Raw genomic sequence first — 56,619 nt, forward strand, 5'->3', positions numbered from 1 at the left:
AGCGAACCAGACCCCACCGGAAGCCGAGTGCCACGGCATGCGCCCGGTCCGACGCGCCCAGCTTCTTGAACAGCCGCCGAGCGTGCGTCTTCACGGTGTCCTCCGACAGGAACAGCTCCCGCCCGATCTCCGCGTTGGACCGTCCGTGGCTCATCCCTTCGAGCACCTGGATCTCCCGCGCGGTGAGCGTCGGCGCCGCCCCCATCTCGGCGGACCGCAGCCGCCGCGGGGCGAGCCGCCAGGTCGGGTCGGCGAGCGCCTGCGTCACGGTCGCGCGCAACTCCGCGCGGGAGGCGTCCTTGTGAAGGTAGCCCCGCGCCCCGGCGGCGACCGCGAGAGCGACACCGTCCAGGTCCTCGGCGACGGTCAGCATGATGATGCGCGCGCCTGGGTCGGCGGACAGCAGCCGGCGCACGGTCTCGACGCCGCCCAGTCCGGGCATGCGTACGTCCATCAGAATCAGGTCCGAGCGGTCGGCGCCCCAGCGGCGGAGGACTTCCTCGCCGTTGGCCGCGGTCGTCACGCGCTCGACGCCGGGCACGGTCGCGACCGCGCGGCGGAGCGCCTCTCGGGCAAGCGGGGAGTCGTCGCAGACGAGGACGGATGTCATGGCCGCCCTCCGCAGCTGATGCACGTCACCTTGAGCCTCCAGGCTGGTACGAAATCGTCACCTGTGCGGTCGACTGTCTCGGACACTAGCCCGAGCACTTCTTGTTTCAACCGCCTCCGCACTCTCAACGACGGTCACTCGAAAGAGTTACGGGGCCGTGTGCCATCTTCGGCACTCTACGTGAGGGAGCGGACACGGCGCAGACATGCGGAGCCGACCCTCAACGTTTCATCACAACCAGTGCCCCATTCAGCCCTATTTCTTCCCATCTGCTGGTGTCTGAGGCTAGATTCGCAATGAGTCATATTTTCATCTCCTTAGATGAGAGATGTACGGTCGTGGGCACCGTATCCGCTCAGAACGGCTACAAGGGGTCACGTAATGGCAGATTTCTCCCGCCTTCCCGGACCGAACGCGGACCTGTGGGACTGGCAGCTGCTGGCTGCCTGTCGCGGGGTGGACAGCTCGCTCTTCTTTCATCCGGAGGGCGAGCGAGGCGCGGCCCGGAGCGCTCGCGAGAACTCGGCCAAGGAGGTCTGCATGAGGTGCCCCGTGCGCGCGCAGTGCGCGGCGCACGCGCTGGCGGTGAGAGAGCCGTACGGCGTGTGGGGCGGCCTGACCGAGGACGAGCGCGAAGAACTCATGGGGCGGGCGCGGAACCGGCTGGTGTCGGCGGGGGCCACTGGCGCGGGCAGCGTCCCGAACAACTGAAGGAACGTTTCGGCGTTCCGGATTCCAAGCTCCCGGACCCTGAGCTCCCGACGAGAAGGGCACGCACGCGTGCCCTTCTTTTCTCGCCCCCGCGGTCTCTCCTCGCCCCCGCGCGTCTCTCCTCGCCCCGCGCGCTACGGCTGCCGGGCCGCCGCGTGCGCGAGGTGGTCCAGGGTCGCCGCGACGGCCGGCACCTGGGCGAGGTCCGGCAGCGTCAGCGCCACGATCTCCCGCCGCACCGCGGGCCGCAGCGTCAGCACGCGCGCGTGGCGTGGCCGTACGGACTCGATGGCGAGCTGCGGTAGTACCGCCACGCCCAGACCGGCGCCCACCAGACCGACCACGGCCGGGTAGTCGTCGGTCGCGAAGTCGATCCGCGGGGTGAACCCGGCGCCCTCGCACACCTCCACCAACTGTCCACGGCAGCGCGGGCATCCGGCGATCCACGGCTCGTCCGCGAGCTCCCCGATGGCCACGGACCCGGCGCCGGCGAGCCGGTGCCGCTCCGGTACGAGCCCGACGAGCCGGTCGCTCAGCAGCGGCCGTACGACGAGGTCGTCCCACTCCCCCTCCTGGCCGCCCGCGCCCTCGTACCGGAAGGCGAGCGCCACGTCGCACTCGCCCTCGCGCAGCATCTCCACCGACGCGGGCGGTTCGGCCTCCTCGAGGGAGACCCGGGTGCCGGGGTGGGCCGCGCGCAGGGCCGCGAGCGCGGCCGGTACCAGGGTGGAACTGCCGCTGGGGAACGACACGAGCCGTACCCGCCCGGCGCGCAGGCCCGCGATGGCGGCGATCTCCTCCTCGGCGGCGGTGAGCCCCGCGAGGATGGTGCCGGCGTGCCGGACGAGCGCCTCGCCCGCCTGGGTGAGCCGCATCTCGCGTCCGCTGCGGACGAGCAGCGGGGTGCCGACCGACGCCTCCAGCGCCTTCATCTGCTGGCTGACCGCGGGCTGGGTGCAGCCCAGTGCGCGTCCGGCCGCCGAGAAGGAACCGGTGGTGGCGACGGCGCGCAGGACACGGAGATGACGGGCCTCGATCACCCTTCGAGGATAGGCGAAGGATAAGTGAGGCTTTGGTACGGCGCCGAATAATCGGTCGACGCTTTGAGACCCGGCGGCCTACCGTTTCCGTCATGAGGCTTCTGTCGGTGAATCTGGGCAGCGCGCGGGCCGTGCCGTACACGGACAACCCCGAGGGGGTGACCGGCATCGACAAGCGGCCGGTGGCGGGGCCGGTGCGGGTGGCCGCGCCCGGGCCCAAGGGAGTCGGCGGGAGCGGGCTGGCCGGGGACGCGGTGTGCAAGCGGCAGCACCACGGCGGGGACGACCAGGCGGTGTACGCCATGGCGCGCGAGGACCTGGACGCCTGGGAGCGCGAGCTGGCGCGCCCGCTGGCGAACGGCTCCTTCGGCGAGAACCTCACCACCGAGGGCCTGGACGTCTCGGGCGCGCTGATCGGCGAGCGGTGGCGGATCGGGGACCGGGTCGTGCTGGAGGTGACCTGCGGGCGGATCCCGTGCGGCACCTTCCAGGGCCACATGGGTGAGCGGGGGTGGGTGAAGCGGTTCACGCGCAAGGGCGCGCCCGGGGCGTACCTGCGGGTGATCGAGCCGGGCGAGATACGGTCCGGCGATCCGGTCGAGATCGTGCACCGGCCCGCCCACGACGTGACGGTGGCCCTGCAGTTCCGCGCGGTGACCACCGAACGGACGCTGCTGCCAAGGCTGTTGGCGGCCGGGGACGCACTGCATCCGGAGGCGCTGGCCAACGCGCGGAAGTATCTCGAGAAGTACGGCACCTGAACCCCCCTCACCGCCCGCCCGCGGATCGGACCCCTTGCCTCCGGGTAACTACGCTTGGGCCATGACAACGGCTCTGATTACGGGATCGACGGCGGGCATCGGCGCCGCGTTCGCACGGCGGCTGGCGGCGGACGGGCACAACCTGGTCCTGGTGGCCCGGGACACCAAGCGGCTGCACGAACAGGCGACCGAACTCCACGACCGGCACGGCGTCGAGGTGGAGGTGGTGACGGCGGACCTGGCGACGGACGACGGCATCGAGACGGTGGCCGCCCGCCTCTCCGACCGCAGGAACCCCGTCGACCTGCTGATCAACAACGCCGGCTTCGGCAACAAGGGCCACTATCTCGACGTCCCCATGGCCGACGAGCTGAAGATGCTCAAGGTCCACTGCGAGGCGGTGCTCCGGCTGACGTCGGCGGCGACGGAGGCGATGCGGGAGCGGGGCCGCGGGGGTGTCGTCAACGTCGCCTCCGTCGCCGCCTTCGTCCCGCGCGGCACCTACGGCGCGTCCAAGGCGTGGGTCGTGCAGTTCACGCAGGGCGCGGCGAAGGATCTCGCGGGCAGCGGGGTACGCCTGATGGCCCTGTGCCCCGGTTTCGTGCGCACGGAGTTCCACCAGCGGGCCGGCATGGGCACGGACAACATCCCCGGCTGGATGTGGCTCGACGCGGACAAACTGGTGGCGGCGGCGCTGAGTGATCTCGCCCGTGGCAAGTCCCTCTCCATCCCGGACCCCCGGTACAAGGCCCTGATGGGGATCGTGAAGGTGACGCCGAGGGCCCTGCTGGGCGGGATCACCTCGCGGACGGGGCGGAAGTACGGGCCGCAGTAGGGGCGCAGTAGCGCTGCATGGCCCGATGACGCCGGCGGGCAGAGAATGGGGGTGTTCAACCGGACCCAGGCGGACCGGAGGCAGCACCATGACCTTCGTACAGCTCATCGACTGCAGGACCAGCCGTTTCGACGACATGAACCGGCTGATGGACACATGGGTCGAACAGACCAGGGGGAAGCGGACGGCGACGCACGCCGTGGTCGGCAAGGACCACTCCGACGCGTCGCACTTCATCGAGATCGTGGAGTTCCCGTCGTACGAGGAGGCGATGCGGAACTCGAACCTGCCCGAGACGGACAAGATCTTCCGGGAGATGGTGGCCCTCTGCGAGGAGATGCCGACCTTCACGGACCTGGACGTGGTGCGGGACGACCGGCTGTACGCGGCGAACGTACGGCGGTTCTTCGAGACGATCGCCGTCAAGGGCGATCTCCCGCCGCTCGACGACCTGATCGCCGAGAACTACCACGACCACGATCCCGCCAACGAGCAGGACACCATGGGCATGGACGCCATACGGCGGGAGATCGGCATGTGGCGCGCCGGCTTCGACTTCGCCTTCGACGTCGAGGACCAGATCGCGGACGGGGACCGGGTGTGCACCCGGTGGACCTGGCGCGGCACCCAGACCGGTGAGTTCATGGGGCTTCCCGCCACGGGGCGGAACGTCGTGATGACCGGGGCGACCATCTTCCGGTGCGACGAGGACGGGAAGATCGTCGAGGGCTGGTGGCAGTACGACCGGCTCGGGCTGATGGCGCAGTTGGGCGCCCTGGACCAGTTGGAGCAGTAGACGCCGAAAGGCCCGGCACCCCCAGGGGGTGCCGGGCCTTCGTGCTGCGGTGCGTCAGTGGGCGTGGCTGTGACCGTGGCCCGCGGCCGCCGGCTCCTCCTCTTCCTTCTTCTCGACGACCAGGGTCTCGGTCGTCAGGAGGAGGGAGGCGATGGAGGCGGCGTTCTCCAGGGCGGAGCGGGTGACCTTGACCGGGTCGATGACGCCGGCCTTGACCAGGTCGCCGTACTCGCCGGTCGCGGCGTTGAAGCCCTGGCCCTTGTCGAGCTCGGCGACCTTGGAGGTGATGACGTAGCCCTCGAGGCCGGCGTTCTCGGCGATCCAGCGCAGCGGCTCGACGACCGCGCGGCGGACGACGGCGACACCGGTGGCCTCGTCGCCGGTCTTGCCGAGGGAGCCCTCGAGCACCTTGGCGGCGTGGACCAGCGCGGAGCCACCACCGGAGACGATGCCCTCCTCGACCGCGGCGCGGGTCGCGGAGATGGCGTCCTCCAGACGGTGCTTCTTCTCCTTCAGCTCCACCTCGGTGGCGGCGCCGACCTTGATCACGCACACGCCGCCGGCGAGCTTCGCGAGGCGCTCCTGGAGCTTCTCGCGGTCCCAGTCGGAGTCCGTGTTCTCGATCTCGGCCTTGATCTGGGCGACGCGGCCCGTGACGTCCTCGGAGTTGCCGGCGCCGTCGACGACCGTGGTGTCGTCCTTGGTGACGGTGACGCGGCGGGCGGAGCCCAGCACGTCCAGGCCGACCTGGTCGAGCTTGAGGCCGACCTCCTCGGAGACGACCGTGGCGCCGGTGAGGATCGCCAGGTCCTGCAGCATCGCCTTGCGGCGGTCACCGAAGCCGGGGGCCTTGACCGCGACCGCGTTGAAGGTGCCGCGGATCTTGTTGACGACCAGGGTCGACAGGGCCTCGCCCTCGACGTCCTCGGCGATGATCAGCAGCGGCTTGGAGGAGTTGGTCTGGATGACCTTCTCCAGCAGCGGCAGCAGGTCGGCGATCGAGGAGATCTTGCCCTGGTTGATCAGGATGTACGGGTCGTCGAGGACGGCCTCCATACGCTCCTGGTCGGTGACGAAGTACGGGGACAGGTAGCCCTTGTCGAAGGCCATGCCCTCGGTGAAGTCCAGCTCCAGACCGAAGGTGTTGGACTCCTCGACGGTGATGACACCGTCCTTGCCGACCTTGTCCATCGCCTCGGCGATCAGCTCGCCGACCTGCTGGTCCTGGGCGGACAGCGCGGCCACGGCGGCGATGTCGGACTTCTCGTCGATCGGGCGGGCCGTCGCGAGGAGGTCCTCGGAGATGGCGGCGACGGCGGCGTCGATGCCCTTCTTGAGCGCGGCCGGGGAGGCACCCGCGGCCACGTTCTTCAGGCCCTCGCGCACCAGCGCCTGGGCGAGCACGGTGGCGGTGGTGGTGCCGTCACCCGCGATGTCGTTGGTCTTGGTCGCCACCTCCTTCACCAGCTGGGCGCCGAGGTTCTCGTAGGGGTCCTCGACCTCGACCTCACGGGCGATGGTGACGCCGTCGTTGGTGATGGTGGGCGCGCCGAACTTCTTGTCGATGACGACGTTGCGGCCCTTGGGGCCGATCGTCACCTTGACCGTGTCGGCCAGCTTGTTGACGCCGCGCTCGAGGGCGCGACGGGCGTCCTCGTCGAACTTCAGGATCTTCGCCATGACAGCGGGAGCCCTCTCGGATCTGTGGGTTGTAACAAAGACACTGCGCCCCGGGCGCCCGGCTTCTTAGTGGTCGCGGGGGCCGGGGGCGCAGCGTGGAAAAACTCTGAGGCGGTACTACTTCTCGATGATCGCGAGCACGTCGCGGGCCGAGAGGACGAGGTACTCCTCGCCGTTGTACTTGACCTCGGTGCCGCCGTACTTGCTGTACAGCACGATGTCGCCGGTCTTGACGTCGAGCGGCAGGCGCTCGCCGTTCTCGAAACGGCCCGGGCCCACGGCCAGGACGACGCCCTCCTGGGGCTTCTCCTTGGCGGTGTCCGGGATGACCAGGCCAGAGGCCGTGGTCTGCTCGGCGTCCAGCGGCTGGACCACGATGCGGTCCTCGAGCGGCTTGATGGCAACCTTGGAGCTGGCGGTCGTCACGATCCGACCTCCCCCTTCGGAGATCTCACGGGGTTAACTGTCTGAGGTGGCGACCAGGTGGATCCGTCGTCGCGGGTGCCGGACCTGCCCGTCGCTTGTTTGGCACTCTCCAGGGGGGAGTGCCAGAGCCGAGACTATGACCGCGATTAGCACTCGGTCAAGCGGACTGCTAATCCCGAGCGGCGCGTCGGCCCGCGATCCGGTCGCTGGATGCCTCGCGAGAGGTCCCGTCCGCCGTGTTGGACACGTATACCGTCGCGTCGCCCCCTGCCCTCCTGGTCGCAGTCGTCCGACGGCTATGCGCTCGCGGTCCTGCTTCCGGCCGAACGCGCCTTCGACCAGGCGTTCGCCGGCGTCCTGGCCCCCAAGGGGCCACACGTAGGGCGGGCCGACTGGCCAGCGACAGGCGCGTCGCGAGAGGGGCCCCTCCGCCGCCTGGACGCTTACCACCCCCCTTGCCCTCCCGGTCCCTGCCGTCCGACGGCTGCACGCTCACGGGCCTCCTTCCGGCCGAACGCGCCTTCGGCCTGGCATTCGCCGACGTCCTGGCACCCAAGGCGCACACGTAGGGCGCGCCGGCGTGGCCAGCGACAGGTGCCACGCGAGAGGGTCCCCTCCGCCGCCCGGACGCTTACCGCCAACCCCTGCCCTCCCGGTCCCAGTCGTCCGACGGCTGCGGGCTCGCGGTCCAGTTTCCAGCCGAACGCGCCTTCGACCTGGTGTTCGCGGCCCCCTGGCGCTGAACGGGCACGCGTGGGGCGCGACGGTGTGGCTGGGAGGGCAGGCGACGGCCGCCCTCGCGTTCGCCCTCTTCTTCTTCCGGTTCTTCCGGGACGGGTTCGCCGTGACCCGTGCGGGGCGGATGCCGGCGGCCTCGGCTACAGATAGTCCTCCAGACGCCCCACCGTCAGCCCCCGTTCCTCCAGACGCGCGAGGAGGCGGGACGTGCGTTGGGTGAGGGGTGGGCCCGTCGCGGCGTCCGGGGCCACGGAGACGATGTCGCCGGGGGTCAGGTGGCGGGCGGTGCGGGTGTAGGTCAGCCGGCCGGCGGAGTTCATCGACACGCACCACAGCACCAGCGCCGTGACCCCGCAGTCACCGGCCGCGCGGAGGGTGGTGCCGTCGTACGCGCCGTGGGGCGGCCGGAACAGACGGGGCCGGGGCCGGTCGGGCCGGCCGCAGATTTCGGCGCGCTGGCCGGCGTAGGGCAGGCCGCGCAGGGTGGTGCGGCCGAGGCGGGGACCGTGGGTGCCCGCGTCGGCCGGCCGTGGACGCGGGAGGTGGCCGTGGACCGGGGCGGCGGTGCCGTCGGCGGTGAACACGCTGACGGGCAGCCGGAGTTCACGGACCATGTCGGCGAAGCGCGGGTCCCGCGCGGCGCCGTCGTCGTAGGTGAGGAAGACGACCCGGTCGTGGGTGGGGACGTGGGAGACGATCAGGGGGAGGGCCGGGCCCGCCGGGCGGAGGGCCGGGGCGCGGGCGGGTCGCGGGGCACGGGGCAGCGGGGCCTGGAGGCCCCAGCGGCGGTACGACCGCACGGGCCGGCCGGCGTGACCGTGCGGCCGTACCTCCTGCGCCGCCTTCCTGCCGAGCCGTTCGATGGGGTCGACGGACTGGGCGCAGCCGGTGAGGAGGGCGAGCGCCAGAACCCCGGCGGCCAGCTCCCGGAGCCTCACAGGTAGTCCTCCAGGCGGGCCACCGCGTACCCCTCGGCCGTGACCTTGTTCAGGAAGCGCCGCATGTCGTCGACCATGGTGCCCTTCCACTCGTCGCGGCCCCGGAAGTGGGTGAGCACGATGTCGCCGGGGTGCAGGTCCTGGTCGTCCTCGCGGTACTCCCAGTGGTCGACGAAGACCTCCTCGTCCCAGATCGGCGCGTACCGGATGCCGCAGGACTTCGCGGCGCGCAGGGTGTCCCGGTTGTAGTTGCCGAAGGGCGGCCGGAAGACGGTCGGGGCCCGGCCGAACTGCTTCTTCATGACCGCCTGCATGCCGCAGATCTCGTGCCGCTGCCGCTCGTAGGAGAGCCCCGGCAGATAGGGGTGGGTGAGGGTGTGGTTGTTGAGGGTGACGCCCTCGGACTGCATCCGGCGGAAGTACCCGTAGTCGTCCTTGACCAGGAAGTCGCTGAGGAAGGCCGAGTACGGGATCTTCAGCTCGCTCATCATCCGCAGGAACGCCGGGTCCTTCTCGGCGCCGTCGTCGATGGTGAGGAAGACGACCCTCTGCCGGGTGGGAACCGTGGTGAAGACGGGCGGGAGGTCCAGCTCCTCCTGGTCGTCCACCTCGAAGCCCCTGCGGGCGGTGATCCGCGGCTTGTGCGCCGGTGGCGGCGGAGCGGTCAGGGGCACCTGACGCAGCCCCCAGCGCCGCGCGGCGGCGGCCCGGGCGGTGAGGGCCGCGCGCAGCTTCAGGGCGTACGAGTCCAGGGCGCGGGCCTCGGGTGCCTTCAGGGGCTGCTGGCCGGAGGCCGGGCGCACCTCCTGGCCGTCGCCCGTCGCACAGCCGGAGGCGATGGCGGCGACGGCGAGCACGGCGATCCCGCCACGGACTCGCCGCTTCCGGGACGCCCCGTTTTTATCGTTTTGTACGACTGCTCGCATGGTGCCGGATCCTCGCAGGCCGGGCCCGCGATCCCGGCCCGACACCGCGTCCCCGGGCACACCATCCACCGACTGGCCCACAATGACCCGGTGAACGACCTCGCCCTCCTCCTCACCCCCGAAGGCCGCGCCCTCCTCGACGAGGTGCGTGACACGGCCCCGGCCGACGAGCTCGCCGTGGCGACCCGGCTGCGCCGCGAGCACCCCGCCGACCTGGTGTCGGCGGCCCTCGGGCAGGCGCGGCTGCGGCAGCGGGCGGCGGCGAAGTTCGGGGCGGCGGACGCCGGGCGGATGTTCTTCACACCCAACGGGGTGGAGCAGTCGACGCGGGCGAGCGTGGCGGCGTACCGGGCGGATTGCTTCCAGGCCATGGGGGTACGGTCCGTCGCCGACCTGTGCTGTGGGATCGGCGGGGACGCGATCGCGTTCGCCCGGGCGGGGATCGGGGTCCTGGCCGTGGACCGGGACCCGGCGACGGCCGCCGTGGCGCGGGCGAACGCCGAGGCGCTCGGGCTGGCGGACCTGATCGAGGTGCGGGAGGCCGATGTCACGGAGGTCGACACGGCGGGGTACGACGCCGTGTTCGTCGACCCGGCACGGCGCGGCGGACGCGGCCGGATCTTCGACCCCGAGGCCTACTCACCGCCCCTGTCCTGGGCCGTCGGGGCGGCCCGCAAGGCGTCCCGGGCCGCCGCGCTGAAGGTCGCCCCGGGCATCCCGCACGAGGCCGTGCCCGAGGACGCCGAGGCCGAGTGGATCTCGGACGGCGGGGACGTGAAGGAGGCCGTGCTGTGGTTCGGGACGACGCCCGGGGCGGTCCGCGCCACGCTGCTCCCCGGCCCCCGCACCCTGCTCGGAAGGGGGCTCCCCGATCCCCGGGTCCGCCCGGTGGGCCGCTACCTGTACGAGCCCGGCGGCGCCGTCATCCGCGCCCATCTGGTCGCCGAGGTGGCCGAGGACCTGGACGCCGGCCTGATCGACCCCACCATCGCGTACGTCACCTCCGACGCCCTCCTCCCCACCCCGTACGCCACCTCCTACGAGATCACCGACCAACTGCCCTTCAACGTGAAGAAGTTGAAGGCCCTGCTCCGGGAGCGGGAGGTCGGGACGCTGACCGTGAAGAAGCGGGGGTCGGCGGTGGAGCCCGAGGAACTCAGGAAGAAGGTCAAGCCGGCCGGCCCCAACTCGGCGACCGTCTTCCTGACCCGGGTGGCGGGGGCGCCGACCATGCTCGTCGGACACCCCGCCTGATCACCCCGCTCCGGCCGCCCGCCGCAGCAGCAGCTCCCGTTCCCGTTCGTTGCGGGTGAGTTCCGCCGCCCGCGCGAACTCGGCGCGGGCCTCGGCCGTACGCCCGAGGCGCTCCAGCAGGTCGCCGCGGACGCTGGGGAGCAGGTGGTAGTCGCGCAGGGCGGGTTCCGCCGCGAGGGTGTCCACGATCGCGAGCCCCGCTTCCGGACCCTCCGCCATCGACACGGCGACGGCGCGGTTGAGTTCGACGACCGGGGAGGGGGCGCGGGCGGCGAGCAGGCCGTAGAGGGTGGCGATGCTCGTCCAGTCGGTCTCCTCGTAGGTGTACGCGTGCGCGTGGCAGGCGGCGATCGCCGCCTGGAGGGTGTACGGGCCCGGGGCGCCGGTGGCGGTGGCCTCGGCGCGGTGCAGGGCCGTGATGCCACGGGCGATGAGCATGCGGTTCCAGCGGCGGCGGTTCTGGTCCTTGAGCAGCACGGGTTCGCCGCCGGGGCCGGTGCGGGCCGCGGCGCGGGAGGCCTGGAACTCCAGCAGGGCGGCCAGCGCGTGCACCTCGGGTTCCTTCGGCATCAGCGACGACAGCACACGGGCCAGCCGCAGCGCGTCCTCGCACAGCGCCGGGCGCAGCCAGTCGTCGCCGGCCGTGGCGGCGTACCCCTCGTTGAAGATCAGGTAGATGACGTCCAGGACGGAGCCGAGACGGGCCTCGCGGTCCGGGCCGTAGGGCACCTCGAAGGCGACGTTCTTCGTGGCGAGGGTGCGTTTGGCGCGGACGATGCGCTGGGCGACCGTCGGCTCGGGGACGAGGAAGGCGCGGGCGATCTCGGCGGTGGTCAGGCCGCCCAGCAGCCGCAGGGTGAGGGCGGTGCGGGCCTCGGCGGACAGGACGGGATGACAGGTGGTGAAGACCAGCCGGAGCAGGTCGTCGTCGATGTCCTCGGGGTCGGCGGGCTCCTCGGGCGGCGCGGTCGTCTCCAGGCTGCGGCCGATCTCCGCCAGCTTGCGGGCGTAGTTCTCCCGGCGCCGGACCAGGTCGACGGCGCGGTGCCGGGCGGTGGCCGTCAGCCAGGCGCCCGGGTTGTCCGGCACACCGTCCCGGGGCCACTGCTCCAGCGCGGCGACCAGGGCGTCCTGGGCGAGCTCCTCGGCGATGCCGACGTCACGGACGATCCGGGTGACGCCGGCGACGATGCGCGGGAACTCGAGGCGGAAGACGGTGTCGACGGCACGGGTGGCGGTGGGCTGCTGTTCCACAGCCCACCATGCAACACCCCCGACGGGCCTCGGGCCAAGCGGCGCTCAGCCCTCCGCGATCTCCCTGACCTCGCAGGTCACCGTCCAGTGCTCCTCGTGCACCTTCAGGAACCGCTTGGTCCACTCCAGTGCCTCGGCCTTGTCCTTGCACTGCATGATCGCGTAGCCGCCGACGACCTCCTTGGACTCGGTGAAGGGCCCGTCGGTCACGGAGATCTCACCGTTCTGCCAGTGCACCCGCGTGCCCTGCGCGGACGGCGTCAGCCCGGCGGTGTCCAGCATCACGCCGGCCTTGGTGATCTCCTCGATCAGCTCCCCCATCCGCTGCATCAGCTCGGGGCTGGGCCCCTCGGCGGGGGCGGTCTTCTCGTCGATCTGTACGAGGGAGAGGTAGCGGGGCATGGTGACTCCTCGGTCGGTCCGGGGCCGGTCGCTGTCCGGCCTTTCACCAGTGCGTCGATCGAGGAGGCCGGGGATCGACAGGCACGCCGCATTTCCCCGAAGTTTTTTCCGCCGCCCTTGTTTCCGCTGGTCAGCGCAGCGACTTCTCTGTGCGCTGCTCAGCGCAGCGACTGATCCTTGCGCTGCTCAGCGCAGCGATTCCCACAGCTCGCTCGCCGCCGGTTCCTTCGCCACCACGCGGTTGGGGTCGGAGGGGGCCGTGACCACCGGCATCATCACCGTCTTGAGGTGCTGCGCGGTCAGGCCCTTCAGACTGCGCCCGAACCCGACCAGCTCGCTGATGGAGTCCAGGCCCGTGTCGGTGGTGAGGCTGTCCGTCAGGGCGTCGCCGACGGAGTAGAGCCGGGCGGGGTCGGTGAAGAGGTTCGTCGAGGAGATCTGCTCCAGCAAGGCCTTCACCAGCTTCTGCTGGAGGCCTATGCGGCCCAGGTCGCTGCCGTCGCCTATGCCGTGCCGGGTGCGGGCGAGGGCGAGGGCCTGCTTGCCGTCGAGATGGTGGGTACCGGCCGCGAGGTGCAGATGGCTGTCGTCGTCGTCGATGTCCTGGTCCGTGGTGACGGTGACCCCGCCCAGGGCGTTCACCAGCTTCGCGAAGCCCGAGAAGTCGATCTCGATGTAGTGGTCCATGCGGACGCCGGTGATGGACTCGACCGTCTTCACCGCGCACACCGGGCCGCCCACGGAGTAGGCGCTGTTGAACATGGCGTTGTGGGCCACGGCCGTGGAGCCACCCGACTTCAGCGGGCAGGACGGGCGGGTGACGAGCGTGTCGCGCGGGATGCTGACGATGGTCGCGTCCTTCCGGCCCGCGTCGATGTGCACCACCATCGCGGTGTCCGACCGGGCGCCGGAGCTGCTGCCCCCGCCGAGCGCCTTGTTCTCCTTGCCGCTGCGGGAGTCGGACCCGAGGACGAGGACGTTCAGGGAGCCGGTGGGCAGCGGGGATTCGGAGGCCCCGGGGGACGGGATCGTCACCGCCTTCGCCGGACGGTCGTCGCCGAGCGCCTGGTTGATGTCGACGCTTTTGATGTTGCTGTCGAGGTGCCAGTACACCCACCCCGCCGCCCCGGCGCCCAGCACCAGCAGTCCCGCCATGGTGAGGCCGGCGATCCTCAGTACGGTCGAGCGCCGGCCCCTGGATCTGCCCCCGCCGCCGCTCTCCGCCTGTCCCGGCTCAAGTCCCGTCACAGACAGGAACGTAAGTCCGAATTATTAGGAGGTTGTTAGCAGCGACCCCACGAAGCGGTTTTCTACGGAAAATCTCACGCTTCTCAGAGACCCGTCAGCCCAGGGTGACCGCAGACACCGGGTTGCTGGGGTTTCGGCAGTTCCGGACGAGTGGCAGCGCGTCAGCGGGCCTTCGAAAGTTTCGGGTGGGTTACCGATTGGCTTCGCGGGAGTGTGGGCGTGGGCGCACCGCCTGTCAATACCGCCACTTCCGGCCAACCTGCAACAGTGGCGCCCCGTCAGACACCACTGGGCGGCGGTGCCGTGCTGCTGCGCACCACCAGGCTCGTGGCCAGCTCGACCCGGGTGGCCACCGGCGCCTGGTCCTCCCGGCCCAGGTCCAGCACCAGCTTGGCCGCCGCCTCGGCCATCTCCGTCAGCGGCTGCCGTACGGTCGTCAGCGGCGGCCCCACCCAGCGGGCGACCGGCAGATCGTCGAAGCCGACCACGCTCAGGTCCTCCGGGATGCGCAGGCCGAGTTCGCGGGCGGCCTCGTACAGGCCGAGCGCCTGCAGGTCGTTGAGGGCGAAGACCGCGGTCGGGCGGTCGGGGCGGCGCAGCAGCTCCAGCCCCTGGCGGTAGCCGGTGTCGTGGTGGAAGTCGCCGGACGCGACGAGCGAGGGGTCGACGGGGAGCCCGGCGGTCTCCAGGGCGGCCCGGTAGCCGTCGACCCGGGCGCGACTGCACATCATGCGGGAGGGGCCCGTGATGGCACCGATGCGCGTGTGGCCGAGTTCGACGAGGTGCCGGGTGGCGGCGAGACCGCCCTGCCAGTTGGTCGCACCGATGGAGGGCACGTCCACGCCCGGGTCGCCGGCCGGGTCCATCACCACGAAGGGGATGGAACGGCTGGTCAGCAGGGCCCGCTGGGACTCGTCCAGGCCCGAGAGCACCAGGATCACCCCGTGCGGCCTGCGGGCGGCGACCTGGTCCGCCCAGGTCCTCCCCGGTGTCAGCCGCCCCGCGCTCTCGCTCAGCACCACGCTCAGCCCGGTGTCCCGGGCCACGTTCTCCACGCCCCGGATGACCTCCATCGCCCAGGCGCTCTCCAGCTCGTGGAAGACCAGGTCGATGAGCGGGGAGCGGCTCGCCTCGGCCCTGCGGCGCCGGTAACCGTGCGCGCGCAGCAGCTCCTCCACCCGGGTGCGGGTGGCCGGGGCCACGTCGGCGCGGCCGTTGAGGACCTTCGAAACTGTCGGCGCGGACACGCCGGCCTCGCGGGCGATCTCGGCGAGCGTCGCGGTCTGCTGGGACCGGCCTGTCGTCGGGGTTGTCGTCCGCGTTTCAACGGGCTCCGGAGGCGTCATGGCGGCGATCGTATCCCTGCGCCCCCTCTTGACGAACCCTTGCGACCGGCCTAGGTTCCCGGAACATTCGAGATGAATAGCGAAACATTCGTGAGAGGGCCCGTCCCGACTCGACCAGAGCAGGAGTTTCATGACCACCGCGCCTTGGCGTGACCCCGCCCTGCCCGCCGCCTCCCGCGTCGACGACCTCCTCTCCCGGATGACCCTGGAGGAGAAGACCGCCCAGCTCTACGGCGTGTGGGTGGGCGCCGACACCGACGGCGACGGAGTCGCCCCGCTGCAGCGCGAGATGAGCGCCGACTACGACTGGGACGAGCTGATCACCCACGGCCTCGGCCAGCTCACCCGCCCCTTCGGCACCGCCCCCGTGGACCCGGCGCTGGGCGCGCAGGCGCTGGCCCGCGCCCAGCGCCGTATCGCGGAGGCGGGCCGCTTCGGCATCCCCGCCCTCGCGCACGAGGAGTGCCTGGCAGGCTTCACCACCTGGCGGGCCACCGCCTACCCGGTGCCGCTCGCCTGGGGCGCGAGCTTCGACCCCGCCCTCGTCGAGGAGATGGCCGCCGCCATCGGCCGCGACCTGCGCTCGGTGGGCGTCCACCAGGGACTCGCCCCGGTCCTGGACGTCGTACGGGATCCGCGATGGGGCCGCGTCGAGGAGACCATCGGCGAGGACCCGTACCTGGTCGGCACCATCGGCACCGCCTATGTGCGGGGCCTGGAGTCGGCCGGGATCGTCTCCACGCTCAAGCACTTCGCCGGGTACGCCTCCTCGGCCGGTGCCCGCAACCTCGCGCCCGTGCGGGCGGGCGTGCGGGAGTTCGCGGACATCACGCTGCCGCCCTTCGAGATGGCGCTGCGGGAGGCCGGGGCGCGGTCGGTGATGGCCGCGTACAACGACACGGACGGCATCCCGGCCTCGGCGGACCCGGGTCTGCTGACCGAGCTGCTGCGTGAGCGGTGGGGCTTCACGGGCACGGTGGTCGCCGACTACTTCGGCGTCGGCTTCCTGCAGACCCAGCACCGGGTCGCGGGCTCCGAGGCGGAGGCGGCCCACGCGGCGCTCGCGGCGGGCCTCGACGTCGAGCTGCCCACCCTGAAGTGCTACGGCACACCGCTCGTCGAGGCGGTACGAGCGGGCGAGGTCCCCGAGTCCCTGATCGACCGGGCGGCCCGCCGGGTCCTGCTGCAGAAGTGCGAGCTGGGCCTGCTGGACGAGGACTGGACCCCGGAGCCGGCCGAGCGCATCGACCTGGACTCGTCGGCGAACCGCGCGCTCGCGCGCCGGCTGGCCGAGGAGTCGGTGGTCCTCCTCGACAACCCCGACGGGCTCCTCCCGCTGGCCCCCGACACCCGTATCGCGGTGGTCGGCCCGCGCGCCGCGGACGCCCTCGCGATGCTGGGCTGCTACTCCTTCCCCTCGCACGTCCTCACGCACCACCCCGAGGTGCCGATGGGCATCGAGATCCCCACGGTCCTCCAGGCGCTGCGGGCCGAACTCCCCGACGCCAAGGTCACGTTCGCGGAGGGCTGTGGCGTCGACGACCCCGACACGGGCGGCTTCGAGGAGGCGGTGGCCCGGACGGCCGAGGCGGACGTGTGCGTGGCGGTCCTCGGCGACCGGGCGGGCCTGTTCGGGCGGGGCACCTCGGGCGAGGGCTGCGACGTGACCGACCTGCGACTGCCCGGGGTGCAGGGCGACTTGCTGGACGCCCTGGTGTCGACGGGCGTCCCCGTCGTCCTCGTCCTCCTGACCGGCCGCCCGTACGCGCTGGGCCGCTGGCACGGACGCCTGGGCGCGGTCGTCCAGGCGTTCTTCCCGGGGGAGGAGGGCGGCCCGGCGGTGGGGGGCGTGCTGTCGGGCCGCGTCAACCCCTCGGGCCGCCTTCCGGTGAGCGTCCCCCGGGTGCCCGGCGGCCAGCCCTGGACCTACCTCCAGCCCCCGCTCGGCCTGGCCGGCGAGGTCAGCAACCTCGACCCGACCCCGCTGTACCCCTTCGGCCACGGCCGCTCGTACACGACGTTCACGTGGGAGTCGGACTCCACGGGGACGGAGATCGGCACGGACGGCTCGTACGACGTCTCGGTCACCGTCCGCAACACCGGCGACCGAGCGGGCGCGGAGGTCGTACAGCTGTACCTGCACGACCCGGTGGCGAGCGTGACGCGTCCGGACGTACGCCTGATCGGTTACCGGCGACTGGAGCTGGAGCCGGGCGAGGCCGCCCGGGTCACCTTCCGCTTCCACGCGGACCTGTCGGCGTTCACCGACCGTTCCGGCGCCAGGGTGGTCGAACCGGGCGCGCTGGAACTACGGTTGGCGGCATCGAGCACGGACGTACGGCACTCGGCGCACCTGCTCCTCACGGGACCGGTGAGGACACTCGGCGCCGACCGGCGGCTGCGGTGCGAGACGGAGGTGGCGGGGGCGGGGTGACTCCCCGCGCCGCGGACACGGGGGGGCGCGATGGTCAGGTACGTGCGCCAGGAGTTGGGGACGGCGCTGGCGCTGCTGGCCGCCACGGCCGTCGGGGTGGTGGTGGCCGTCGGAGTGCACGGGAGTCCACCGGTGCGGGCGGACCGGGTGTGGCTGGTCGCCGTCCTCGCGCTCGGCTACCTGCTGCTGGTGACGCTGCTGCGGGGGTCGCGGCTCAGGTGGGTGGGCGAAGTGCGGCGCTTCGAGGCGGCGGTGCCGGTGACGGGCCGGGAACCGGGCGGGGAACCGGGCCGTCAGCGCGGCCGTTTCCCGCTCCTGATCTTCGTGGCCTTCGTGGTGACGGCCTCGGTCTTCGCCCTCGTGGGGGGTCCGCTGATCCCTCTGCTGCCGCTGCTGCCGACGCTGGACTGGCTGGCAAAGGCCGCCGTGGCCGCGCACTGGGAGCGCGGGCACGGCCGACTGCTGTGGCGGGAGCACGACCGGCACGGGCCACAGAGGCTCTCCTACACCCCGTTCACCGCTCCGGCACCGACTCGAACCGCCACCGGTGCACCGCCCGCATGACCAACTCCCCGCCTGGCTCGGGGAGTTCGGGCAGGTCGGCATCGTAGGGCGCGTCCCACCAGGTGATGACGAGGACGCGATCCTGAGGGGCCCGGAAGGTTTCCCGGCGTACCGGCCGGGCCGGCAGCTGCTGCGCCCGTGCCCAGGTCAGCAGTTCCTCGCCGCGGCCCTCGGCCGCCCGGGCCTCCCACATCAGGGCGACGGTCACGAGTAGAGGTTCTCCTTGCTGACCTCGTGGACGTGGTCGTGCCCCGGGACGTGCGGGTCCGTGACCGGCAGGGAGGAGTCCGCGGACAGGTCCCAGCCGGAGGCCGCACGCCCCCGCGCGACCATCTCGGCGCCGAGCGCGGCGACCATCGCCCCGTTGTCCGTGCACAGCTTCGGCCGCGGCACCCGCAGCCGGATCCCGGCCGCCTCGCACCGCTCCTGCGCCAGCGCCCGCAGCCGCGAGTTCGCGGCCACGCCACCGCCGATCATCAGATGATCGACGCCCTCGTCCTTGCAGGCCCGTACCGCCTTGCGGGTCAGCACGTCCACGACCGCCTCCTGGAAGGAGGCCGCCACGTCACGCACCGGCACCTCCTCCCCCGCCGCCCGCTTCGCCTCGATCCAGCGGGCGACCGCCGTCTTCAGGCCGGAGAAGGAGAAGTCGTACGCCGGGTCGCGCGGGCCGGTCAGGCCGCGCGGGAACGCGATCGCCTCCGGATCTCCCTCGCGTGCGTACCGGTCGATGACCGGACCACCCGGGAACCCGAGGTCCAGCACCCGGGCGATCTTGTCGAAGGCCTCGCCGGCCGCGTCGTCGATGGTCGCGCCCAGCGGCCGTACGTCCGAGGTGATGTCGCTGGACAGCAGCAGCGAGCTGTGGCCTCCGGACACCAGCAGCGCCATGGTCGGCTCGGGCAGCGCGCCGTGCTCCAGCTGGTCCACGCAGATGTGCGAGGCGAGGTGGTTGACGCCGTAGAGGGGCTTGCCGAGCGCGTAGGCGTACGCCTTCGCCGCCGAGACGCCCACCAGCAGGGCGCCCGCGAGGCCGGGGCCGGCGGTGACCGCGATGCCGTCCAGGTCGCTCGCGCTCACCCCTGCGTCCTTCAGCGCGCGGTTGATCGTCGGCACCATCGCCTCGAGGTGCGCGCGCGAGGCGACCTCCGGGACGACACCGCCGAAGCGGGCGTGCTCGTCGACGCTGGAGGCGACCGCGTCGGCCAGCAGGGTGGTGCCGCGGACGATGCCGACGCCGGTCTCGTCGCAGGAGGTCTCGATACCGAGGACGAGGGGTTCGTCAGCCATGGATCTCGGTTCCTTGTACGGAGGTTGATGGGTCGGTGAGCCGCATGACCAGGGCGTCCACGTTGCCCGGCTGGTAGTAGCCGCGCCGGAAGCCGATGGCCTCGAAGCCGAAGCGCTCGTACAGCTTCTGGGCGCGGATGTTGTCGATCCGGCACTCCAGCATCACCTCACCGCACTCGAAGGCGGTGGCGGCGCGGAGCAGCTCGGCGAGCAGGCGGCCGCCGAGGCCCGTGCCCCAGTGGTCGCGGGCGACGGCGATGGTCTGGATGTCGGCAAGGTCCCCGGAGGCGGCGAGGCCCGCGTAGCCGACGATCCGGTCGTCGGTCTCGGCGAGCACGTAGCGCCGCGTCGCCTCGGGGCCGCGGGCGTGGGCGAGCTCGGACCAGAACATGCCCCGGGACCAGGTGTCCTCGGGAAACAGCTCCTTCTCCAGCTCCAGCACGGGATCGATGTCCCACCAGCGCATCTCGCGCAGTCGAGGAGTCACGGCGTGGGTCACTTGGGGGTGACCACCTTGTAGTTCTTGGGCACCTGGGCGTCAGGCCGGCGCAGGTACAGCGGCCGGGGCGGCGGCAGCTCCTCCCCCTTGGCCAGCCGCTCGGCGGCCAGCGCGGCCAGTGCCGCCGCCGACACGTTCTCCGGTGCGTGCGCGTCGGGGAAGGTGTCCGGGTACAGCAGCGCGCCCGCGCCGACCGCCGGCAGCCCTGCCACCTGGTCGGCGATGTCGGCGGGCCGGTCGACGGCCGGGTCGGTCAGCCGGGTGCGGGAGTCCGCGTAGCGCGCCCAGTAGACCTCCTTGCGGCGGGCGTCGGTCGCCACGACGAAGGGGCCGCTCTCGATGTCGGCCGCGTACGCCAGCCCGTCCAGCGTGCACACCCCGTGCACGGGCACGCCGAGGGCGAGCCCGAAGGTGTCCGCGGTCATGAGGCCGACGCGCAGCCCGGTGTACGGGCCGGGCCCGATCCCCACGACGACACCGGTCACGGCGTCGAGCCGGAGCCCGGCCTCGGCGAGCACCCGGTCGACGGAGGGCAGCAGCAGCTCCCCGTGCCGGCGCGCGTCGACCTGACTGGACGAGGCGATGACATCCGTCCCGTCGTGCAGCGCGACGGTCACGGCGGGAGTGGCGGTATCCAGAGCGAGCAAGAGCACGCAAACAGCGTACGGCGGTTTGGGGCTCGGCATCGCCGCCCGGGTGGAGCGGGCCGTGGCTGCTACGGTCGCCGCAAGTACGGCGGGCGAGACGATCGGTCAGGTGGGTGACGGTGGCAAAGGGCAGCTCCGGATTCGTGTTCGGGCTCACCGCGGCGGCCCTGGCGACGGTCTCCTTCCTCGCCTACCAGGCCTCCGCGACCGTCCCGGCGAGCTTCAGCAAGCCGCAGGCCACGGCCTCGGCGTCGGCCTCCCAGGCACCCCGCGTCGACCCGAACCCCGCCGCCCTGCCCGCCGGGACCGGTACGGGTGAACGGGTGGTGTACTCGGTGGACGCCGGCCGGGTGTGGCTCGTCGGCGCGCGCGAGCGGGTGCTCCGTACGTTCACGGTGACCCCGGGCAGCCTCGCCCCGTTCCCCGGCACCTACCCGGTCACCTCCCGCTCCAACTCGATCACCGGCACCGACGGCACCCCCATCGAGCACGTCGTCCGCTTCACCGCCGTGGACGGCGTGGCCATCGGCTTCAGCGCGGCGGTCGGGGTGCCGAGATCGGGGGCCGACACGGACGTACGCACGGGCGGCATCCGCGAGTCCCGCCCGGACGGCGACGCGATGTGGCAGTTCGCAACGATCGGCGTCCCGGTGGTGGTGATCCGCTGACGGCGGGGACGCCGGCGGGCATGATCCGGTGGCCGCGTGGACCCCGGCGGGCATGATCCGGTCACCGCGTGGCCCCCGGCGGGCGTGATCCGCTGCCCGCGTCGACCCCAGCGGGCGTGATCCGCTGCCCGCGTCGACCCCAGCGGGCGTGAGCCGCTGCCCGCGTCGACCCCAGCGGGCGTGAGCCGACGACGGTGTCACCCCGGTCGTCGCGATCCGCTGACGCGTTCACCCCAGTGCCCGGAATCCGCTGAGCGTTCACCGCGGCGGCCGTGCTCCGCGCCCGCGCCGACCCAATGGGCATGATCCGGTGCCCATCGCCCCCAGTGATCGCAGTCCGCCGACGGCATCACCCCAGGACCCGGAAACCACTGAGCCTTCACCGCGGCGGCCGTGCTCCGCGCCCGCGTCGACCCAATGGGCGCGATCCGGTGCCAGCACCGACCCCAGCGATCGCGGTCACCGCGGTCACCCGACCGTGTCACCCCAGCGCCCATGGTGCAATGACCCGCCCATGGTCCACTGCCCCCCGTGGTCGACTGACCGCCTTTACCCCCTCGGGTATGTCTCGTCCGGTGTGCTCGCTCGTCGGGCGGTCAGCCACTTCGCCGCGTACGCCACCGCGGGGGCCAGGGCGAGCAGTCGGCAGTCGGCGTCGCCCACGCGGCCCCGGGTCACCGGCCGCTCCGGCAGCGCCTCGTAGGAGGCGCCCAGGTCCGGGAAGACCGAGGCGTCGAAGTCCAGGTCCCGGTACTGGTGCCAGCGGCGGCCTCCCGGACCGTCGGCCACCGCGCAGCCGTAGTCGCGCGTGGTCTGGCCCGGCACGCGGTATTCCGCCAGATGGAAGGCCGTACAGACGGAGTAGTCCACGCCCAGCAACAGGATCCGCGCCTCCAGCTCCTCCAGCCGGGCCAGCGGGGAGTCCTCGCCGAGGTGGCAGTCCAGCGCGTGCCCGGCGGTGATCCGCGCGGCGGCGGGTCCGAGCGCGGCGAACGAACTCTGCGGATGGCCGCTGCGCAGCGCCGCCGGACGGGTGCGCACCTCCTCGGGCAGGACACCGACCCCGAAGCTCGGCGTCCGGGCGGGGTCGAAGGCCGGCAGGGAGGCACGCAGCCGCGGCCACTCACTGGCCGGCACGGCATAGCCGCGGGTGACGGGCCAGCGGGACGGGTCGGTGTTGTCGGGGGTCTGCGTGTAGACGACGAGGGTGCCGTCCGCCCCGAGCACGTCCAGCAGGGAGTCGGCGACGGCCCCTGCTCCCCCGCGCACCGGCCCGAGCGCGCGCAGGGAGGCGTGCACGAGCAGGGTGTCACCGGGGCGGATTCCCAACTCGCGCCAATGGACGACCAGTTCCGCACGGCCGAGGGGATCGGGAGAGGGCGTCATCGCAGGGCTTCCTGCCGGACGTCGACGACTCGGCGCAGGTCGCTCGGCAGCAACTCGTCCCACAGCAGGTCCAAGTCGCGGCGGGCGGCCTCGGCCGGCGTTTCGCACGGCCAGCCGCCGTCCAGGAACTCCCGCAGTCCGACGTCCCCGCCCCGCGCCATGGTGTACGGCGGCACCGCGTGCCGGGACAGCACCAGCGCCCCGGGCCCCTGCGCCGCCCCGGATGCGAACAGTCGTCGTACGTCGTGGAAGTGACGCTCCTGAAGGCCGCCGATGTCGATCACCCTGGCGTCGGACGGGACGGCAGTGCCCCGCTCCAGCACCAGCGGGACGGCGGCGCGGTCGTGCACCAGGACGTGGGCGGCCGCGTACAGCAGGGTCTGCTCCGCCGCGGTCGCGCCCCCCTTGCCGCCGAGCCGCTCCAGGACGCGCGCCCGCTTCTGCGGGGTGAGGGTGCGCACCAGGTCCTCCAGCGCGGCCAGGACACCGGCCGGGGTCTGGGTGCCGTAGATCCCGTAGCGGTGCGGGATCAGCAGTGCCAGGAGCCGGTCGAGGCACCGGGCGAGCAACCCGCTCTCCTCGGCCACCGCGGACTCGGTCAGGCCGTTGATGGGACAGCCGAGGGATCCCGCGAGCACGACCTGGAGATGGAGGGCCCGGTGCCCGGCCGCGGCCAGCCGGGCCGCCATCCGGACGGCCGGCAGGACATAGCTCAGCGCCCGCAGCGGAACCTCGGTACTGGCGCCGTACACCACGCGCAGGACCAGCGGGGCGCGGACGGCCTCACCGACGGTCCGCAGCAGCGGCTCCAGGCCGTGGCTGGGCAGCCCCCTGAGGTAGCACGCCTGCCGGGTCCGGGCCCCGATGACCGCGTCCAGCAGGCGGGGGCGCAGCCGGTTGAGCTCGCCCGCCTGCGACACGTCGGTGCCCGCGGGAAGTCTGGCCAGCGCGCCGCGGATGTCCCCGTCGGTCAGGGCGTGGAAGTCCTTGCCGCGTCCCAGGACAGGCACCCCCCGCATGATGGCAGTGAGCAGGTTCGCCTGCTTCTTTCCCAGGGACTGCTCCCCGACCGGCACGTTGGGCATGTTACCTGACAATTCGCCAATAAAGCCTGAATGGTTACGAGTTGATGGCGGGGATTCTGCCACGGCCGGTCCCCCGGGCTCGTGAGAAACTGGATTCAGGTACGCAAGCCACATACCGGGGGATGAGATGGTGCCCGTGTACCGCTATGCCGTCAGCTACGTGCGCGGCAGGGACGAGGCCTGGGTCGCGAGATTCCTGGACGAGCTGAGACGGCGTCTGGACGCCACGGGCGGACCGGTCTTCGACCGCATCGTCCCGCCGCCCGCCTCCCCGGCCGAGCAGAGCAGGACGTACGGCGTCGAGAGCGCGGACGTCGTGCTGGCGCTGTGCAGCCCGGCGTACTTCAACGAGGGCCCGGCCCATCACGACTGGGCGGTGCTGGCGCTGCGGCGCAATCTGGGACAGGCCAGGACCGGGACCGCGCCGCAGCCGGCGCTGCCCCTGGTCTGGGAGCCGGTCGAACGGCGGCTGCCGGGACCGGTCGCCACGGCCGACACCTTCTCCGCGGGCCAGCCGCCCGAGTATCGCTCGCTGGGGCTGGCCCTGATGACCATGCAGGCCCCGCGCTACCGCGCGGCGCTGGACCGCGTCCTGGACGGGATCGTGGCCCGTATGACGGCGATGGCCGCGGGCTCGGCCCCGGCGCCCGTGCTGGACGACCGCTCCGCCGGGAACGCGCCCGACGCCCTGGCGGCCGACGACGGGTCCTTCACCGAGCAGTTCCGCAAGGAGGTGGCACCGGCCCTGCCCGCGATGCCGGTGGCCCGCACCCTCGGCGTCCGCGCCGGCCGGGGCGCGCCGGAGCCGGACCGTGACGTCCCCGCGGAGCTGCTGCCGGAGCTGGGGCGGCGCATCCTGCTCGTCGGTCCCACGGGGGCCGGCCACAGCACCGAGCTGGCGCGGCTCGCCGCACAGGCGCTGGACGACCCGGGACGGGGACCGGCGGGTGCGGGACGGGCGCCCTGGGGCTGCCGGACACCGCTCGTGCTGTCGGCGCGCTCGGGGGCGCTGCCCCGGCTGGACGGCATGGTGCCCACGCTCGCCCCGCTGGCCGCCCCGCAGGAACCGGCGGGCTGGGTGGCCCGGCAACTGCGGTCCGGGCGGGCCTTCCTGGCCGTGGACGACCTGGACGCGGTGCCCGAGGGCAACCGCGCAGCCGTGTGGGACCACCTGCTGCGCCTGCTCGACGCCCACCCCCAGGCGCCGTGTGTCATCGCCACGAACGGCACCGGGGTGCCCTGGGCCCGCCTCGGGGACGCCTTCCGGGTCGTCGGGCTGCGGCCCCTGTCCCCCAACGGCGTCCACACCCTGCTCGCCTCCCTCACGACGGCGACTCCCGAGGACCGGCAGGCCCGGGCGCTCCTCACCGACCGGTTCGCCACCGATCCACTGCTCGTCGGCGTCGCCCGCCGCCCGGCCGCCGTCCCGGCGCTGCTGCGGGCGGTGCGCCGGACCGGGCGGCCGATGCCGGTCGCCCGGCACCGGCTGCTGCGGGCCGGTGTCTCGGCGGCGTGGCGGCGGGCTCCGGAGGAACCGGCCGGCTCGTCCGACCCGGCCGTGCCCGGCCTCGCCGCGCGCCAGGTGCCCGACAGTGTCCTGCGGGCGGCCTCCGGCCGGCTGGCGGTCGCCACGCTCGGCGTGGACGCCTCGCGGATCCCGCTGCGGACCGCGCTGACCGCGCTGCGCGACCCCGGCGCCTCCGACGCGGCCTCCCCCGAGCGGCTGCTGGCCGCCCTCGCGGACCGGGCGGGCGTGGTGTTCCGCCCCGGCCCGGACACCGTGGCCTTCCCGGGTCCCGAGGTCAGGACCTTCCTGGCAGCCCACCACCTGGCCCACGCGCCGGGCACGAGCCCCGACGAACTGCTCGGCAGCCAGCCCTCCCCCGAACTCCACGAGCTCCTGGACGAGTTGCGGGCCGCCGAGTCGGACCAGGGCACCGCCCGCAGTGTGCTGGCGCCGCCGGGACGGTCGCCGAGGCGGCTCTCCGCCCTCGGCCCCCGCCCCCGGCCCGCGGAGCGGCGGGTGCGCGTCCGGTCGTCCGCTCAGGTGCGCGCGCTGCTGCGGGCCGGCACCCCCGTGCCCGAACTGTGCTGCTCGGGCCGGGTCGACGGACTGGCCGAGGTGCTGCCACGGCTGCCCGGGCTGCGCTCACTGGTCCTCACCGACGACCCGGAGCTCGTCGCCCTGCCCGCACTGACCGGGTGCCGGTCGCTGCGGTCGGTACGGATACTGCGCTGCCCGAACCTGCTGGATCTGACCGCGCTCGAGTCCTCACCGGTCATGTTCCTCGACATCGACCCGTGGCCGGACCTGCCGTTGCCGGAGGGCCTGCGCCGGGCGCCCTGGCTGAGCCGGGTGGACGTGACGACGGGTGTTCGGCGCGCGCCCGCGCCCGAGCCGACGGCGCCCACCGGCTTCCCGGAGGTGCGGATACGCCACCGGTCAGTGAGCTGACGCTTCGTCACCCATCCGCGAGGCCGGACAGATTGGTCGTCGGAGTACTGGCCGCGCCTGCCGTGGGGAAGAGAGCAACGGGGTAGGCCGGAGATCTGCGCCGACATGTGATCCGAGAAGTAATGCGAGAAGTGATCCGCCATGTGTCCGGCAGGTGATCCGACACATGATTCGACGTCTGGCCGACACCTGGTCCGACGTCTGTCATATGGTCCGACAAGGGGGACAGTAGGCTTGATCAAGCTTTTCGACCCGGCCGGGGAGTCGGTGCGACCCGCGGAGGTCACCCGCGTACCACCGCGCGACACGGCCCGCCTCGACGACCAGGTGTACCTCTTCGACGACCGGACCGTCCTGGCCGTCAACGTCGCCCTGGCGTCCGGCCGTCCCTTACTGGTGCTCGGCCCGCCCGGCTCGGGCAAGTCGACCCTGGCGCCGAACGTGGCCCGGCTGATGGGGCTGCGCTACTACGCCGAAGTGGTCACCGCCCGCACCGAACCGCACGACCTGCTCTGGCGCGAGGAGGCGTTCCGCCAGCTCAACGACGCCACGCTGGGCCGGCTCAAGGGCGCCGGTTCACGGTCCTACGTCCGGCCGGGCCCGCTGTGGAAGGCGCTCGACCCGGCCATGGACGAACACTGCCCGCCCGCCCTGCGCGACCGGCCCGCGGTGGTCCTGATCGACGAGATCGACAAGGCCGACCCCGATGTCCCCGACGCCCTGCTCGATCCGCTCAACAACCTCCGCTTCATGGGCCCGGACCGGCGGATGGTGACGGCGGCCGAGAGCGCGGGAGCGCCGCTGGTGGTGATCACGAGCAACGAGGAGCGGGAGCTGTCCGCCGCCTTCCTGCGCCGCTGCATCCTGCTGAAGCTGGAGTCGCCGGACCGCGAACACCTTCTGAAGGTCGCCCGGTTGCACATGGGGGACGACTACGACGAGGCGCTCACCCTGGAGTTGGCCGAGATGTTCGAGAGCGAGTCGGTGGCGGCGCGGCCGGCGGCGAGCACCGCCGAGTTCCTGGACACGCTGCGGGCCTGCCACCAGATGGCCCTGACGGCCGACTCCCCGGAGTGGCGGGCCGTCGCGGACCTCGCCATGGTGAAGGGCACGCCCGACACCTCCGCCTACGCATGAGCCCGGGCCCGGCCCATCTGGGGGATCTGCTGCGCGCGGCCCGCGTCCTGGGGGTGTCCGATCCGGCCGGCATGACCATGCTGGCCAGGGCCATGGGCCTCACGCTGCCCTCCGCGAGCCGTACCCCGTCCGCGGGGAATACGCCCCCGGATGGCGCGCCCGCCGGCCGGGGCCGAGCCGCGGCGCCCCCACCACGGCCACCGCGCGGCGGCGACGGTACGCCGGCCCGCACCAGCGACCCGCCGGGCCGGACGGACAAGCCCGATGCCACGGCAGGCACCGCGCCCTCGCGGCCCGGTCGCGGCCTGGGGTCCGCGAGTGGGCCGGGACGGCTCCCCGAACCGGACACCCGCCCGCCCACCGGCGGTTCGCTGCTCCTGGTCCGCGCCGCCCGGCCGGCACCGGACGCGGTGGCGGGACGAGAGCTTTGGCGCGAGGGCGTCGCGCCCGACCCCGGGGACGACGACGCCGAGACGCTGCTCGGCCACACCGAGGCGTTCGACGTGCCCTGGGCCACGGCCCCACCGCTGCCCGCCTCGCCGTGGAACCCGCAGACCGAGCGGGCGATCTTCCTCGCGGTGGCCAGCACTTACCGGACGGGACGGGCCGTCGACCACGTCCGGCTCGTGGACCTCGTCGTACGGGGTCTCGCGGGCGGCCGGGTCGCCCGGCAGCGGGTGCCCTACCGGAGCCGGCCCACGACCCGTGCCGGGGCGCTGCTGCTGATCGACCGCGGTGAGTCGATGCGCCCCTTCCGGCACGACCAGGAGTGGGCTGCTCGGCTCGCGGCCCGGATCCTGCCACCGGGCGGGCTGCGCGTGCTGGACCTGCGCATCATCCGGGGCGTCAGCCGTGACCGGGGCCGTACCTGGGACCCCCACCCGGTGCCGCCGCACGGGCAGCCGGTGATCCTGCTGTCCGACCTCGGACACCTGCAGCCACCCCTGCCCGGCCGGCACCACTCCTCGCCGGCCGGCTGGCTGCCGTATCTGCGGCGGCTGCGCGAGGCGGGCACCTCCGTCGTCTGTCTCACCCCCTACCCGGCGGAGGAGTACCCGGCGGCCGTGCGACGGACGGTGGCTCTGGTCCCGCTGGACCGCCGGGTGTCCGTACGGTTCGCCCAGACGGCGGCCCGCCAGGATCCGCGCCGGGCGGGGCGGCCCCGATGACGGCGGCGCCCGAACGCAGTGGCGCCTTCCGGCTGATCGCGGAGCAGCGCCGGCATCAGCCCGACGTGGTGCGGCTGGCCCGCTCGCTGTGCCTGGCCGCGCAGGCGGAGCCGTACTTCCTGCGCGGCGCCCGGCTCCGGTTCGCCCCGGACAGCGCCACCGGTCTGGAGGCCAGGCTCTCCTTCTCGCCGCTGGTGGAGGCCGCCGACAGCCGCGCCCTGGTGCTGTACCCGGAGGTGAGCGCGGCGCTGCGGCGGGAGCTGTATGTCCACGACCCCCATCTGCTCGGCTCGGTCCGCGACTTCACCCTCTCGGCGCATCGCTGCGCACCACCCCTCGTGCGCGGTTTCGAGGAACTGCTGTGGACGGCGACCATCGGCCCGCCGCCCGCCGAGGCCGAGGTCGAACGCACCCTCACCCCCCTCTTCCGGCAGGTGCTCGCCGAGGGCACCGCCGCCGCCGAGGCCAGTCGCTGGATCCTGCACTTCCTGCCCCGGCTGCCGGAGGCGGTACGGGAGTCGCTGCCGGCCTGGCGGCTGCGGGTGATGGCGGCGGAGCGGCTGGGCATGGAGCCGCCGCCGGGCCTGGTGAGCCGGGCCGACGCCGAGGAGATACGGACGGTACGGACGCTGGTCCACACCGAGGTGGACATCGGCGTCCGGGCCGAGCCGGACGGCCTCACCCTGAGCCGCCCCCCGGAGCGCGACGCCGTGGTCCTCGGCGCGAGCGGGGCGGGCCGGGTGCGGCTGCGGCTGCGCGGCGCGCTGCCGGGGGCCGCCTGGCACGACCTGGACCTGTACGACGGCGAGCACACCACCCTCGGCGTGGGCGTGGCCGCCGAGGCCCGCGCGGACGGAACCGTGCTGGCCGCACAGGCGGAACTGGGCGGCACGCTGCTGTGTGCCCGGGCCGGCCACCGGGCGGCCCTGGCGACGACAGCGGACGGCCGTACCGTCCTGCGCCTCGACGACGGCGAGTCCGTCCTCTCGGTCGATCTGCCGGCCGAGCCGCACCTGCTCGCGGTCGCGGACGCGGGGCCCCCTGCCACGGCGGTGGTCGGCGACAAGGGGCTGCACGTGGTGACGACGGCGGTCGACGGGACCGCCGACGCCGTCCTGCATCCACTGGCGGTGCGGCCAGCGGCGGTGGGCTGGTCCCGGACGGCCGAGCGGGAAGTGCTGTGCCTGGCCAGGGGGAACGAGGTGCTCCTCGTCGACGACGGGGACCCCGGCCGGATCCTGGGCACGCTGCCGCATCCGGCGCCGGTGCTGCGGCTGTGGTGCTCGGTGCGCGCCGGCCTGGTCGCCGCGGCGGACGCCGAGGGCGGTGTGACGGTCCACCATCTGACCGCGCCCCTGGAGACGAGGACCGTGCGGTGGCTGCCGGGCCCGGAGGTCACCGCGCTGAGCGGAGACCCCCGGTCCGGGGCGGTGGTGTGGGCCACGGCGGACGGGCGGGTGCACGGGACGGCGGAGGGCGGCCCGGCCGCTGCCGTCACCGTGCTGGGCACGCTGCCGGCGCCCGCCATCTCTCTGGCGTTGCTCGCGGAGGCGGGGCTGGTCGTCGCCGCGGACGGCGGTGACCGGCTGCTGCGCCTGGACTGGCCCGGGGGCGGCGCGGTCACGGCGGCGCCCGTGCCCTTCCGGGTACGGGAGGTCCATCCGGCGACCGGCGACCTGCTCCTGCTGTCGGGGCACGGCGGCGAGGTGGAGATCCGCGCGGAGAACGGCCGGACCCATCTGCTCACCCCGGGACCGCTGCCGCCGCCACCCCACCCGGCGGCCCCCGGCTGGCTCCGGGAGAGCCTCGGAGTGGTCCTGCCCGCGCGCAACCCGACCCTCCCGGCCGGGATCCGCCGCTGGGGCATCGGGCACCTCTGCCTGCCCGCCTCCCTCCCGCCCGGCTCGGAGGAGTTCACCGCGCTGCTGGCCCGGGCCCGGCAGGAGGGGCTGCGCGTGCTGGCCGAAGTGGCGCCCCCACGCGGGGACTTGGCTCACGGCGAGCTGCTCAGGCGGGCCTACGACCTTCTGGAGGAACCGGTCGACGGACTCAGGCTCCGCGAAGCCGACCGCTGGCCGGCCCCCCTCCTCACCCGCCTGCGCCATCTCCTGGACGCCTACCCGGAATCGGCGCTCGTCACGGAGGGCACCCCCGACCCCGCCCTGGGCACCGCCCACCTCACCCTCGGCCCGCCCCCGACCACACCGCCCACCTCGTACGGCACCTGGACCCTCCCGGACGCCCCGCCGAGCCCCCGCACCTGTCTCCTCCTGGCCCTCCCGGGCTGCCACGAGATCCCGGCCTCGTCCCTGACCGCCCCGGGGTTACGTCCCCTCCTCGCGGCCCGCGCCGCCCAACTAGCCCTGCGCCACGGCACGGTCGAGTCGATGCCCACCGGCACCGAGGCGGTGACCGCCGTCCGCCGCGACCACGCCGGGCAGAGCGTCCTGTGCCTGACCAGCACGGCCGACGAGCCGGTCACCGCCCGGATCTCGCTGCCGGACACCACCGAACGGACCGAGCTGACGGAGATCGCCCGGGACGTCCCCGATCCCCCACCCGACGCACCGGCGGTCCTGCGGCCGTCCCCCGACGGCGCGTTCACCGTCGGCCTGGGCCCCGGCCGCACCCGCTGGTTCCGCGTCCGCACGAACGCCCATCCACCACCGGAGGACACGGACCCCTTCGCCCCGCCCGCCCACTGACCCGACCCGGTCCCGTACGAGGAGTCCCATGCCCGCCCCTCACGTCTTCCTCAGCCGCAGCGAACCCCTCGACTGCACCTGCAGTTGCTGGCCGGCCCGCCGCGCCATGGAGGAACTGCTGTACCAGGAGGGCTGCGAACCCATCGTGGTGGACCGGGAGTCCCTGGTGCCGGGACAGGACTGGATGGAGGCCATATCCGACGGCATGGGCAGCGCGCACGGCATGCTGCTGATCGTCTCCAGCCACGCCCTGCGATCCGAGCACGTGCAGAACGAACTGGCCATGGCGGAACTGCGCAACCGCCACGACGGCTTCCCGGTGATCCTGCTGATGCTGCCGGAGGTGACCCTCGAAGCGCTGGAGAAGAGCGGCCTCGGATCCCTCAATCCGAACAGACGCCAGCTGGTGGAGTGGCCGGGCGGCGACGACCTCGCTTCCGTACGCCGCGTCATACGGCCCCAACTGGAGCTGATGCGCGCCGAGTTGAGCGGTGCCAAGGTGCACCACCGGGTCGTGCACCATCTGCGTGAGGTGGACGCGGAGAGCCTGAGCCGGGCCGGCGCGCTGTTGGGGGTCCCGGTCGAGATGCTGTCCCTGCTGATGCGCCACCGGCTCGCCTCGGGCCTGCTGGCGGAACGGCCGAGCGAGCCCGAGGCCGACCCGCTGCGCGCCGCCCTCACCGAACTGCTGCCCCTGTCCGGTCCGGACGCCTCACGCGAACTGATCCAGCTGAGCGTGACCCACGCCCGGGTGCCCGCGCTGGAGGCGGACCGTATCCGCGGGGTGGCCGGCAACGGCTCCCCGCGGGTCGCGGTGCTGCCCGCGCGGTCCACGGAGACGGCACGCCGGTACGTCCACCGGGCCAGCGAACAGCCGCTGCCCTGGGACCACCTGGTCATCACGCTCAGCGCGGGCGCCGGGGTGCTGGGGGACCTGGTGGAGCACATCGGGGAGGAACTGCGCATGGAGTTCGACATCGAGGACGAGGAGATGCTGCGCGAGCACGAGCAGGACTTCGGCCCGCTGGTCGTGATCGTTCCGCACGCCCCGGACCCGGACCTGGTCAGAGCGCTCGACGCGGCGTACCCGGTGGGCCTGCTCTTCCTCTTCGTGGTGGACGGCGAACTCCTCGGCGCGACCGGCGCGCACACCCGGCTGGACGGCCTGTCCGCCTGGCGGGAGGAGGAGATGAACCGCACGGTGCGGCGGTTCGTACGCAAGTACGGAACGTCCCTGAGCAACTGACCGCCCCGGCGCGGGACCGGGGCGGCTGCTGTTCGGGCATCGGATCAGGTCGGAGGCATCTCCAGGTCGAAGTCGATGCGCTTGCGGTCGGTCATCATCCGGACCGTGGGGTGGTCGGGGCCGAATTCCCGCTCGGCGGCCTGGGTCGCCCTGCCGAGCTCCACCGGGCCCTCGTCGTCGCCCATCAGGGTGCGGTCGAGGGCGACGTTGTAGTCCGCGCACAGCACGCGGGGGTGGTGGTTGCGATAGAGGGCACGGTAGGCCTCGCGGGCCTCCTGGTCCTCGGCCAGCGCCTCCTCGTGCCGGCCCAGCGCGGACAGCACGCCGGCCCGGTTGGCCCGGCAGGCGACGGTGGCGGGGTGGGTGGCGCCGAGGCGCTCGACGAGGAGCGGGAGTGTCTCGTCGGCGAGTTCCATGGCACGCTCGGTCTCCTCCCGACTCCTGAGGATGGCGACCAGGTTGGACGCGGCCGCCAGGGTGAAGGGGTGCTCCCGGCCGAGGCGCTCACGGTAACGCTCGAAGTTCTGCTTCCCGAGGTCGACGGCCTCCGAACCGCGGACCGGGTCCAGATAGGACAGGGCGAGGAGGTCGCAGGCGAGGTTGGCGGTGCACGACATGGTGTCGGGGTGCCCCTCGCCGTACCGCTGCCGGTAGACGTTCAGGGTGGAGCGCGTCAGGGCCTCCGCCTCGGCGTAATTGCCCATGCGGCGCTGGGTCACTGCCAGGGACGCGTCCGTGCGCAGCACGTCGTCCACCTTCTCGTCACTCGACGAAAGGTTGACGAGCCGTTTACGGATCTCGAAGAGCAAGTCGAGGGAGCCCTGGTAGTCACCCGTCTCCCTGCGGTCCAGTGCCACGTTGGTCGCGAACGGGGTCCAGGTGAGCTTGCGCTGCAGCCCCAGCGCCTGCCGGGACCGCTGATAGGTCTCGGTCGCACGCTCCAGAGCTTGGGAGGGATTGCCGGACAGCACCAGCGAGACGCCAAGACCGTTTGCGGCGCGGAGCGTGTTCTCGTGGTCGGGGCCGAAGTGCGGGCTGTTCACATAGAGCTCGTACGTCCGGCTGTCCACGTCGTAGGCCTCCTGGTAGCGGCCGAGGCTGCGCAGGTCGGCGCCGTAGTTGCGGGCCGTCATCAGCGTGTAACCGTCGTCCTCGCCGAGTTGCTCACGCTGTCGCTGCAGTGTGTCGGCGTCCAACGCGTGGGCTTCCTCGAACCGGCCGAGGGAACGCAGCGGGTTGGCCACCTGGGCGGCCAGTCGCAGCTTCAGGGGGTGGTCCACGCCCAGCGAGACCTGCCAGGTGTCCAGCGCCTTCCGACCCAGTGCTGCGGCGGCGCGGTGGTCTCCGATCCGCCACTGGTTGCGGACCTGACGGATGACCCATTCACATACACGTGCGTCGGTATTGAGCAACGCCTGGGAGGGCTCCAGATGGGGCAGCAGCTCCGCAAACCGCTGCCGGACCGTCGGATGGTCCTCCTCCAGGGCTTCCGAGGGCAGCGCTCCCGCCAGCACGAGATGCGCCTGACGCCGCGTTCGCTCCTCGCGCTCGGGATCCTCCGCCAGCCATCCACGCACCGCGGCCTGGACCAGCCGGTGGATCTGGATGGAGCCGTTCTGCTGGTCCACGGTGGCCAACGCGTACCGCCCGAGGTCACGGATCAGGTATCCCATCACCATGGCGTCGAGCATCGGTTGGTCCCCGGTCTCCGCGGCCAGCCGTGTTCGCATGGCATCGCTGTAAAGGAGCGACTGGGCGATCGGCTCAGGAGAGAGGAAAGAACAGAGTTCGAGGAGCCGTACCGCCGCGGGCCTTTCACTGGCGAGCCGGTCGACGGTCAGCCGCCAGACCGCGAAGAGGGACTCCCGTTGGCTGTCTCCGCTGCCACCCGCCTCACCCAGGACCGTGCCAACCCGGCTGTTGACCAGGTCGAGGTAAGTGTCGAGGGGCATCGCCGTCTGCCGCAGCCAGGCCGCCGCCAGCTCCATCGCCATCGGGAAGTCGCCGAGCGTTTCGGCGATCCGGTCGGCATCCTCCGCCGACAGGCCCTCCACCCTTCGGCGCAACAGGGCGACGCTTTCGGACCTGTTGAAGGAGTCGACCTCCATGGCGGCCTCGTCCTCCTCGTGCGGGGATCGCCGGGCAGTGAGGATGACGTGCCCCGGTCCCTCGGCGGGAAGGTACCGCTCCACTGTCGTGTCTCCCTGGTCCCTGGTCTGGCCCTCACCGTCCGTGTCCTGGCCATCGGTCACGTTGTCGAAGACCAACAGCCAACGACCGTGCTCGCCACTCTTCAGCGCGTTCATGGTCGCCTGGACGCGTTCGTCCACCGTGTCACCGGGAACGCCCAGCTCAAGTCCGATTTCCGCGAGGAGCTGCGGGATCCGGTTGGGCTGTTCGGCCGGGATCCAGTGCACAAGGTCATACTGCGACCCGTAACGGTGGACGTATTCCTGTGCGATCTGAGTCTTACCAATTCCACCCAAACCATACAGAAACACCCTGCCCACCGGTGTGTCCCGCCGTAGCGTCTCGGCGCTCAGCTCGGTGCGCAGCCGGTCCAGCTGCACGTCGCGCCCGATGAAGGTGTTGTTGCGGCGCGGGACGTTGAAAATCCTGGGCACCAGGCCCGGATAGGTGATGCCGTCGGCCACAGGCGCAGAGGCGGCTCCGTCGAGTTCGAGCAGGGTGAAAACCTTGCTGAGGGCCTGTTCCTCCGATGCGTCCACCAGAGTGAATCCCGGCAGCCCGCGCAGCGCCGCCTCCGGTTGATGTTCGCGGGTCCGCAGCCCGATGATCTTGGGCCCGTCGGGGGTCGCGACAAGTGCGCGCACCTCGTCGGCGACCGGTGTGGCGGAGAAGTCGGGCGAGAGCAGCGCGATGACCACGTCGGCCCCGTCCGCCGGGCCGCTGGACAGCGGCACCGACGGACTGCTTCCGCGCAGCGTCACGCCGATCCCGGCGGACTGGAGCTGGGCCGCGAGCCACTCGGCCCAGGCGCCGTCGCGCAGCGCGAAGTCGATCCGCACCCGCGGCACCAGGCGGCCTCCCGGCACCGGGACCCGCTGGAAACGGGCGAGCAACTGCCGGCGTACCGGCTCCTTGACCGGCTGAAGGGCCGTTACCTGCCCGTCCGTGATCACCGACGTGAGACGTTCGTAGGCACCCAGAAGGGAGGCGGGCTGCCGAGGCGTGTCCGCGACGGTGGCCAGGACCTCCTCGTAGGCGAAGAACGGTTTGTAGGGGATCTCCACCGCGCCCCAGTAGGCGTCCGGGTCGGCCGCCCGCGGTGTGTCCTTCAGGAACTCCTGGAAGCGCTGCCGGGCATGGCCCCGGCTCACCGCGAGCTTCTCCTGCTCGGCGTCCTCCACCCGCATGGGCACGGGGAAGATCCGAACGCGGGGAGCGGCCCGCCGAACGTCCGCGGCCACACTGGCGCTGCCGTCCACGGACTGGGTGTTCAGCGTGAAGCAGTTCACCAGGACGTCCGGCATGAGCACCGTGGTGATGCCCGAGGTGTCACTCCAGCCCGTACGGCTGTCGATCAGGGCGTAGTCGTAGTTGCGCCGCATGTCCTCGCGCAGGGCGCGCAGGAAGGCCGCGCCGTCGCGCTGCTCGTAGAAGCCCTTCCAGTCGTAGGTGTTGATCATCTCGGAGTACTCGGGGGTCTTGCGTCCCGGCGAGATGAAGTCGACGTAGCCGCCGCTGTCGAAGCTCAGGGCCAGGGTGGAGGCGAACCGCTCCACCCTGGCCTGCTGGCTGTAGTCGCCGCCGGCCGGCCGGGGCCTGGCCATGTCGAAGCCGCGGATGAGGTCGATGACGCCCGGGGTGGAGTCGAGCTCCGGATCGCCGAGGAAGGGCGCGAAGTAGCGGTGCAGACCCGGCGCCTCCAGGTCCCAGTCCATGGCGAGCACCCGCTTGCCGTTGCTGGCCAGGATCCACGCCACGTTCGCCAGGGCCATGGTGCGGCCCGTCCCACCCTTGAACGAGTAGAACGTGACGATGGTGCCGGACTCGCGGGTGCCGGCGTCACCCGAGTCGAACGTCATGACGAGTACCTTCCGAGCAGGGGAAACGTATGCGGGCCGTCGGCCGACGTCGCCTGCGGCGGGACGGCTTCCACTGATGACTTGAGCGCCTCGTTCTGCAGGCGGACGAGCACTTTGCGCAGGGAAGACGTGAAGCTCTCCGCGTCCGGCAGCCCCCAGCGCTCGTACTCGCTGTGCCGGCCGCGCATCAGGGGCAGTGTGCGGTCCAGGAGCTCGTCGAGGGTGACCGCCCGTTCGGCCGACTCGGTGTCGTCCCGTGCCCTCGGTTCGAGCGCCGTGGTCGCCTCGGGATTCCGCTCGTCGACGGCGGCCAGGAGCCGGTGCTTCTCCCCGAGCATGGCCGCCCAGGCGTCCACAAGCAGCACGACGAGCTGTTCGGGGTCGTGCTCCCGGCTGATCCGATCGACGGTCTCCGCGTCCAGCGGAAGCACGGTCGCGGTGAGGTCCAGCGCGGTGGCGGTGTTCTTGACCAGGGAGACCAGCGCCTCGTGTTCCCCCGGGGCATAGGGGGACCACTGCAGGGCCGTCTTTCCGTAGTACTGGCGCGAGTGCCGCTCTTCGGGTGCTTCCTGCTCGCCCGTGGACGCCATGACGAAACTGACGGACTGGACGCCGGCCGGGGCGGGCGCGCCGACGGGCGCGTGCGTGCCGGCCGCGTCGAATCCGTGCACCTCGGGAAGCTGCTCCGCGGCCGCCACGATCCGGTCGGCGACCGCCTTCAACACCTCGTCGTACGCCGACCGGTAACGCGCCTTCAGTCGCAACAGATGCAGCAGTCCGTCCCGCTGGTACGCCTCCGACCGGACGCGCAGGAGCGGATACGGCGCGACGGCGTCCAGTGGGTACGCGGGATCGGGTTCCCACATGACCGGGATGACCGCGTCGACGCTGCGGCCGGTCCTGGACCGGTGCACGTTGAGGCGCCGCTGGAAGTAGGACCACTCGGCCAGGCAGTACGTCTGACTGAAGTACCTCGGTGAGTGCAGCGCGACCAGGACCGTGGAGCGGCCGAGCAGATCCACCGACACGTCCGCCGACTGCGGCTCCCCGCGTACACCCACAGCCTCCGGGGGGCGCCCGGTGCGCTCACCGACGACCCGGCAGAGGTCATGGAAGAACGACGCGACCCACTCCTCGTCGACAGTGCGGACGTGGCTCAGATAGAAGTGGCTCACGATGGCTCCCGGGGCGCGTCACCAGGGGTGGCACCGTGTCGATGTTTGTTCCGGACGTGATGAAAATCTGGTGGTGGGCCCAGGCGGACGCGACAGAGGGCTCCGTACCGTCCCGCCATCCGTCGGGCGTGCGCCGTCCCCGGCCGCGCCGCCGCGTCCCCGCCGTGCCACCGCACCCTCATGTCAGTCTGCCCCCGGTGTCGTGCCGTCGGACGTCTTCGCACCGCATCGGGCGCGCCGTGCAAGGCCCGCACCGCCTTGCACGGCGGCGGACGCGGCGGGTCTGCGCAGTTGGTACGGGGTCCCCCAGGAAGCCACACGAACGGATGACGCTCCTTGAGGCAGGACGGATGACCGTGGGTGTACGGGAAAACCGCAGCGCGCCGCCTCTTCCACCATGATCGCCACAAAGCGGGCGCCGACGGACGTCAGTGCGGGATGGAGCTGGAGCATCCCCAGAGCGGCGGCGACCTGTCGGCCGTAGTGGTGCAGCCGTGCGTCTGCGCGGCGGGCCTGTTCGCCGGTCAGTTCCTGCCGACGGCGCCGCCAGAAGTCGATCATGGAGAGATGGGCGTGCGTTCCCGTGAGCACGGAGGCGACGGGGCGAGCGTCCCGCCGCCAGCCGACCCTGTGCAGGGTGCGGTCCTCCGGATCGGCGAGATCGACCAGGTCGGCGAGGCCCGCATGAACGATGTGGGTGGTCTCGTGCACGACGGTCTCCGCCAGTCGCACCGGGTCGGCGGTGCAGGAGACCGCGATCGCCCCGTACGCCTCGCGCGCCGAGGAGCTCACACCGCGCCCTGTCCACGAGGGCCGCAGCGGCACCAGTGCCGTCCACAATTCGGCGCACGCGACGGCCCGTTCGGGGACGAGGCGGTTCAGCACGTGCCAGGCCGACGTCAGCGAAGCCTGCCAGACACGCAGTTGCTGGGCCGTCTGTCTGCCGTCCACCGGATGACCGTGCGCGTCCCGGTAGGGGTCGCCGTCCTCCAGAACCACCGTCAGCGGAGGGGCGCCCGGCGCCCGGGCCGTCAGGCGCCGCGGGGCATGCCACTCGTCATGGTGGGCCATACGCTCCCGCTCCCCCATGACGACGAGCGACCGGCCACCCCACTCGAGGACGTCGCCCCGTAGGTTGACCTCTCCCACACCCGGGGGCAGCCGGACGTCCCCCAGGGTGGGCAGCCACAGCAGCGATTCGGGCGCCGGAAGGGCGAGATGCGGACGCAGTCCGGCACGTAACGCGGCAGCGGCGGCCAGGCCCCCGAGCCGGGCGAGGTCGGAGCCGAGGGCCGGGCGTGGGCCGTCCGACGCCCGCAGGCAACGGCCCAGCCAGACGCCGACATGGGGATGGAGCAGTACGTCCTCGAAGGCCCGGACGTCCGTCCTGCGAGCCCGGATGCACAGGTCCCAGGCGGCCGACGCGTGCGACGCCCAGAACCCCGGCGCACCCTCGCGGGCCACGTCGGCGACGCTCTTCAGCATCAGCAGGCGCCGGGAGACCTGTCCGTCCCGCAGCACCCGCAGCGCGGCTGAGGACGGTCGGCAGGCCGCCAGGCTCGCGAAGTCCTCCGCGGTCATCCGCAGCGTCGCCGGGCCCGTCATGACGCGGTCCCGAGCAGATCGGCGGCGTCGGCCACGACACGGTCCCGGATCCGGGTGGTGAGCACGCGCAGATCCGCGCAGTACACACTGGGGTTGGCGAAGCCGGTGCGCGGGTGGAAGCGGTGGGCCCGCACTCCGCCTCCGCACAGGCGGACCACCTCACAGCCACGGCACACGTCGGCGAGCGCCGACAGTCCGCCGCGCCGGGCGTCGGCCACAACCGGATGCCGTGCGACGGCGTCGAAGTCGTGCGCGAAGATGTCGAGTCCGGTCGCCGCCGCGCCGTCCCGCGTGGCCTTCAGGGAATCGGACAACTCGATGGTCCCGTCGCTCTCGACGACGAGGAAGTCCGTCTCCGCGAGCCCGACGCTCTCCGACCGGACGTCACCGCCGAGCGCAAGGTCCATGAGGTCCTCGAACAGGCGGATCCGGGTCTCCTGGCGCGGCGCCGTGTACCACCGTTCGAACACAGCAAGGAGCCAGTTCGCATACGGTGTTCGGTCCGGATCGTGACCCGGCGGGGGGTGCTCCCAAGTGGCGTGCGGTAACAGGAAGTTGACTGCGGGCGGTGCATGGCCGAGAAGCGACTCGAAGACGTCGAGGGGCGGGCTGGAAATATCGATCGTGCACAACAGGCCCGCGAACAGCGCCTTGTTCTCGGGCCTGCGCAAGAGTTCCAACCCCCTCAGGACAGCGTCGTAGCTGCTCCGTCCGTTCCTCGCCCGCCTATGACGATCGTTGGCCTCACGCCCGCCATCAAGAGACACGCCTACCGACACCCCGTGTCGGCGGAACAGTTCCATCCACTGAGGGTTCAGAAGAGTCGCATTGCTCTGCACGGAGATATCACAGTCAGCCGTGCCCCGCAGCTCCTGCTGCAGAACTGATAAGAGGTGTTCGATTCGAGCCGGACCGGCGATCAACGGCTCGCCCCCGTGCAGAGTCACCCGAACCCGGCGCAGGGCGTGCCGACGGGCGTGTTCGGCTATGCGCGCCGCCAGCCGATCGGCGGTCGCGGTCGCCATCGCAGACGGTTTGCGCTGCCAGGTCCGGTCGCGCAGTTCGTACACATAGCAGTGGTCGCACGCCAGGTTGCACGGCTGGGCGACCTTGACCACCCACTCGACGAACGGGTTCGCATCACGCACGTGCCACCTCCTGCCATGCGGTTCCCCGGCTTTTCACCCGTCCGTCAGATCGACGAGTCAAACATGGCCACGTCAATCGCATGACGCTCCACAACGTCCCGCCGCACCCTCCTCATGGCCCTGACCAGAGCGTTGTCGGGCAGTTCGTCCAGTTCGACGGCCGTGACACCGCTCAGATTCAGCACGTCGAACTCCAGGTCACTCGACGGCGTCTCCATGGACCCCCCGTGCTCGCTCGAACCGCGGAGGTCCGGGCGTGGCCCGGGCTCGCGGATGTGGACCTGCGTCAGGCCACAACTCAGCGCTCCGTATGCCGAGTTGCGGACGGAGTGGTGCTGTTCGGTTCTCGTCTCAGGGAAGCACATAGATCAACGAAGGGCCAGCGTGCGTAGAACTCCAGGTCTCCGTGTGCGGCTCGATCCGGTCAGCACTGCCAAGCCCTCCTGTCCGAGGCGGTGTTGGCACCCGTGCGGCCCCAAGTCACCATGAGTCTTCCCCTCTTCTTGGCGAGGTGACGCATGGCGGCCACGACCACTCCCGGACAGAACGTTCCGGGGCCGGGCGCGAGGATAGGAGACGACGATCTGCCCCCGTTGTTCCGCTCCAACGACCGGTGGGCACTGAACCGTCAGAGCGAATCGTTCCGCGCGACCAGGACCGAGCTGGCACTGCTGCTCGTGGCGACCGGCTGCGCCACCCTGGCCGACCGCTTCAACAGCCACGTCCTCACCGCCCTGTCCGCCCTGCTGTACGGCCTCACGGTGGTCGCCGGCGTCGTCATCCGCCGGCGCCGGGCACGGGCCCACTGGCAGGCGCACCGCGACGCCGCCGAGACGGTGAAGTCGCTGGCCTGGCAGTACATGGTCCACGGCGGACCGTTCCATTCCGCCGTCCCCGACCCCGAAGGACTGTTCCACCAGCAGCTGGAGGAACGGCTGCGCCCCCTGCGCCGGGTCGGCTGGCAGGAACCCTCCCACGACCCCGGCCGGCCCTGGGTCCCGCCGAGCGGCCAGCAGCCGCAGGATCCGCGCCATCCGCAGATCACCCGCGCCATGCGGGCGGTACGCGCCCAGCCGTTCGCGGCCCGCAAGGACATCTACCTGCGCGACCGCGTCCTCGACCAGCTCGGCTGGTACGGCGGCCGGGCGGGCCAGGCGCACCGGTCCGCCACCGCCTGGTCCACGCTGACCGCGTCACTGACCCTGCTGGCCCTCGCGGCCGCGGTGGCCAGAAGCACCGGCATAGCGGCGAACTGGGACCTCAGCGGCCTGCTGGCCGCCGCCGCGGCGGCCGGTGTCGCCTGGCTGGAGTCCCGCCGGCACCATCCGCTGTCGTACGCCCACGAGTTGGTGCGCGAGGGGCTGGAGACCCAGCGGGCCGCGCTGACCATGAGCGTGCCCGAGGACCAGTGGCCGCAGGCCGTGGCCGAGACCGAGCACCTGATGTCCCCCCAGCACACCGACTGGCTCGCCCGCTTCGGTGGATGAGCGGGTCGTGGACGGAGGCGGATCAGCCGATCGCGGGCGGAGGCGGATGAGCCGGTCGCGGGCGGAGGCGGATGAGCCGGTCGCGGGCGGAGGCGGGCGAACCCTCCCGGGGGAGGTCCCGAACCCCGCCGGCCGGCCGGCCGGCCAAGCCGACTCGGGCCGTCCGACCGGGCGGCGCTGGACCGTCGGGTCAGGCCGCCTCGGGGCGTTCGACGAGTTCCGGGTCGGGCATGCGTGGGGGCGTGGAGATCACCGTCGCGGCCGCGCAGGACGCCAGCAGGTCCCGCATGGACACCCCGGACGCTCCGGGCACCGTGCGCGGCAGCTTCTCCGCCCGTTCCGGGAGCGATCGTTCCGTGGCCGACATGGACGCCTCCTGAGGAGCGGGGGGCGGGCGTAGTTAGGTAGACCTAACCACGAGCTGGATACCATGTGACCACGCACAAGACGCCTAATGCAATATCTTGCCGACGTCTTGTCGGAACGTTCACGCGAAACGACCGGTGTTCAGGCGGACAGCACGCCCAGATCGACGGTCCCCCACCGCTCACCCAGCCCGGCGACCATGACGTGCCGCACCTCGTCCGTCGTGTCGCCGACGGCACGGTGGATGACGACGTTCAGCAGGTCGTCGGTCAGCTCCTCCACCTTGCCCTCGCCCCACTCCACGACGATCACGGAGTCGGACAGCGAGACGTCGAGGTCGAGGTCCTCCATCTCGTCGAGTCCGCCCCCCAGCCGGTAGGCGTCGACGTGCACGAGGGGCGGCCCGTCGCCCAGGGACGGGTGCACACGGGCGATCACGAAGGTCGGAGAGGTCACGGCCCCGCGCACGCCGAGGCCCTCGCCCAGCCCGCGGGTGAGTGTCGTCTTGCCGGCGCCGAGTTCCCCGTTCAGCATCACGAGGTCACCGGCGCGCAGCAGCTTGGCCAGCCGGCGGCCGAGGTCCCGCATCTGCTCGGCGGACGTGACGGTGATCTCCACGGACGCCACGGACGGCACGGAGGACTCGGTCTCAGCCGGGTTGTGCGGTGCTGCTGGTGCTTCCATAGCCACCCACGTTAGCCCCTGCGGGTACGGCCCCCGCGCGGGTGAGGAGGTCGGCGAGCCGGTCGGTGACCACTTCCGGGTGTTCCAGCATCACGAGGTGCCCGGCGTCCGGGACGAGCACCAGTTCGGCCTCCGGCAGCAGATCGGCGATCGCCTCGCTGTGCTCGCTGGGCGTGACCATGTCCTGCACCCCGGCCAGCACCAGCACCGGCATGTCCGTGAAGAGGGCCAGGGCCTCGGTCTTGTCGTGGTTGTCGAAGGCCGGGTAGTACTCGGCGACCACGTCGATCGGCGTGCCTTCGATCATCCGTTCGGCGAACCGTACGACGGCCGGGTCGACGTCCTTCGAGGCGAACGAGTACCGCTTGATGATCCCGGCGAACAGATCGGCGGTGGCCCGCCGCCCCTTCTCCACCAGCGCCGCCTGCTGCCCGAGCGCCTTCAGCACTCCGGGGAGGATCCGCCGCACCGCGTTGACGCCGGCGACCGGCAGCCCGAAGTTGACCTCGCCGAGCCGCCCCGAGGACGTACCGACGAAGGCGGCGGCGACGACCCGGTCCCGGATCAGCTCGGGGAACTGGTCGGCGAAGGCCATCACGGTCATCCCGCCCATGGAGTGTCCGACCAGCACGATCGGCCCCTCGGGCACGGTCGCGTCGATGACGGCCTTCAGGTCCCGCCCCAGCTGATCGATGTCGACCGGTACCCCGTCCTGCACCTGCCGCACCCCGCGCCCGGACCGCCCGTGGCTGCGCTGGTCCCAGTGCACGGTCCGTACGACGCCCCTGAGGGCCGCGCGCTGGAAGTGCCAGGAGTCCTGGCTGAGGCAGTAGCCGTGGCAGAAGACGACGGTGACGGGCGCGGGTGCCTTGCGGCCGAACAGCCGCCGCCGGCGCGGGCCGAGCGCGGGCACGGCGTCGGGGTCGACGTCGTCGACCTCGTAGTAGAGCTCGGTGCCGTCGTCGGCGTACGCCTTGCCGGGTGTGCCGCGCAGCGAGCCGTACGGACCGGTCGCGTCGAGGGCGAGCCGGGCCTTTCTGCGCATGCCGCGTCCGACGGTGAGCCGCTCTATGGCGACGCCCGCCGCGGCGCCCGCGGCGACCACGCCTATCGCGGCGCCCGCGATGCCGGTCGCCCTGCGCCAGTTGGCGGCCGCCCCCGTGGCGGAGGCTACGGCTGCGACGGCCTCCGCACTGCTCTCGCTCACGTACCGCTCCTCTTCGCCGGACTGATCTTCGCTGGGTCGGGTGGTGCTGGTGTTACGAAAGGGACTGCTGGTGTTACTGCCGTGACTGCTTTTGTTGCTGCACGGACTGCTGGTGTTGCTGACCTTGGCGGGGTGCACTCCGTGCGATTACCCCGGTTGTTGCTCATTCACGTAGACGCGAGGAACACGTGTTCCGATGCGCGTGACGATCTCGTACGCGATGGTGCCCGCGGCCTGCGCCCAGTCCTCGGCGGTGGGCTCGCCTCGGTCGCCGGGTCCGAACAGCACCGCCTCCGTGCCGACCGCGGGTTCGTCGCCCCCGAGGTCGACGACGAACTGGTCCATCGCCACCCGCCCCGCGACCGTCCGCCACTTGCCGTCGACCAGGACGGGCCCGGTGCCGGACGCGTGCCGCGGGACGCCGTCGGCGTACCCGACCGGCACGAGTCCGAGGGTCGTGGCGCCCGGGGTGACGTAGTGATGCCCGTAACTGACGCCGTGACCCCCCGGAACACGCTTCACGAGGGCGATGTTCGCCGCGAGCGTCATCACGGGCCGCAGTCCGAAGTCGGAGGGTGTGCCGACCTCGGGGCTCGGCGAGATGCCGTACAGGGCGATACCGGTCCGTACCAGGTCGAAGTGGGACTCGGGGAGCGTGAGGGTGGCAGGCGAGTTGGCGATGTGCCGCACCTCGGGGCGGACGCCCTGCTGCTCGGCGTACGCGAGCATCTCGCGGAAGAGGGTCAGCTGGGCGGCGACGGAGGGATGTCCGGGTTCGTCGGCGCAGGCGAAGTGGGACCACAGCCCGGTGATCCGGACGAACCCGTCGGCCTCGGCGCGCAGGGCGTTCGCGACCAGCTCGGCCCAGTCCTCCCCCGGCTGGCAGCCGTTCCTGCCGAGCCCGGTGTCGGCCTTGAGCTGCACGCGCGCGGGGACGCCCGCCTCCCGTGCCGCCGCGATGACCTCATCCAGGGCCCACATGCCGCTCAGGGACACGTCGATGCCGGCCTCGATCGCCTCCCGCCAGGGACCGCCCGGCGTCCACAGCCAGCACATGATCCGGCCGTCGAGCCCCGCCTTCCGCAGCGCGAGGGCCTCCTCGGGGGTGGCGGTCCCCAGCCAGGCGGCTCCCGCCTCGACGGCCGCGCGGGCGCACGGCACCGCGCCGTGGCCGTACGCGTCCGACTTGACCACGGCCATGAGCTGCGCTCCCCGCGCGCGGGCACGCAGAGCCCGCACATTGGCGCGCAGGGCGGCCAGATCGATCTCGGCGCGGGCCCGCAGGGGCGCGGTCGGGGCAGTGGCTGTCTCAGTCATGGCGCCCCCAGTGTCTCAGAGGGGTCCGACAACCCCTGCGGACGGCTAGGCTCCGAGCCGCCGTCCCCACACGTACACGTGGTCCCCGGTCTTCAGCACACCCCAGAGCTTCCGCGCGTCCGCGAGCCGCAGATTCACGCATCCCCATGATCCGACAGTCGTGTAGATGCTCCCGTAGACGGCGTGGAAGGCCTGCCCGCCGCTGAAGAACTGGGCATAGGGCATGGGCGAGTTGTAGAGCGTGGACCAGTGGTTCTTGTGCTTCCAGTAGATCTTGAACCAGCCGGTACGGGTCCGGTGCCCGACCCGCCCGCTCCGCATCGGCACGGGCCCGTAGACGACCTGCTTCCCCTTCTGCACCCAGGTGAGCTGCCGGTCGAGATCGACACAGGCGACGCGGTAGCTGCGCACGGGACACTTCCCGGCGGCGTTGGGGTTCTTCTGCGCGCCGATGAGCTGCATGGTGGCCCAGGTGACGGGCCCGGCGAAGCCGATGGCGGGCTTGATCCCGTACGTGACCTGGAACGCCCGGATGGCCCGGCAGTCGGCGGCCGACTGCTTGCCGTCCACCTTCAGCTTCAGCCACCGCTCGACGCCCCGCTGGTAGGGCCCGGTCCGCTTGCTGCAGGCGACCTTCTGGACGGCGTCGGCGAGCGGCACGTACTCGACGAGGTCGTACGTCCCCGGGGCGGCGTCCCGCGGCTCGACGGCGTCCTCATCGGCGCTCGGTGCGTACACCCTGGGCGCGAGCACCTGATCGGGCGTGTCGATCTGCCAGGACTGGGCGGGACCCGGCGGAACACCGGGGACGAGCTCGACCTGCGGCCCCGGAGCGGGGACCGGGGGCGCGGGGGCGGCGAGCACGGGGGCGGCGAGGGCGGGGGTGCCGACGGGCAGGACGGTGACGGCTGCGAGCACGACGGCGAGGCCGCGGCACGCGATACGCCTTCTGATTCTGATCATCCCATCAGAAGAACGCGCGGGAACGGCCGGACCGGGGTGCCGCGCGGCGGGGTCACCCTTTCCGCCCAGCCCCGCCGCGGGCGGCAACGAGCGGACCGAGAGATCCGGCGGCGCGTCAGCCGGTCAGGCCGCACGTCGAGCCAGCGCGTCGTTCACGCAAGCCGAGCGAGACCGTCGTCAGTCCCGCTCGTCCAGCCAGCCCGTCATTCCCGCACGGTCGAGCTTTAGGCCGTCCATCGCACAGGCCATGTCGGCCGGCCCCTCCTGTAAGCCGGGCCAGGCCGGGCCGTCAGTCCCGTACGTCTCGCCAGCCCGCCAGTCCCGCAAGCCGAGCAAGGCCGTCAGTCCCGGAGGTCGCGCCAGGCCCCCAGTCCCGCAAGCCGAGCCAGAACGTCAGTCCCACACGCCACGTCAGCTCGCCAGTCCCGCAAGCCGAGCAAGGCCGTCAGTCCCGGACATCGGGCCGGGCCGTCAGCCCCGCACGTCGCGCCAGGCCGTCAGTCCCGCACGTCGCGCCACGCCGCCGGGATCGCACGTCGCGCCGGGCCGTCAGTCCCGTACGTCGCGCCACGCCGCCGGGATCGCCTCCGCCACGTCGTGGGCGCCGGCCGGTGCCCCGTGGGCGGCGAACCGTCCGGCCAGGCCGTGCAGGTAGGCCGCGACGCTTCCCGCGTCCAGTGCGCTGAGGCCGGACGCCAGCAGCGACCCCGCGAGCCCCGACAGGACGTCCCCGCTGCCGGCCGTCGCCAGCCAGGCCGTCCCGGTCGCGTTGACCCGTACGACCCCGCCATCCGAGTCGGCGACCAACGTCGTCGAGCCCTTGAGCAGAACGGTGGCGCCGTAACGGGCGGCGAGTTCGCGCGCGGAGGCGAGCCGCGCCCCCTCGACCTCCTCCCGCGCCACGCCGAGCAGCGCGGCGGCCTCTCCGGCGTGCGGGGTCATCAACGTCGGCGCCGTACGCCCCCGTACGGCATCGCGCTCCGCCAGCCGCAGCCCGTCCGCGTCGACGAGCACGGGTACGTCCGTCTCCAGCACCTCTGCGACGGTCGCCGCGTCGTCCCCGGCACCCGGTCCCACGACCCACGCCTGCACGCGCCCCGCCTTCTGCGGCCCCTGGTCCGACACCAGCGTCTCGGGGAACCGGGCGAGGACGGCGTCCCCGGCCGGCCCGACGTACCGCACGGCCCCGGCGCCACCCCGCAGCGCCCCCGACACGGCGAGCACGGCCGCGCCCGGATACCGCACGGACCCGGCGGCGATCCCGACGACCCCGCGCCGGTACTTGTCGCTCTCGGCGCCGGGCACGGGCAGCAGCGCGGCGACGTCGGCGTGCTGCAGTGCCTCGAGTTCGGGTTCGAGGGGCAGTACGTCCGCCAGCCCGATGTCGACGAGCCTGACCGACCCGGCGTACTCGCGCGCGGGATCGATCAGCAGCCCCGGTTTGTGCGTGCCGAAGGTAACGGTGAGGTCGGCCCGCATCGCCTCCCCCCGCACCTCACCGCTGTCCGCGTCGACCCCGCTGGGCAGGTCGACGGCGACGACGGGAACGCGGGCGTCCGCGGCGATGCCGGCCAACTGCGCGGCCTCGGGCCGGAGTCCACCCTTGCCGCCGATACCGACGATGCCGTCGACGACGAGATCGGCCCGGAGGACGGCCTCTTCGACCACGTCGAACCCGGCGGCGGCTGCGGAGTTGGCGGTGGGCCGGACAGTGTGGCCCCCGGCCTCGGTTTCGGCCTCGGGCGTACGAGCGTGAGCGTCCCCCGTGGCGACGATCCGCCCCCCGGCCCGCCGCAACGCCGCGAGCCCCCCGGCGTGCGCCCGTTCGGGCGTGAGCAGCAGCGCCGTGACTCCCGCGCCCCGCCGGGCGAGCCGCGCGCCGGCGTACAGGGCGTCGCCTCCGTTGTCCCCGCTCCCGACGAGCAGTACGACGCGGCTGCCGTAGACCCGCCCGAGCATCTCGGCGCAGGCGGCGGCGAGGCCGGCCGCGGCCCTCTGCATCAACGCCCCTTCGGGAAGCCGCGCCATGAGCTCCCGCTCGGCGTTCCTGACCGTCTCCACGCTGTAGGCAGTACGCATGCGACCGAGTCTCCCCCGCCGACGCCCCGCTCCGCACCCCGGCCGTTCACCGCACCGGGTCGAGTGTCAGTGGCGGCTGCCATGATCGGCCGTATGGGAGTCATCTACGGCTATTACGCCGCTGCGGACGACGGGGACGCCGCCGGAGCGATCGTGCGCGAGGACGAGGAGCTCTTCGGGGCGGGGTACGACGAGGTGGAGGTGAAGGGCATCGACCCGATGGTCGACCTGCTGCCCGCCGAGACGCTCATCACCGGCCTGTCGGCGGAGACGGTCGAGTCCGATCCCCGCCGCGGTGAGCTGATCGCCGCCGTCGAGGACGCAGGAGCGATCAGCCTCTCGCTCACGGACACCTTCCGCGACGCCCTCGCGGCCTTCGACAAGCAGCTGCTGGACGCCGTCGCCCAAGGCTGGGCGGCCTCGGGCGCCTTCTACACCCCACCGGACCCGTCAGACCTGGCCGACTTCCTCCGCAAACTGTCCGCCTTGGCGGAACGGGCGGTGGGGCGGGGACAGAGGTTGTACTGCTGGATATGCCCATAGTCGCTGTACGGCCTGCCCTACGGCCCTGCTGTACGACCTTGCTCTACGGCCCTGCTGTACGGCCCTGCTGTACGGCCCCGGTGTCCTGCCGCTTCTCGGGATCCCGCCGTTCACCTGCCGTGGGCGCCGGCTGCCCCAACGCGGCCGCGTTCCCCTCCCCTTGTCATTCCCTCCTCGCCCGATCCAGTGCCTTCTCCGCCTGTTCGGCCAATGTGGCGACGAGGCCGGCCGCAGGCGGGAGGTCGGTGATGAGGTCGACCGCCTCGCTCGCCCACACGGGCAGCGGCGGTATTTCGCCGCGCGCCACGTCGGCCTGGTAGGCGAGTTGGGCCGCCCGCGGATCGGCGGCGAGTTCGGCTTCCCGTCCCCGCCACTGGTCCAGGTAGGGATGACCGAGGGTGCGGGCCGTGTAGGTGGACGGCCAGTCGGAGCCCCGGGCGATGTCAAGGATCCGGTTGCGTTCCGTTTCCTCCCCGCGCCCGTCGAGGATCGTCCTGACGACGGCTGGATCGACGGTGGCCTCGGCGGTGGCCTGGAACCGCGTGCCGATGAGCGCCCCGGCCGCGCCCAGCGCCAGCGCGGCGGCGATTCCCCGCCCATCCGCGATACCCCCGGCGGCCAGCACCGGCACGCCGCCCGCCAGATCCACGACCACCGGCACGAAGGTCAGGGTGGACCGCCCCTTCCGGGCCCCATGGCCACCGCTCTCCGTCCCCTGAGCCACGATGACGTCGGCGCCGAGATCCACCGCCCGCCGAGCCTCGTGGAGATCGGTGACCTGAATGACCACGGCGGCCCCCGCCGAACGGATCCGCTCGACGAAGGGACGCGGATCGCCGAAGGACAACATCACCGCATGGGGCCGGTACTCCAACGTCAATTCAACGGCCCGAACCCCCACGGCCCAGCTGAGAAACCCGACACCCCAGGGCTGACCGGCCCCCGCCACGACCGGCAACTCGCGCTCCAGCCAGGCCGGATCACCGTACGCTCCACCGAGCAGTCCAAGCCCGCCCCCGCGGGAAACGGCAGCCGCCAGCGCCCCACCGGCGGACCCGCCCATCGGTGCCGACGCGATGGGATACCGCACGCCGAACAACCTCGTGAACGCGGTAGCCAAGGCCACGACGGCGCCCCCACCCTTCCGACAAGTCAGCCTTCGGCGACGACTACGGCCGAGGCAACCCCGGCATCGTGACTGAGCGACACGTGCCAGGACCGCACGCCCAGTTGTTCCGCCCGGGCCGCCACCGTCCCCTTCACCCGCAAACGCGGTTGCCCACTGTCCTCGACATACACCTCGGCATCGGTCCAGTGCAGCCCCGCCGGCGCCCCGAGCGCCTTGGCGAGGGCCTCCTTGGCGGCGAACCGCGCGGCCAGCGAGGCAACCCCCCGCCGCTCACCGCTCGGCAACAACAACTCGCTCTCCACGAACAGCCGCTCCGCCATCCCGGGCGTCCGCTTCAGCGACGCCTCGAACCGCGCGATCTCAGCCACGTCGATCCCGACGCCGATGATGCTCATGCGGGCACTCTACGGTCGTCAGACAGCCCTGGTCAGGACGCCTCCTCGGTCTCGGTGAGCAGTTTCCGCACTCTCCACGAGTCCGGCCCGGTCGAGCCGCGACAAAACGTTCAGGCACCGGGAAACTCCCGGGCATCAGTCGAATTGCCGTCGAAGCCAGTCAGCCCCTCGGTGCGCCCCACCATCGTCCATCCCGATGACGGACCCGGTGCCAGTCCTCGCCGGGCGCATCCTGCGGCACCGCTACCAGCATCGACTCCGCTTCGCCCCGCACGTACTCGACCTGAGCCTTGGTCAGCCGCCGGCACTTCCACAGCAACTCCGCCCTTTCGGCAACCGCCGGATCATCAGGTCGTGACGGCTTCCCGAGCTCGACTCCCGCCATGGCGGCAAGGCTGCCGCCCGGAATGCCGAGTGCGGTCGCGAAGCCCGTCACGACGCCCGGGGTCACTGGAACTCGGCCCCTTCCGATGCCGCTGATGGTGGAAGCGGCCCGGTACAGGCCGCCGTCGGTCATCACTGCCAGGACCTTCGCCGCGACACTCACAGAGCGCAGATTCCGGTTACCGCACAGCAGGTTGCCGAGTACCGCACCGAACCCGGCCTCACGCTGGTCGTAGATGAACGGTGAAGCGAGCGGGCTGTCCTCCGATTCCAGAGGCATCTGATCAACGAGTCGATTGATGTGGGCTGTCTGCTCCGGCGGTAGCGCCATCAAGACGCGGACAACATCGACGATCGCGGCTCCTACGCCCCGGTCGCGGGATGTGAGTGGTGCCGGTGCCGTTCTAGGAAAGTCGGCGATCACAAAGAGATCGGCGGTGTGGAGGCCGAGCGCGGGGGCGAGCGCCGTGAGTTGCGGTGCCCTCGGCGGAGTGCCCGTCATCATCGAGCGGAGTTCGGTCACCGGAACGCCGGACTCCAGGGACAGCCGTACGACAGCCATGCGGCGGTGATTGATGAGCCGGGTCAGCAACGCACCGAAGTTTGAAGGGCTGACCAAGGTGTCTCCTCACGTCTACCTATTCAAATACCGGGGCCGGGCCTGTCCGGAAGATCCTGCCGGACAGGCCCCATTCCAGGGAGGGCTCAGCGCTTCAGGGTGAAGGTGAAGTCGCCGGAGAGCTTGCCGTTCAGGCGGATCGCCGAAACGACCTTCCCCTCCGTGATCAGACGCTCGACCTCGGCTCGCGAAAGCCCGCAGCCCTCCGCGATGAGCCGCACCGGCCGGACCGGAATCCGCGCCGCGAAGTGGACCGAGACGTCGATCACCTCGCGGTCCAGGTGATCGGTTCCGCCCGTGTCGAGGCGCCAGGCGCCGTCCCAGTCGAGGGCGACGCGATCACGCCGCCGTACGACAGGATCCTGGAGCAACTCGGCTGCCAGACCGAGGTCGTTGGCGTGCAGCCGGTCCAGCAGTTCAGGTCGTACTGAACGCACGTTCATCCGCTCGAAAACCGTGAGCTTCGCGGTTTCCCCGCACGCCGTGCAGAGCACGAGCAGCCAGGCGTCGATGAGCTTGTGGTTCGCGTTGACGCGGAATTTACCGTTCGCCCGGAAACGCTCCGACGCGCACGTATGGCAACGGCGCAGGACGAGCGGCAGGCAGGTGGGCATGACCACCCAGTTGGTGAGCACAGAAGTACACCGGTTTCAGTGAGAAGTCCGCAGCAAAAGGAGCGCGGCGCACAGGTGCGACGCGCGACGATTCAGCGCTCGGGAGGTCTCACACGGTGTACAACGGCACGTCCTCACCCAGACGACTCGGTCGGCAGCACGGTAGGGGCCCAAGTCGGCGCCCTTCCACTGGTTTTCCACGCCGCCGCCAACTCGTCCAAGCCCTCGACACCCCCAAGATCATCGGCCGGCCCCTCCCCCAGTAGCCTTTGCGGTGACCATCGCAAGTAACGGGAGGAAACAGCCTTGAAGTTGAAGTCTCTGGGCACCGCGCTCGCCACCGCCGCCCTCATCGGTACGGCCCTCACCGGCACCGTCGCCACCGCCGGGACCGCCGCCGCGGCGACCCTGCCGACGGACTGCAGCAAGGCGCTCGTCAACGTCAAGCCCAAGGAGACCGTCAACGTCCGCACCTCGCCGAAGACGAGTGCCACGGCCGTCGGCATCTGGGCCAAGGGCGCGAAGGGCGCCGTCTGCAACGACGGGAAGTCCTACAAGGGCGGCTCGTACACGGCCTGCGGCAAGACGAGCAACCAGTGGCTCTACGGCGGCGACACCAAGAACGGCTGGGTGCCGAAGACCTGCTTCGCCATCTGACCGGGGTCTGATCGGGCCCGGATGACAGAGGGGCGTACGGCATGTCTTGCGGCCGTACGCCCCTTTCCGCGCCCGGAGGTTCTACCGCCGCCCGCTCACTCCACCGTCACCGACTTCGCCAGGTTCCGCGGCTGGTCCACCTCGTTGCCGCGGGCCGTCGCCAGTTCGCAGGCGAACACCTGCAACGGGACCGTGGCGACCAGGGGCTGGAGGAGGGTCGGGGTCGCCGGGATGCGGATCAGGTGGTCGGCGTACGGCACCACCGCCTCGTCCCCCTCCTCCGCGATCACGATGGTCCGCGCACCCCGCGCCCTGATCTCCTGGATGTTGGACACGATCTTGTCGTGGAGGACGGAGCGGCCCCGGGGCGAGGGCACCACGACCACGACCGGCAGATCCTCCTCGATCAGGGCGATCGGGCCGTGTTTCAACTCCCCCGCCGCGAAGCCCTCGGCGTGCATGTAGGCGAGTTCCTTCAGCTTCAGCGCGCCTTCCAGGGCCACCGGGTAGCCGACGTGCCGCCCGAGGAAGAGCACCGTGTTCTTGTCGGCGAGGGATCGCGCCAGCGCCCGTACCGGCTCCATCGTCTCCAGGACGCGGTCGACCTCGACCGAGATCCGAGCGAGGTCGCGGATCACGGCGCCGATCTCGTCGCCCCACTTGGTGCCGCGCACCTGGCCCAGATAGAGGGCGACCAGGTAGCAGGCGACCAGCTGCGTCAGGAAGGCCTTCGTCGAGGCGACGGCCACCTCCGGACCGGCGTGCGTGTAGAGCACCGCGTCCGACTCGCGGGGGATCGTCGAGCCGTTGGTGTTGCAGATGGCCAGCACCTTGGAACCCTGCTCGCGGGCGTGCCGCAGCGCCATCAGCGTGTCCATCGTCTCGCCGGACTGGGAGATGGCGATCACGAGCGACCGCGCGCCCAGGATCGGGTCCCGGTAGCGGAACTCGCTCGCCAGCTCCACCTCGCACGGGATGCGCGTCCAGTGCTCGATGGCGTACTTGGCGATCAGCCCGGCGTGGAAGGCCGTACCGCAGGCGACGATGACGACCTTGTCGACCTCGCGCAGCTCCGAGGCGCTGATCCGCACCTCGTCCAGCGTCAGCGAACCGCCGGCGTCGATGCGGCCGAGCAGCGTGTCGGCGACCGCCTTGGGCTGCTCGGCGATCTCCTTGAGCATGAAGTAGTCATAGCCCCCCTTTTCCGCGGCGGAGGCGTCCCAGTCCACGTGGTAGGTCCGGACCTCCGCGGGCGCGCCGTCGAAGCCCGTCACCGTCACGCCGTCGCGGCGCAGCTCGACGACCTGGTCCTGGCCCAGCTCGATCGCCGACCGCGTGTGGGCGATGAACGCGGCGACGTCGGAGGCCAGGAACGCCTCGCCCTCACCAACGCCCACCACCAGCGGGGAGTTCCGCCGCGCGCCCACGACGACATCGGGTTCGTCCGCGTGCACCGCCACGAGCGTGAACGCGCCCTCCAGCCGCCGGCACACCAGCCGCATGGCCTCGCCGAGATCGGCGCAGGACGAGAACTCCTCGGCGAGCAGGTGGGCGACGACCTCGGTGTCGGTCTCGGAGGCGAGATCGTGGCCCCGCTCCGCCAACTCCGCCCGCAGCACGGCGAAGTTCTCGATGATCCCGTTGTGGACGACCGCGACCCGCCCCGCGTTGTCGAGATGCGGATGCGCGTTCGCGTCGGTCGGTCCGCCGTGCGTGGCCCACCGGGTGTGCCCGATGCCGGTCGAACCCGTCGGCAACGGCCGGTCGACCAGCTCCTTCTCCAGGTTCACCAGCTTCCCGGCCTTCTTGGCCGCCGCCAGCCCTCCGTCCGCCAGCACGGCGACACCCGCCGAGTCGTACCCCCGGTACTCCAGCCGCTTCAGCCCGGCCATCACGACATCAAGCGCCGACTGCGCCCCCACGTATCCCACGATTCCGCACATGGCCCGCAGCCTAAGGCCGAATCGCCGTCGGAAAGACAGCGATCGTGCCCGAAATCGGAAATTCCCACGGCCATACGAGCCCGCGCGGACGAGCGTGACGCACCCCACCCCCCACCCCGTTCAAACTCCGTTAACAATGGACTGTGATCTCTCCGGTCTCCTCGATGCCCCGGAGCGCCCACCGGCAGAGGCCGGAGGCGACTCCCTACGTCGACCTCACCCGAACCGAGTGGAGCGCGCTGCGGGACAAGACGCCGTTGCCGCTGACCGCGGAGGAGGTCGAGAAGCTGCGCGGTCTCGGTGACGTCATCGACCTCGACGAGGTGCGGGACATCTACCTCCCGCTCTCCCGGCTCCTCAACCTCTACGTCGGCGCCACGGACGGGCTGAGAGGGGCCCTGAACACGTTCCTGGGCGAGCAGGGCTCCCAGTCCGGCACGCCGTTCGTCATCGGCGTCGCCGGATCGGTGGCCGTCGGGAAGTCGACCGTCGCCCGTCTCCTCCAGGCGCTCCTGTCCCGCTGGCCCGAGCACCCCCGCGTCGAGCTCGTGACCACCGACGGCTTCCTGCTGCCCACCCGGGAGCTCCGGGCCCGCGGTCTGATGTCGCGCAAGGGCTTCCCGGAGTCGTACGACCGCCGTGCCCTCACCCGTTTCGTCGCCGACATCAAGGCCGGCAAGGACGAGGTCACCGCCCCCGTCTACTCCCACCTGATCTACGACATCGTGCCGGACCAGCGGCTCACGGTCCGCCGCCCGGACATCCTCATCGTCGAGGGCCTCAACGTGCTGCAGCCCGCCCTCCCCGGCAAGGACGGCCGCACCCGCGTCGGTCTCGCCGACTACTTCGACTTCAGTGTGTACGTCGACGCGAGCGGCGAGGACATCGAGCGCTGGTACCTCAGCCGGTTCAAGAAGCTGCGCCAGACCGCCTTCCAGAACCCGGACTCGTACTTCAGGAAGTACACCCAGGTCTCCGAGGAGGAGGCCCTCGACTACGCCCGCACCCTGTGGCGCACGATCAACAAGCCCAACCTGGTCGAGAACATCGCCCCCACCCGCGGCCGCGCCACCCTCATCGTCCGCAAGGGCCCCGACCACAAGGTCCAGCGCCTGAGCCTGCGCAAGCTGTGACCGTTAGTCTGCGCCCATGCTGCACCTTCGCCTGATCACCCCGGCCGGCCGGACCGACGACGTGGTCCGGCTGATCGAGAAGACGGTCGGGACGGCTCATCTCGTCGTCCTGCCCGGCGCCGCCCGCAACCCCGCCGGGGACGTGGTGATGTGCGATGTCGCCCGTGAGGCCGGCGACGAACTGATCGGCGCGCTGCGGGACCTGGGAGTGGACCGGACCGGTTCCATCGCCGTCGAGAACATCGACCTGTCGCTGTCCGCGCGGGCCGACAAGGCGGAGGAGGAGGCCCCGGGCGAGGGCGCGGACGCGGTGCTCTGGGAGCAGCTGACCGACGCCACCCACGAGGAGTCGACGCTCTCCGTCACCTACGTCGCCTTCATCACCCTCGCCACCATGATCGCGGCCTGCGGTGTCGTGCTCGACAACGCCATCCTGATCGTCGGCGCGATGGCGGTGGGCCCGGAGTTCGGCCCGCTCGCCGGTATCTGCACCTCGGTGGTCCAGCGCCATCCGCGCCTGGCCCTGCGCTCGCTGACCGCGCTGCTGGTCGGCTTCGCGGTGGCCATGCTGATCACCGTCGGCTTCACCTACGTCATGGACAGCATCAACCTGTTCACCAAGGTGCGTCTGGAGGCCGAGCGCCCCAACACCAACTTCATCTACCGCCCCGACGCCTTCTCGTTCGTCGTGGCGGTCCTGGCCGGCATCGCCGGCACCCTGTCGCTGACCTCGGCGAAGTCGGGCCTCCTGGTGGGCGTGGCCATCTCGGTCACCACGGTCCCGGCCGCCGCCAACGCGGCCGTCGCCTTCGCCTACACCGAGTACCGCCAGGCCTGGGGCTCGACGGAACAACTGCTCCTGAACCTCATGG

Annotated in this window: 50 protein-coding genes (1 of these 50 only partly in view); 18 read left to right on the forward strand and 32 right to left on the reverse strand. The window is 71.9% G+C overall.

The genetic code is table 11. The annotated features are described in order from the left end of the window. Positions 1–610 (reverse strand): response regulator transcription factor (locus ACWCQ1_RS34725; RefSeq protein WP_003948568.1); only part of this gene is annotated, 610 nt, incomplete at its 3' end. 381 nt (positions 611–991) lie between these two features. Here ACWCQ1_RS34725 and ACWCQ1_RS34730 point away from each other — a divergent pair. Next, entirely contained in the window at positions 992–1,321 is a 330-nt protein-coding gene (locus tag ACWCQ1_RS34730; RefSeq protein ID WP_358593232.1) for a WhiB family transcriptional regulator, read from the forward strand. Between the two features lie 134 nt (positions 1,322–1,455). Here ACWCQ1_RS34730 and ACWCQ1_RS34735 read toward each other — a convergent pair whose 3' ends face one another. Further along, on the reverse strand, positions 1,456–2,361 hold the full coding sequence (locus tag ACWCQ1_RS34735) for a LysR family transcriptional regulator (RefSeq protein ID WP_358593231.1): 906 nt from the start codon (positions 2,359–2,361) through the stop codon (positions 1,456–1,458). Between the two features lie 92 nt (positions 2,362–2,453). On the opposite strand from ACWCQ1_RS34735, the gene ACWCQ1_RS34740 reads away from it, so the two are divergent. From ACWCQ1_RS34740 to ACWCQ1_RS34750, 3 genes are all read left to right on the forward strand, one after another. Beyond that, positions 2,454–3,122, forward strand: coding sequence for an MOSC domain-containing protein (locus ACWCQ1_RS34740; RefSeq protein WP_451028179.1), 669 nt, complete (start codon positions 2,454–2,456; stop codon positions 3,120–3,122). Between the two features lie 61 nt (positions 3,123–3,183). Next, positions 3,184–3,957 carry an SDR family NAD(P)-dependent oxidoreductase gene (locus tag ACWCQ1_RS34745; protein ID WP_133043231.1) on the forward strand — a complete coding sequence of 258 codons (774 nt, stop codon included), beginning with the start codon at positions 3,184–3,186 and terminating at the stop codon, positions 3,955–3,957. 88 nt (positions 3,958–4,045) lie between these two features. Beyond that, positions 4,046–4,753: an ester cyclase gene (locus tag ACWCQ1_RS34750; protein ID WP_451028180.1), complete on the forward strand. Its 708-nt coding sequence runs from the start codon at positions 4,046–4,048 to the stop codon at positions 4,751–4,753. A gap of 54 nt (positions 4,754–4,807) precedes the next feature. Here the strand turns inward: ACWCQ1_RS34750 and groL are convergent, their stop codons facing one another. The 4 genes from groL to ACWCQ1_RS34770 form a co-directional block, all read right to left on the reverse strand. Then, positions 4,808–6,433, reverse strand: coding sequence for a chaperonin GroEL (groL, locus tag ACWCQ1_RS34755; protein WP_358593229.1), 1,626 nt, complete (start codon positions 6,431–6,433; stop codon positions 4,808–4,810). Positions 6,434–6,550: 117 nt separating this feature from the next. Continuing rightward, positions 6,551–6,859, reverse strand: coding sequence for a co-chaperone GroES (groES, locus tag ACWCQ1_RS34760; protein ID WP_055493212.1), 309 nt, complete (start codon positions 6,857–6,859; stop codon positions 6,551–6,553). Between the two features lie 878 nt (positions 6,860–7,737). Next, complete coding sequence (locus ACWCQ1_RS34765) at positions 7,738–8,535, reverse strand: polysaccharide deacetylase family protein (RefSeq protein WP_451028181.1); 798 nt, start codon at positions 8,533–8,535, stop codon at positions 7,738–7,740. Beyond that, positions 8,532–9,461, reverse strand: coding sequence for a polysaccharide deacetylase family protein (locus ACWCQ1_RS34770; RefSeq protein ID WP_358593227.1), 930 nt, complete (start codon positions 9,459–9,461; stop codon positions 8,532–8,534). The genes ACWCQ1_RS34765 and ACWCQ1_RS34770 overlap by 4 nt, the downstream gene beginning before the upstream one ends. Before the next feature lie 90 nt (positions 9,462–9,551). On the opposite strand from ACWCQ1_RS34770, the gene ACWCQ1_RS34775 reads away from it, so the two are divergent. Continuing rightward, positions 9,552–10,715, forward strand: coding sequence for a THUMP-like domain-containing protein (locus tag ACWCQ1_RS34775; protein ID WP_451028182.1), 1,164 nt, complete (start codon positions 9,552–9,554; stop codon positions 10,713–10,715). On the opposite strand, the gene ACWCQ1_RS34780 is transcribed toward ACWCQ1_RS34775, so the two are convergent. The 4 genes from ACWCQ1_RS34780 to ACWCQ1_RS34795 all read right to left on the reverse strand — a co-directional run bounded on the left by ACWCQ1_RS34780 (position 10,716) and on the right by ACWCQ1_RS34795 (position 14,965). Continuing rightward, complete coding sequence (locus tag ACWCQ1_RS34780) at positions 10,716–11,969, reverse strand: RNA polymerase sigma factor (RefSeq protein WP_358593225.1); 1,254 nt, start codon at positions 11,967–11,969, stop codon at positions 10,716–10,718. A 45-nt stretch (positions 11,970–12,014) separates the two neighbouring features. Beyond that, the gene (locus ACWCQ1_RS34785; RefSeq protein ID WP_133043238.1) at positions 12,015–12,371 is read right to left on the reverse strand and encodes a YciI family protein; all 357 of its coding nucleotides are present in this window, start codon (positions 12,369–12,371) and stop codon (positions 12,015–12,017) included. 186 nt (positions 12,372–12,557) lie between these two features. Beyond that, entirely contained in the window at positions 12,558–13,526 is a 969-nt protein-coding gene (locus ACWCQ1_RS34790) for an LCP family protein (RefSeq protein ID WP_358593349.1), read from the reverse strand. 371 nt (positions 13,527–13,897) lie between these two features. After that, positions 13,898–14,965 carry a LacI family DNA-binding transcriptional regulator gene (locus ACWCQ1_RS34795; protein ID WP_451028183.1) on the reverse strand — a complete coding sequence of 356 codons (1,068 nt, stop codon included), beginning with the start codon at positions 14,963–14,965 and terminating at the stop codon, positions 13,898–13,900. Positions 14,966–15,095: 130 nt separating this feature from the next. On the opposite strand from ACWCQ1_RS34795, the gene ACWCQ1_RS34800 reads away from it, so the two are divergent. Both ACWCQ1_RS34800 and ACWCQ1_RS34805 read left to right on the forward strand, forming a co-directional pair. Then, positions 15,096–17,399 (forward strand): beta-xylosidase/alpha-l-arabinosidase, encoded by a 2,304-nt coding sequence (locus tag ACWCQ1_RS34800; protein ID WP_358593223.1) that lies wholly within the window; start codon positions 15,096–15,098, stop codon positions 17,397–17,399. A 30-nt stretch (positions 17,400–17,429) separates the two neighbouring features. Further along, the gene (locus ACWCQ1_RS34805; RefSeq protein ID WP_451028184.1) at positions 17,430–17,963 is read left to right on the forward strand and encodes a hypothetical protein; all 534 of its coding nucleotides are present in this window, start codon (positions 17,430–17,432) and stop codon (positions 17,961–17,963) included. On the opposite strand, the gene ACWCQ1_RS34810 is transcribed toward ACWCQ1_RS34805, so the two are convergent. The 4 genes from ACWCQ1_RS34810 to tsaB are packed head-to-tail and all read right to left on the reverse strand — an operon-like array spanning position 17,914 to position 20,405. Then, complete coding sequence (locus ACWCQ1_RS34810; protein WP_133043242.1) at positions 17,914–18,171, reverse strand: hypothetical protein; 258 nt, start codon at positions 18,169–18,171, stop codon at positions 17,914–17,916. The two genes, ACWCQ1_RS34805 and ACWCQ1_RS34810, sit on opposite strands and share 50 nt — an antisense overlap. Beyond that, on the reverse strand, positions 18,168–19,253 hold the full coding sequence (tsaD, locus tag ACWCQ1_RS34815) for a tRNA (adenosine(37)-N6)-threonylcarbamoyltransferase complex transferase subunit TsaD (protein ID WP_358593221.1): 1,086 nt from the start codon (positions 19,251–19,253) through the stop codon (positions 18,168–18,170). Before tsaD ends, ACWCQ1_RS34810 begins: the two co-directional genes overlap by 4 nt. Next, complete coding sequence (gene rimI, locus ACWCQ1_RS34820; RefSeq protein ID WP_358593220.1) at positions 19,246–19,752, reverse strand: ribosomal protein S18-alanine N-acetyltransferase; 507 nt, start codon at positions 19,750–19,752, stop codon at positions 19,246–19,248. The genes tsaD and rimI overlap by 8 nt, the downstream gene beginning before the upstream one ends. Then, complete coding sequence (tsaB, locus tag ACWCQ1_RS34825; RefSeq protein WP_358593219.1) at positions 19,749–20,405, reverse strand: tRNA (adenosine(37)-N6)-threonylcarbamoyltransferase complex dimerization subunit type 1 TsaB; 657 nt, start codon at positions 20,403–20,405, stop codon at positions 19,749–19,751. The genes rimI and tsaB overlap by 4 nt, the downstream gene beginning before the upstream one ends. A gap of 113 nt (positions 20,406–20,518) precedes the next feature. Between tsaB and ACWCQ1_RS34830 the strand changes: the two genes are divergently transcribed. Then, the gene (locus tag ACWCQ1_RS34830; protein ID WP_358593218.1) at positions 20,519–21,067 is read left to right on the forward strand and encodes a hypothetical protein; all 549 of its coding nucleotides are present in this window, start codon (positions 20,519–20,521) and stop codon (positions 21,065–21,067) included. Between the two features lie 549 nt (positions 21,068–21,616). Here the strand turns inward: ACWCQ1_RS34830 and ACWCQ1_RS34835 are convergent. Both ACWCQ1_RS34835 and ACWCQ1_RS34840 read right to left on the reverse strand, forming a co-directional pair. Then, on the reverse strand, positions 21,617–22,453 hold the full coding sequence (locus ACWCQ1_RS34835) for an aminoglycoside N(3)-acetyltransferase (RefSeq protein ID WP_451028185.1): 837 nt from the start codon (positions 22,451–22,453) through the stop codon (positions 21,617–21,619). Continuing rightward, positions 22,450–23,538, reverse strand: a complete 1,089-nt coding sequence (locus ACWCQ1_RS34840; protein ID WP_358593216.1) for a hypothetical protein — start codon at positions 23,536–23,538, stop codon at positions 22,450–22,452. The genes ACWCQ1_RS34835 and ACWCQ1_RS34840 overlap by 4 nt, the downstream gene beginning before the upstream one ends. 127 nt (positions 23,539–23,665) lie before the next feature. Here ACWCQ1_RS34840 and ACWCQ1_RS34845 point away from each other — a divergent pair, with 127 nt between their 5' ends. The 5 genes from ACWCQ1_RS34845 to ACWCQ1_RS34865 all read left to right on the forward strand — a co-directional run bounded on the left by ACWCQ1_RS34845 (position 23,666) and on the right by ACWCQ1_RS34865 (position 32,250). Then, on the forward strand, positions 23,666–25,993 hold the full coding sequence (locus ACWCQ1_RS34845; RefSeq protein WP_358593215.1) for a large ATP-binding protein: 2,328 nt from the start codon (positions 23,666–23,668) through the stop codon (positions 25,991–25,993). A gap of 234 nt (positions 25,994–26,227) precedes the next feature. After that, positions 26,228–27,130: an AAA family ATPase gene (locus ACWCQ1_RS34850; RefSeq protein WP_133043249.1), complete on the forward strand. Its 903-nt coding sequence runs from the start codon at positions 26,228–26,230 to the stop codon at positions 27,128–27,130. Next, on the forward strand, positions 27,127–28,299 hold the full coding sequence (locus tag ACWCQ1_RS34855; protein WP_451028186.1) for a hypothetical protein: 1,173 nt from the start codon (positions 27,127–27,129) through the stop codon (positions 28,297–28,299). Before ACWCQ1_RS34850 ends, ACWCQ1_RS34855 begins: the two co-directional genes overlap by 4 nt. After that, complete coding sequence (locus ACWCQ1_RS34860; protein WP_358593213.1) at positions 28,296–31,004, forward strand: hypothetical protein; 2,709 nt, start codon at positions 28,296–28,298, stop codon at positions 31,002–31,004. Before ACWCQ1_RS34855 ends, ACWCQ1_RS34860 begins: the two co-directional genes overlap by 4 nt. 28 nt (positions 31,005–31,032) lie before the next feature. After that, the gene (locus tag ACWCQ1_RS34865) at positions 31,033–32,250 is read left to right on the forward strand and encodes a toll/interleukin-1 receptor domain-containing protein (RefSeq protein ID WP_358593212.1); all 1,218 of its coding nucleotides are present in this window, start codon (positions 31,033–31,035) and stop codon (positions 32,248–32,250) included. Positions 32,251–32,294: 44 nt separating this feature from the next. On the opposite strand, the gene fxsT is transcribed toward ACWCQ1_RS34865, so the two are convergent. From fxsT to fxsA, 5 genes are all read right to left on the reverse strand, one after another. Then, a complete protein-coding gene (gene fxsT, locus ACWCQ1_RS34870; RefSeq protein ID WP_133043253.1) occupies positions 32,295–36,299 on the reverse strand; it encodes an FxSxx-COOH system tetratricopeptide repeat protein in 4,005 nt (1,334 codons plus the stop codon). Continuing rightward, positions 36,296–37,474 carry an FxsC protein gene (fsxC, locus tag ACWCQ1_RS34875; protein ID WP_358593211.1) on the reverse strand — a complete coding sequence of 393 codons (1,179 nt, stop codon included), beginning with the start codon at positions 37,472–37,474 and terminating at the stop codon, positions 36,296–36,298. Before fsxC ends, fxsT begins: the two co-directional genes overlap by 4 nt. A 183-nt stretch (positions 37,475–37,657) precedes the next feature. Further along, on the reverse strand, positions 37,658–39,079 hold the full coding sequence (locus tag ACWCQ1_RS34880; RefSeq protein WP_451028187.1) for an aKG-HExxH-type peptide beta-hydroxylase: 1,422 nt from the start codon (positions 39,077–39,079) through the stop codon (positions 37,658–37,660). Then, positions 39,076–40,227: an FxsB family cyclophane-forming radical SAM/SPASM peptide maturase gene (locus tag ACWCQ1_RS34885; RefSeq protein ID WP_133043256.1), complete on the reverse strand. Its 1,152-nt coding sequence runs from the start codon at positions 40,225–40,227 to the stop codon at positions 39,076–39,078. Before ACWCQ1_RS34885 ends, ACWCQ1_RS34880 begins: the two co-directional genes overlap by 4 nt. 44 nt (positions 40,228–40,271) lie before the next feature. After that, complete coding sequence (gene fxsA, locus ACWCQ1_RS34890) at positions 40,272–40,445, reverse strand: FxSxx-COOH cyclophane-containing RiPP peptide (protein ID WP_133043257.1); 174 nt, start codon at positions 40,443–40,445, stop codon at positions 40,272–40,274. A 375-nt stretch (positions 40,446–40,820) separates the two neighbouring features. Between fxsA and ACWCQ1_RS34895 the strand changes: the two genes are divergently transcribed. Next, positions 40,821–41,714: a DUF4231 domain-containing protein gene (locus tag ACWCQ1_RS34895; protein ID WP_358593348.1), complete on the forward strand. Its 894-nt coding sequence runs from the start codon at positions 40,821–40,823 to the stop codon at positions 41,712–41,714. A gap of 190 nt (positions 41,715–41,904) precedes the next feature. Here the strand turns inward: ACWCQ1_RS34895 and ACWCQ1_RS34900 are convergent, their stop codons facing one another. From ACWCQ1_RS34900 to ACWCQ1_RS34925, 6 genes are all read right to left on the reverse strand, one after another. Next, complete coding sequence (locus ACWCQ1_RS34900) at positions 41,905–42,081, reverse strand: hypothetical protein (protein ID WP_358593209.1); 177 nt, start codon at positions 42,079–42,081, stop codon at positions 41,905–41,907. Between the two features lie 140 nt (positions 42,082–42,221). After that, the gene (gene tsaE, locus ACWCQ1_RS34905) at positions 42,222–42,764 is read right to left on the reverse strand and encodes a tRNA (adenosine(37)-N6)-threonylcarbamoyltransferase complex ATPase subunit type 1 TsaE (RefSeq protein ID WP_451028188.1); all 543 of its coding nucleotides are present in this window, start codon (positions 42,762–42,764) and stop codon (positions 42,222–42,224) included. Further along, positions 42,730–43,971, reverse strand: a complete 1,242-nt coding sequence (locus ACWCQ1_RS34910) for an alpha/beta fold hydrolase (protein ID WP_358593207.1) — start codon at positions 43,969–43,971, stop codon at positions 42,730–42,732. Before ACWCQ1_RS34910 ends, tsaE begins: the two co-directional genes overlap by 35 nt. Positions 43,972–44,118: 147 nt before the next feature. Beyond that, entirely contained in the window at positions 44,119–45,288 is a 1,170-nt protein-coding gene (alr, locus tag ACWCQ1_RS34915) for an alanine racemase (protein ID WP_451028189.1), read from the reverse strand. Positions 45,289–45,333: 45 nt separating this feature from the next. Further along, positions 45,334–46,251 carry a L,D-transpeptidase family protein gene (locus tag ACWCQ1_RS34920; RefSeq protein WP_451028190.1) on the reverse strand — a complete coding sequence of 306 codons (918 nt, stop codon included), beginning with the start codon at positions 46,249–46,251 and terminating at the stop codon, positions 45,334–45,336. Between the two features lie 549 nt (positions 46,252–46,800). Further along, complete coding sequence (locus tag ACWCQ1_RS34925; protein ID WP_451028191.1) at positions 46,801–48,330, reverse strand: NAD(P)H-hydrate dehydratase; 1,530 nt, start codon at positions 48,328–48,330, stop codon at positions 46,801–46,803. Positions 48,331–48,423: 93 nt separating this feature from the next. Between ACWCQ1_RS34925 and ACWCQ1_RS34930 the strand changes: the two genes are divergently transcribed. Next, on the forward strand, positions 48,424–48,873 hold the full coding sequence (locus tag ACWCQ1_RS34930; RefSeq protein WP_358593203.1) for a hypothetical protein: 450 nt from the start codon (positions 48,424–48,426) through the stop codon (positions 48,871–48,873). A 163-nt stretch (positions 48,874–49,036) separates the two neighbouring features. On the opposite strand, the gene ACWCQ1_RS34935 is transcribed toward ACWCQ1_RS34930, so the two are convergent. The 4 genes from ACWCQ1_RS34935 to ACWCQ1_RS34950 all read right to left on the reverse strand — a co-directional run bounded on the left by ACWCQ1_RS34935 (position 49,037) and on the right by ACWCQ1_RS34950 (position 52,035). Continuing rightward, complete coding sequence (locus ACWCQ1_RS34935; RefSeq protein ID WP_451028192.1) at positions 49,037–49,999, reverse strand: NAD(P)H-dependent flavin oxidoreductase; 963 nt, start codon at positions 49,997–49,999, stop codon at positions 49,037–49,039. Between the two features lie 26 nt (positions 50,000–50,025). Continuing rightward, positions 50,026–50,397, reverse strand: coding sequence for a holo-ACP synthase (locus ACWCQ1_RS34940; protein ID WP_133043264.1), 372 nt, complete (start codon positions 50,395–50,397; stop codon positions 50,026–50,028). A gap of 160 nt (positions 50,398–50,557) precedes the next feature. After that, a complete protein-coding gene (locus ACWCQ1_RS34945) occupies positions 50,558–51,400 on the reverse strand; it encodes a hypothetical protein (RefSeq protein WP_451028193.1) in 843 nt (280 codons plus the stop codon). 86 nt (positions 51,401–51,486) lie between these two features. Then, the gene (locus ACWCQ1_RS34950; protein WP_451028194.1) at positions 51,487–52,035 is read right to left on the reverse strand and encodes a DUF1062 domain-containing protein; all 549 of its coding nucleotides are present in this window, start codon (positions 52,033–52,035) and stop codon (positions 51,487–51,489) included. Positions 52,036–52,320: 285 nt separating this feature from the next. Between ACWCQ1_RS34950 and ACWCQ1_RS34955 the strand changes: the two genes are divergently transcribed. Beyond that, the gene (locus ACWCQ1_RS34955) at positions 52,321–52,671 is read left to right on the forward strand and encodes a hypothetical protein (RefSeq protein ID WP_358593199.1); all 351 of its coding nucleotides are present in this window, start codon (positions 52,321–52,323) and stop codon (positions 52,669–52,671) included. A gap of 95 nt (positions 52,672–52,766) precedes the next feature. Here ACWCQ1_RS34955 and glmS read toward each other — a convergent pair whose 3' ends face one another. Beyond that, a complete protein-coding gene (gene glmS / locus ACWCQ1_RS34960; protein WP_133043268.1) occupies positions 52,767–54,614 on the reverse strand; it encodes a glutamine--fructose-6-phosphate transaminase (isomerizing) in 1,848 nt (615 codons plus the stop codon). A 164-nt stretch (positions 54,615–54,778) separates the two neighbouring features. On the opposite strand from glmS, the gene coaA reads away from it, so the two are divergent. Together coaA and ACWCQ1_RS34970 are read left to right on the forward strand one after the other, a co-directional pair. Further along, a complete protein-coding gene (gene coaA, locus ACWCQ1_RS34965) occupies positions 54,779–55,747 on the forward strand; it encodes a type I pantothenate kinase (RefSeq protein ID WP_451028195.1) in 969 nt (322 codons plus the stop codon). Between the two features lie 16 nt (positions 55,748–55,763). Continuing rightward, positions 55,764–56,619, forward strand: the 5' portion of a protein-coding gene (locus ACWCQ1_RS34970) for a DUF389 domain-containing protein (protein WP_358593197.1). 83 nt of this gene lie beyond the right edge of the window; only the first 856 of its 939 coding nucleotides appear in the window; its start codon is at positions 55,764–55,766; its stop codon lies beyond the right edge, outside the window.

It is taken from the genome of Streptomyces sp. NPDC002144 (assembly GCF_053593695.1).

Excerpts from the sequence above, each read along its gene's own strand:
- ACWCQ1_RS34730 (WP_358593232.1), top strand. The coding sequence starts at position 992 with ATGGCAGATTTCTCCCGCCTTCCCGGACCGAACGCGGACCTGTGGGAC.
- ACWCQ1_RS34740 (WP_451028179.1), top strand. The coding sequence starts at position 2,454 with ATGAGGCTTCTGTCGGTGAATCTGGGCAGCGCGCGGGCCGTGCCGTAC.
- ACWCQ1_RS34745 (WP_133043231.1), top strand. The coding sequence starts at position 3,184 with ATGACAACGGCTCTGATTACGGGATCGACGGCGGGCATCGGCGCCGCG.
- ACWCQ1_RS34750 (WP_451028180.1), top strand. The coding sequence starts at position 4,046 with ATGACCTTCGTACAGCTCATCGACTGCAGGACCAGCCGTTTCGACGAC.
- groL (WP_358593229.1), bottom strand. The coding sequence starts at position 6,433 with ATGGCGAAGATCCTGAAGTTCGACGAGGACGCCCGTCGCGCCCTCGAG.
- ACWCQ1_RS34770 (WP_358593227.1), bottom strand. The coding sequence starts at position 9,461 with ATGCGAGCAGTCGTACAAAACGATAAAAACGGGGCGTCCCGGAAGCGG.
- ACWCQ1_RS34785 (WP_133043238.1), bottom strand. The coding sequence starts at position 12,371 with ATGCCCCGCTACCTCTCCCTCGTACAGATCGACGAGAAGACCGCCCCC.
- ACWCQ1_RS34790 (WP_358593349.1), bottom strand. The coding sequence starts at position 13,526 with ATGGCGGGACTGCTGGTGCTGGGCGCCGGGGCGGCGGGGTGGGTGTAC.
- ACWCQ1_RS34795 (WP_451028183.1), bottom strand. The coding sequence starts at position 14,965 with ATGACGCCTCCGGAGCCCGTTGAAACGCGGACGACAACCCCGACGACA.
- ACWCQ1_RS34800 (WP_358593223.1), top strand. The coding sequence starts at position 15,096 with ATGACCACCGCGCCTTGGCGTGACCCCGCCCTGCCCGCCGCCTCCCGC.
- ACWCQ1_RS34805 (WP_451028184.1), top strand. The coding sequence starts at position 17,430 with ATGGTCAGGTACGTGCGCCAGGAGTTGGGGACGGCGCTGGCGCTGCTG.
- tsaD (WP_358593221.1), bottom strand. The coding sequence starts at position 19,253 with ATGGCTGACGAACCCCTCGTCCTCGGTATCGAGACCTCCTGCGACGAG.
- ACWCQ1_RS34835 (WP_451028185.1), bottom strand. The coding sequence starts at position 22,453 with ATGACGCCCTCTCCCGATCCCCTCGGCCGTGCGGAACTGGTCGTCCAT.
- ACWCQ1_RS34840 (WP_358593216.1), bottom strand. The coding sequence starts at position 23,538 with ATGCCCAACGTGCCGGTCGGGGAGCAGTCCCTGGGAAAGAAGCAGGCG.
- ACWCQ1_RS34845 (WP_358593215.1), top strand. The coding sequence starts at position 23,666 with ATGGTGCCCGTGTACCGCTATGCCGTCAGCTACGTGCGCGGCAGGGAC.
- ACWCQ1_RS34855 (WP_451028186.1), top strand. The coding sequence starts at position 27,127 with ATGAGCCCGGGCCCGGCCCATCTGGGGGATCTGCTGCGCGCGGCCCGC.
- ACWCQ1_RS34860 (WP_358593213.1), top strand. The coding sequence starts at position 28,296 with ATGACGGCGGCGCCCGAACGCAGTGGCGCCTTCCGGCTGATCGCGGAG.
- ACWCQ1_RS34865 (WP_358593212.1), top strand. The coding sequence starts at position 31,033 with ATGCCCGCCCCTCACGTCTTCCTCAGCCGCAGCGAACCCCTCGACTGC.
- fxsT (WP_133043253.1), bottom strand. The coding sequence starts at position 36,299 with ATGACGTTCGACTCGGGTGACGCCGGCACCCGCGAGTCCGGCACCATC.
- ACWCQ1_RS34880 (WP_451028187.1), bottom strand. The coding sequence starts at position 39,079 with ATGACGGGCCCGGCGACGCTGCGGATGACCGCGGAGGACTTCGCGAGC.
- fxsA (WP_133043257.1), bottom strand. The coding sequence starts at position 40,445 with ATGGAGACGCCGTCGAGTGACCTGGAGTTCGACGTGCTGAATCTGAGC.
- ACWCQ1_RS34900 (WP_358593209.1), bottom strand. The coding sequence starts at position 42,081 with ATGTCGGCCACGGAACGATCGCTCCCGGAACGGGCGGAGAAGCTGCCG.
- tsaE (WP_451028188.1), bottom strand. The coding sequence starts at position 42,764 with ATGGAAGCACCAGCAGCACCGCACAACCCGGCTGAGACCGAGTCCTCC.
- alr (WP_451028189.1), bottom strand. The coding sequence starts at position 45,288 with ATGACTGAGACAGCCACTGCCCCGACCGCGCCCCTGCGGGCCCGCGCC.
- ACWCQ1_RS34920 (WP_451028190.1), bottom strand. The coding sequence starts at position 46,251 with ATGATCAGAATCAGAAGGCGTATCGCGTGCCGCGGCCTCGCCGTCGTG.
- ACWCQ1_RS34925 (WP_451028191.1), bottom strand. The coding sequence starts at position 48,330 with ATGCGTACTGCCTACAGCGTGGAGACGGTCAGGAACGCCGAGCGGGAG.
- ACWCQ1_RS34930 (WP_358593203.1), top strand. The coding sequence starts at position 48,424 with ATGGGAGTCATCTACGGCTATTACGCCGCTGCGGACGACGGGGACGCC.
- ACWCQ1_RS34940 (WP_133043264.1), bottom strand. The coding sequence starts at position 50,397 with ATGAGCATCATCGGCGTCGGGATCGACGTGGCTGAGATCGCGCGGTTC.
- glmS (WP_133043268.1), bottom strand. The coding sequence starts at position 54,614 with ATGTGCGGAATCGTGGGATACGTGGGGGCGCAGTCGGCGCTTGATGTC.
- coaA (WP_451028195.1), top strand. The coding sequence starts at position 54,779 with ATGCCCCGGAGCGCCCACCGGCAGAGGCCGGAGGCGACTCCCTACGTC.